The sequence below is a fragment of the Blastococcus sp. HT6-4 genome, from assembly GCF_039679125.1.
GTDB lineage: Bacteria > Actinomycetota > Actinomycetes > Mycobacteriales > Geodermatophilaceae > Blastococcus > Blastococcus montanus.
Map to the genome: position 1 here is coordinate 1,872,749 of NZ_CP155551.1, position 57,671 is coordinate 1,930,419.

50 protein-coding genes and 3 rRNA genes (2 of these 53 running past the window's edge) are annotated in these 57,671 nt (G+C 73.7%); 43 read left to right on the top strand and 10 right to left on the bottom strand.

Going from position 1 to position 57,671, the window contains the following annotated elements; all coding sequences use genetic code 11:
* Nucleotides 1-488, bottom strand: partial view of an EAL domain-containing protein gene (locus ABDB74_RS09090; protein ID WP_346623447.1) — the 5' end (the start) only. Its footprint begins 1,765 nt before the window's first position; the window shows 488 of its 2,253 coding nt (coding positions 1-488); its start codon is at nt 486-488; its stop codon lies off the left edge, out of view.
* 274 nt (nt 489-762) lie between these two features.
* Here ABDB74_RS09090 and ABDB74_RS09095 point away from each other — a divergent pair, with 274 nt between their 5' ends.
* On the top strand, nt 763-1,608 hold the full coding sequence (locus ABDB74_RS09095) for a hypothetical protein (protein WP_346623448.1): 846 nt from the start codon (nt 763-765) through the stop codon (nt 1,606-1,608).
* 67 nt (nt 1,609-1,675) lie between these two features.
* On the opposite strand, the gene ABDB74_RS09100 is transcribed toward ABDB74_RS09095, so the two are convergent.
* The gene (locus tag ABDB74_RS09100; RefSeq protein ID WP_346623449.1) at nt 1,676-2,524 is read right to left on the bottom strand and encodes a DMT family transporter; all 849 of its coding nucleotides are present in this window, start codon (nt 2,522-2,524) and stop codon (nt 1,676-1,678) included.
* A 178-nt stretch (nt 2,525-2,702) separates the two neighbouring features.
* Between ABDB74_RS09100 and pheS the strand changes: the two genes are divergently transcribed.
* From pheS to ABDB74_RS09120, 4 genes are all read left to right on the top strand, one after another.
* Nucleotides 2,703-3,770 carry a phenylalanine--tRNA ligase subunit alpha gene (gene pheS, locus ABDB74_RS09105; RefSeq protein ID WP_346623451.1) on the top strand — a complete coding sequence of 356 codons (1,068 nt, stop codon included), beginning with the start codon at nt 2,703-2,705 and terminating at the stop codon, nt 3,768-3,770.
* Complete coding sequence (gene pheT / locus ABDB74_RS09110; RefSeq protein WP_346623452.1) at nt 3,767-6,229, top strand: phenylalanine--tRNA ligase subunit beta; 2,463 nt, start codon at nt 3,767-3,769, stop codon at nt 6,227-6,229. Before pheS ends, pheT begins: the two co-directional genes overlap by 4 nt.
* The gene (locus tag ABDB74_RS09115) at nt 6,222-7,025 is read left to right on the top strand and encodes an SDR family oxidoreductase (RefSeq protein WP_346623454.1); all 804 of its coding nucleotides are present in this window, start codon (nt 6,222-6,224) and stop codon (nt 7,023-7,025) included. The genes pheT and ABDB74_RS09115 overlap by 8 nt, the downstream gene beginning before the upstream one ends.
* Nucleotides 7,026-7,271: 246 nt before the next feature.
* On the top strand, nt 7,272-7,511 hold the full coding sequence (locus ABDB74_RS09120) for a hypothetical protein (RefSeq protein ID WP_346623455.1): 240 nt from the start codon (nt 7,272-7,274) through the stop codon (nt 7,509-7,511).
* A gap of 94 nt (nt 7,512-7,605) precedes the next feature.
* Here the strand turns inward: ABDB74_RS09120 and ABDB74_RS09125 are convergent, their stop codons facing one another.
* The 3 genes from ABDB74_RS09125 to ABDB74_RS09135 form a co-directional block, all read right to left on the bottom strand.
* Nucleotides 7,606-8,652 carry a glycosyltransferase gene (locus ABDB74_RS09125; RefSeq protein WP_346623457.1) on the bottom strand — a complete coding sequence of 349 codons (1,047 nt, stop codon included), beginning with the start codon at nt 8,650-8,652 and terminating at the stop codon, nt 7,606-7,608.
* Nucleotides 8,653-8,654: 2 nt separating this feature from the next.
* Nucleotides 8,655-9,686, bottom strand: coding sequence for an iron-containing redox enzyme family protein (locus ABDB74_RS09130; RefSeq protein WP_346623458.1), 1,032 nt, complete (start codon nt 9,684-9,686; stop codon nt 8,655-8,657).
* Nucleotides 9,687-9,832: 146 nt separating this feature from the next.
* Complete coding sequence (locus ABDB74_RS09135) at nt 9,833-10,570, bottom strand: class I SAM-dependent methyltransferase (protein WP_346623460.1); 738 nt, start codon at nt 10,568-10,570, stop codon at nt 9,833-9,835.
* Nucleotides 10,571-10,666: 96 nt separating this feature from the next.
* Here ABDB74_RS09135 and ABDB74_RS09140 point away from each other — a divergent pair, with 96 nt between their 5' ends.
* From ABDB74_RS09140 to ABDB74_RS09215, 16 genes are all read left to right on the top strand, one after another.
* Complete coding sequence (locus tag ABDB74_RS09140) at nt 10,667-11,296, top strand: methyltransferase domain-containing protein (RefSeq protein WP_346623462.1); 630 nt, start codon at nt 10,667-10,669, stop codon at nt 11,294-11,296.
* Between the two features lie 101 nt (nt 11,297-11,397).
* Nucleotides 11,398-12,444 carry an N-acetyl-gamma-glutamyl-phosphate reductase gene (argC, locus tag ABDB74_RS09145; protein ID WP_346623464.1) on the top strand — a complete coding sequence of 349 codons (1,047 nt, stop codon included), beginning with the start codon at nt 11,398-11,400 and terminating at the stop codon, nt 12,442-12,444.
* The gene (gene argJ, locus ABDB74_RS09150) at nt 12,441-13,592 is read left to right on the top strand and encodes a bifunctional glutamate N-acetyltransferase/amino-acid acetyltransferase ArgJ (protein ID WP_346623466.1); all 1,152 of its coding nucleotides are present in this window, start codon (nt 12,441-12,443) and stop codon (nt 13,590-13,592) included. Before argC ends, argJ begins: the two co-directional genes overlap by 4 nt.
* Nucleotides 13,589-14,599, top strand: coding sequence for an acetylglutamate kinase (gene argB / locus ABDB74_RS09155; protein ID WP_346623468.1), 1,011 nt, complete (start codon nt 13,589-13,591; stop codon nt 14,597-14,599). Before argJ ends, argB begins: the two co-directional genes overlap by 4 nt.
* Complete coding sequence (locus tag ABDB74_RS09160; RefSeq protein WP_346623470.1) at nt 14,596-15,786, top strand: acetylornithine transaminase; 1,191 nt, start codon at nt 14,596-14,598, stop codon at nt 15,784-15,786. The genes argB and ABDB74_RS09160 overlap by 4 nt, the downstream gene beginning before the upstream one ends.
* On the top strand, nt 15,783-16,730 hold the full coding sequence (argF, locus tag ABDB74_RS09165; RefSeq protein WP_346623471.1) for an ornithine carbamoyltransferase: 948 nt from the start codon (nt 15,783-15,785) through the stop codon (nt 16,728-16,730). The genes ABDB74_RS09160 and argF overlap by 4 nt, the downstream gene beginning before the upstream one ends.
* Nucleotides 16,727-17,263, top strand: a complete 537-nt coding sequence (locus ABDB74_RS09170; RefSeq protein WP_346623473.1) for an arginine repressor — start codon at nt 16,727-16,729, stop codon at nt 17,261-17,263. The genes argF and ABDB74_RS09170 overlap by 4 nt, the downstream gene beginning before the upstream one ends.
* Nucleotides 17,260-18,462, top strand: coding sequence for an argininosuccinate synthase (locus tag ABDB74_RS09175; protein WP_346623475.1), 1,203 nt, complete (start codon nt 17,260-17,262; stop codon nt 18,460-18,462). The genes ABDB74_RS09170 and ABDB74_RS09175 overlap by 4 nt, the downstream gene beginning before the upstream one ends.
* On the top strand, nt 18,459-19,904 hold the full coding sequence (gene argH / locus ABDB74_RS09180; protein WP_346623477.1) for an argininosuccinate lyase: 1,446 nt from the start codon (nt 18,459-18,461) through the stop codon (nt 19,902-19,904). Before ABDB74_RS09175 ends, argH begins: the two co-directional genes overlap by 4 nt.
* Before the next feature lie 46 nt (nt 19,905-19,950).
* Nucleotides 19,951-20,577 carry a DNA-3-methyladenine glycosylase gene (locus tag ABDB74_RS09185; RefSeq protein WP_346623478.1) on the top strand — a complete coding sequence of 209 codons (627 nt, stop codon included), beginning with the start codon at nt 19,951-19,953 and terminating at the stop codon, nt 20,575-20,577.
* Nucleotides 20,574-21,851, top strand: a complete 1,278-nt coding sequence (gene tyrS, locus ABDB74_RS09190) for a tyrosine--tRNA ligase (RefSeq protein WP_346623480.1) — start codon at nt 20,574-20,576, stop codon at nt 21,849-21,851. The genes ABDB74_RS09185 and tyrS overlap by 4 nt, the downstream gene beginning before the upstream one ends.
* Before the next feature lie 397 nt (nt 21,852-22,248).
* A 16S ribosomal RNA gene (locus ABDB74_RS09195) occupies nt 22,249-23,769 on the top strand.
* 460 nt (nt 23,770-24,229) lie between these two features.
* Nucleotides 24,230-27,357: ribosomal RNA gene (locus ABDB74_RS09200) — 23S ribosomal RNA — on the top strand.
* Between the two features lie 108 nt (nt 27,358-27,465).
* Nucleotides 27,466-27,582: ribosomal RNA gene (rrf, locus tag ABDB74_RS09205) — 5S ribosomal RNA — on the top strand.
* Together the 16S, 23S and 5S rRNA genes form the textbook arrangement of a ribosomal RNA operon.
* A gap of 1,117 nt (nt 27,583-28,699) precedes the next feature.
* A complete protein-coding gene (locus tag ABDB74_RS09210) occupies nt 28,700-29,635 on the top strand; it encodes a hypothetical protein (RefSeq protein WP_346623482.1) in 936 nt (311 codons plus the stop codon).
* A gap of 99 nt (nt 29,636-29,734) precedes the next feature.
* Nucleotides 29,735-30,094, top strand: coding sequence for a single-stranded DNA-binding protein (locus ABDB74_RS09215; RefSeq protein WP_346623484.1), 360 nt, complete (start codon nt 29,735-29,737; stop codon nt 30,092-30,094).
* An 18-nt stretch (nt 30,095-30,112) separates the two neighbouring features.
* Here ABDB74_RS09215 and ABDB74_RS09220 read toward each other — a convergent pair whose 3' ends face one another.
* Nucleotides 30,113-31,423: a DUF1015 domain-containing protein gene (locus ABDB74_RS09220; protein ID WP_346623486.1), complete on the bottom strand. Its 1,311-nt coding sequence runs from the start codon at nt 31,421-31,423 to the stop codon at nt 30,113-30,115.
* 107 nt (nt 31,424-31,530) lie between these two features.
* Here ABDB74_RS09220 and ABDB74_RS09225 point away from each other — a divergent pair, with 107 nt between their 5' ends.
* Both ABDB74_RS09225 and ABDB74_RS09230 read left to right on the top strand, forming a co-directional pair.
* On the top strand, nt 31,531-31,956 hold the full coding sequence (locus tag ABDB74_RS09225; RefSeq protein ID WP_346623487.1) for a tetratricopeptide repeat protein: 426 nt from the start codon (nt 31,531-31,533) through the stop codon (nt 31,954-31,956).
* Nucleotides 31,953-33,068 carry an HAD-IIA family hydrolase gene (locus ABDB74_RS09230; RefSeq protein WP_346623488.1) on the top strand — a complete coding sequence of 372 codons (1,116 nt, stop codon included), beginning with the start codon at nt 31,953-31,955 and terminating at the stop codon, nt 33,066-33,068. The genes ABDB74_RS09225 and ABDB74_RS09230 overlap by 4 nt, the downstream gene beginning before the upstream one ends.
* Before the next feature lie 30 nt (nt 33,069-33,098).
* Here the strand turns inward: ABDB74_RS09230 and ABDB74_RS09235 are convergent, their stop codons facing one another.
* Entirely contained in the window at nt 33,099-33,416 is a 318-nt protein-coding gene (locus tag ABDB74_RS09235) for an alkyl sulfatase C-terminal domain-containing protein (RefSeq protein WP_346623490.1), read from the bottom strand.
* Nucleotides 33,417-33,612: 196 nt separating this feature from the next.
* On the opposite strand from ABDB74_RS09235, the gene ABDB74_RS09240 reads away from it, so the two are divergent.
* The 5 genes from ABDB74_RS09240 to ABDB74_RS09260 are packed head-to-tail and all read left to right on the top strand — an operon-like array spanning nt 33,613 to nt 38,249.
* Entirely contained in the window at nt 33,613-33,882 is a 270-nt protein-coding gene (locus tag ABDB74_RS09240; RefSeq protein ID WP_346623491.1) for a hypothetical protein, read from the top strand.
* Entirely contained in the window at nt 33,882-34,679 is a 798-nt protein-coding gene (locus ABDB74_RS09245; protein ID WP_346623492.1) for a TlyA family RNA methyltransferase, read from the top strand. Before ABDB74_RS09240 ends, ABDB74_RS09245 begins: the two co-directional genes overlap by 1 nt.
* A complete protein-coding gene (locus ABDB74_RS09250) occupies nt 34,676-35,722 on the top strand; it encodes an NAD kinase (RefSeq protein WP_346623494.1) in 1,047 nt (348 codons plus the stop codon). Before ABDB74_RS09245 ends, ABDB74_RS09250 begins: the two co-directional genes overlap by 4 nt.
* Nucleotides 35,697-37,481: a DNA repair protein RecN gene (gene recN, locus ABDB74_RS09255; protein ID WP_346623495.1), complete on the top strand. Its 1,785-nt coding sequence runs from the start codon at nt 35,697-35,699 to the stop codon at nt 37,479-37,481. Before ABDB74_RS09250 ends, recN begins: the two co-directional genes overlap by 26 nt.
* Before the next feature lie 57 nt (nt 37,482-37,538).
* Nucleotides 37,539-38,249, top strand: coding sequence for a methyltransferase (locus ABDB74_RS09260; protein ID WP_346623497.1), 711 nt, complete (start codon nt 37,539-37,541; stop codon nt 38,247-38,249).
* 188 nt (nt 38,250-38,437) lie between these two features.
* Here the strand turns inward: ABDB74_RS09260 and ABDB74_RS09265 are convergent, their stop codons facing one another.
* Nucleotides 38,438-39,343 (bottom strand): helix-turn-helix domain-containing protein, encoded by a 906-nt coding sequence (locus ABDB74_RS09265; RefSeq protein WP_346623499.1) that lies wholly within the window; start codon nt 39,341-39,343, stop codon nt 38,438-38,440.
* 165 nt (nt 39,344-39,508) lie between these two features.
* On the opposite strand from ABDB74_RS09265, the gene steA reads away from it, so the two are divergent.
* From steA to scpB, 14 genes are all read left to right on the top strand, one after another.
* Nucleotides 39,509-40,696 (top strand): putative cytokinetic ring protein SteA, encoded by a 1,188-nt coding sequence (steA, locus tag ABDB74_RS09270; RefSeq protein WP_346623500.1) that lies wholly within the window; start codon nt 39,509-39,511, stop codon nt 40,694-40,696.
* Entirely contained in the window at nt 40,693-41,640 is a 948-nt protein-coding gene (locus tag ABDB74_RS09275; RefSeq protein WP_346623502.1) for a copper transporter, read from the top strand. Before steA ends, ABDB74_RS09275 begins: the two co-directional genes overlap by 4 nt.
* Complete coding sequence (locus ABDB74_RS09280; protein ID WP_346623503.1) at nt 41,637-42,476, top strand: hypothetical protein; 840 nt, start codon at nt 41,637-41,639, stop codon at nt 42,474-42,476. Before ABDB74_RS09275 ends, ABDB74_RS09280 begins: the two co-directional genes overlap by 4 nt.
* A complete protein-coding gene (gene murJ, locus ABDB74_RS09285) occupies nt 42,473-44,098 on the top strand; it encodes a lipid II flippase MurJ (RefSeq protein WP_346623505.1) in 1,626 nt (541 codons plus the stop codon). Before ABDB74_RS09280 ends, murJ begins: the two co-directional genes overlap by 4 nt.
* Nucleotides 44,091-45,236 carry a glycosyltransferase family 4 protein gene (locus tag ABDB74_RS09290; RefSeq protein ID WP_346623507.1) on the top strand — a complete coding sequence of 382 codons (1,146 nt, stop codon included), beginning with the start codon at nt 44,091-44,093 and terminating at the stop codon, nt 45,234-45,236. Before murJ ends, ABDB74_RS09290 begins: the two co-directional genes overlap by 8 nt.
* Nucleotides 45,233-47,644, top strand: coding sequence for a hypothetical protein (locus ABDB74_RS09295; RefSeq protein ID WP_346623508.1), 2,412 nt, complete (start codon nt 45,233-45,235; stop codon nt 47,642-47,644). The genes ABDB74_RS09290 and ABDB74_RS09295 overlap by 4 nt, the downstream gene beginning before the upstream one ends.
* Before the next feature lie 10 nt (nt 47,645-47,654).
* Complete coding sequence (locus tag ABDB74_RS09300; protein ID WP_346623509.1) at nt 47,655-49,343, top strand: CTP synthase; 1,689 nt, start codon at nt 47,655-47,657, stop codon at nt 49,341-49,343.
* Entirely contained in the window at nt 49,343-49,939 is a 597-nt protein-coding gene (locus ABDB74_RS09305) for an NUDIX hydrolase (RefSeq protein WP_346623511.1), read from the top strand. The genes ABDB74_RS09300 and ABDB74_RS09305 overlap by 1 nt, the downstream gene beginning before the upstream one ends.
* A gap of 280 nt (nt 49,940-50,219) precedes the next feature.
* Nucleotides 50,220-51,335: an alanine dehydrogenase gene (gene ald / locus ABDB74_RS09310; protein WP_346623512.1), complete on the top strand. Its 1,116-nt coding sequence runs from the start codon at nt 50,220-50,222 to the stop codon at nt 51,333-51,335.
* 38 nt (nt 51,336-51,373) lie between these two features.
* Complete coding sequence (locus tag ABDB74_RS09315) at nt 51,374-52,285, top strand: site-specific tyrosine recombinase XerD (RefSeq protein ID WP_346623513.1); 912 nt, start codon at nt 51,374-51,376, stop codon at nt 52,283-52,285.
* A 210-nt stretch (nt 52,286-52,495) separates the two neighbouring features.
* Nucleotides 52,496-53,401 (top strand): AAA family ATPase, encoded by a 906-nt coding sequence (locus ABDB74_RS09320; protein ID WP_346623514.1) that lies wholly within the window; start codon nt 52,496-52,498, stop codon nt 53,399-53,401.
* Between the two features lie 70 nt (nt 53,402-53,471).
* Nucleotides 53,472-53,990, top strand: coding sequence for a hypothetical protein (locus tag ABDB74_RS09325; RefSeq protein ID WP_346623515.1), 519 nt, complete (start codon nt 53,472-53,474; stop codon nt 53,988-53,990).
* A gap of 26 nt (nt 53,991-54,016) precedes the next feature.
* A complete protein-coding gene (locus ABDB74_RS09330) occupies nt 54,017-54,859 on the top strand; it encodes a ScpA family protein (RefSeq protein ID WP_346623517.1) in 843 nt (280 codons plus the stop codon).
* A complete protein-coding gene (gene scpB, locus ABDB74_RS09335; RefSeq protein WP_346623518.1) occupies nt 54,856-55,704 on the top strand; it encodes an SMC-Scp complex subunit ScpB in 849 nt (282 codons plus the stop codon). Before ABDB74_RS09330 ends, scpB begins: the two co-directional genes overlap by 4 nt.
* Before the next feature lie 36 nt (nt 55,705-55,740).
* Here scpB and ABDB74_RS09340 read toward each other — a convergent pair whose 3' ends face one another.
* On the bottom strand, nt 55,741-56,145 hold the full coding sequence (locus ABDB74_RS09340; protein ID WP_346623519.1) for a hypothetical protein: 405 nt from the start codon (nt 56,143-56,145) through the stop codon (nt 55,741-55,743).
* 128 nt (nt 56,146-56,273) lie between these two features.
* Between ABDB74_RS09340 and ABDB74_RS09345 the strand changes: the two genes are divergently transcribed.
* A complete protein-coding gene (locus ABDB74_RS09345; protein WP_346623520.1) occupies nt 56,274-57,119 on the top strand; it encodes a pseudouridine synthase in 846 nt (281 codons plus the stop codon).
* Between the two features lie 88 nt (nt 57,120-57,207).
* On the opposite strand, the gene ABDB74_RS09350 is transcribed toward ABDB74_RS09345, so the two are convergent.
* Nucleotides 57,208-57,671, bottom strand: the final stretch of a protein-coding gene (locus ABDB74_RS09350; RefSeq protein WP_346623521.1) for a LacI family DNA-binding transcriptional regulator. 634 nt of this gene lie beyond the right edge of the window; 464 of the gene's 1,098 nt are visible here — the last part of the coding sequence; its start codon lies beyond the right edge, outside the window — the gene reads right to left on this strand; it ends in the stop codon at nt 57,208-57,210.

Genomic DNA, 57,671 nt, shown 5'->3' on the forward strand with positions numbered 1-57,671 from the left:
GACATGGGGTCGGCGCCGACGTCGTCCAGCGCGATGCCCCAGCCGAGCTCCCGGACCCGCGCGACGGTGCGCAGCAGCTCCGCCGGGCGGGCGGCCAGCGCCCGCTCGGTGATCTCCAGGACCACCCGCAGCCCACCGGGGGCGGTCGAGGCGATGGCCAGCAGCTCGTCCAGCGGCGCGGTGTCGAGCACCTCCGGCTCGACGTTGACGAAGAGGGCGACCCCGGGCGGGAGGCCGTGCCCGGCCGCGCCGCGGAAGGCGGCGGCACGGCAGGCCTCGTCCAGCTCCGCGAGCAGGCCGGCCTCCCGGGCGGCGGCGAAGAGGTGGTCGGGCCGCTCCAGCGGGCCCTGCGGTCCGCGCGCGAGCGCCTCGAAGGCGACGACGCGGCCGGTGTCCAGCTCGACGATCGGCTGGAAGACGCTGCGCACCCCACCGGGGCGGAGGGCCTCGGCGAGGGCGGGGTCGGGCAGAGGGCGAACGGGGTCCACGTCAAGCGCCATCGGCCGCCGGGCCGGCCGCCCGAAGCCGGATCGGCCGCGGCCACCCCGAAGGGGGAGATCGGCCCGGCGGGGTCGTGGACGACGAGACGTCCTCATCGGGCGTGCACCGCCGTGCACAGCGAGGCGAGCGCCCGGCGGATTCGGCGCGTTCACCGGCCGTTCACCGAGAATGCACCGTTCTAGCACTCTGCGTTAACGCTATACAGTCCCCGGTCACCCGGGTTGCCGTCGCGCGCGGGTCTCTACCGCAAGGGAGAACGCGGTGCTCGTCATCGTCCGGCCCCGCCGCCTGACTCTCGTCCTGATCGGTGTCGCCGTCCTGCTCGGAGCCGTCAGCCTCACCGTCAACCTTCTCGCGTTCCGGGCCGGGACCACGCAGACGCCGGTGGCGGGAAGCCTGGGAGCCGGCCCGCAGGACTTCTTCAACGTCGACCGGGAGGCGAATCTCCCGACCTGGTTCGCTACCGCCGTGCTCCTGCTCGCGGCTGCATCGGTGGCCGGCGTCGCGGCATGGGCGTCCCGCACCCGCGACCGCTGGCGCTGGCACTGGTGGGTCCTCGCGGCGACTTTCTGCTATCTGTCGATCGACGAACTCGTGCGGCTGCACGAGAAGGCCATCGGGCCCGTGAGCCAGGTCATCGACGCGACCGGCATCTTCACCTTCGGCTGGTGGGTCCCGGCGGCTCCGCTGGTGATCGTCTTCGCCATCGCCTACCTCCGCTTCCTCCGCGCGCTGCCCGCGAAGGTCGGCGGCCTCATGGTGCTCGCCGGCGCCCTGTACGTCGGGGGCGCCATGGGCATGGAGATCGTGGGCAGCTGGGTGGCCGATGCCCGAGGGACGCTGTCCCCGGCGTACAGCGTCGTCACCACGGTGGAGGAGATGCTCGAGATGCTCGGCGTCATCGTCTTCCTGCACGCCGTGGCCACGTACGCCAACTCGCGCCTGACGGTCGTCGATGCCTCCCGTGCGACCGCTCCCACGGTGCAGGCTGCCGACCCCGGTCCTCGCCGCTCCCATCGCGCCGCGCAGCCGGCGAGGCCGGTGACCGGCATGGTGGGCCCGAGGCCCGCGGCGGAAGCGGGACTGGGCGACCGCCGGGGGCGCTGATCCGGCGGACGCCGACGCCGGGGAAGCAGCGGGGCCCGGAACGGCCGCGGGGACCCGGAGCGGACGATCAGCCCGGCAGCGTGATGAGGACGACGGCGGCGCCCGCGGAGACCAGCCCGGCCAGCTGGGCGGGCACCAGCCGCTCGCGCAGCACCACCTGGGCGAGCACCACGGTGCTGACCGGGTAGAGCGAGGCGAGCACCCCGGTGATCGCCAGCTGCCCGCCGGTCTGGGTGGCCAGCAGGAACAGCGCGTTCGCCGTCATGTCGCCGATCCCGGACACCAGCACGAGGGGCAGCGCCGCCCGGTTCGGCCGCAGCGACTGGCCGCTGGTGAGCGCGACCGCGGCCACGAGGGTCACCGAGGCCAGCCGCGCGGCGACCAGCGGGGTGAGGCCGGCGTCCTGGGAGGTGCGGTCGAGCAGCACGAAGAACAGGCCGAACGCCGCGCCGGCGACGAGCGCCGGCGTGAGGCTCGCCGGACGGGCGCCGCGCAGCGCGGCCAGCCCGCCCTCGGCGGAGACCAGGACGACGGCGGCGAGTGCCAGCACGATGCCCGCCGTCGCCCAGGGGCCGATCCGCTCGCCGCCGAGCGTCCCCACGAGCACCGGCACGGCGGCGGCGGTGACCGCGGTGACCGGGGCGACCACGCTCATCACCCCGCGTGCGAGCGCGCGGAAGAAGATCAGCAGCCCGGCCGCGCCGGCCAGCCCGGCCGCCGCACCGGTCCACAGATCGGCCGCGGTCGCCGGCCCACCGAGCCAGGGGAGCAGCGCCACCAGCGCCACCAGGCCCGCCAGCTGGGACAGCGCCACCACGCCGAACACCGACGTCCGCCGGCTGGCGAGCCCGCCCAGGAAGTCCGAGGCCCCGTAGACGACCGCCGACGCCAGCGCCAGCACGACCGCCACACGCACCCCCGCCTGCCTCGTTCCACGATCAGCTCACCTGATCATGGCGCGTCCTCCCGCGGCGTCTGCGGTGGGGGAGGACGCTGCGCGGTGAGGGCGGACGCGGCTGCCGGCGACGCCGCGCCATCGTCGTACCGGGAACCCAGGCGCGGGCGGGGCGGGGAGCCGGGCAGAATGGCCTCCCGTGTCTGGCGCCAACGATCCCTACGACCCGAAGCAGGTCGCCGCGCTCTCTCCCGAGGCCCTCGACGAGGCGGTGCGTGCCGCGCTCGGGGCGTTCTCGGCCGCCGGTGACCTGGAGGCGCTGGCCGCCGTCCGCCCGGCGCACCTGGGCGACCGCGCCCCGGTGCTGCAGGCCCGGCGGGAGCTCGGCGCGCTGCCCCCGGCCGCCCGCAGCGACGCCGGCAAGCGGGTGAACGCCGCTCGCGTCGCCGTCACCGAGGCCTACGAGGCCCGCAAGGCCGAGCTGGAGGCCGAGCGGGACGCGCGGGTGCTGGCCGAGGAGCGGGTCGACGTCACGCTGCCCTGGGACCGCACCCCGCGGGGCGCCCGGCACCCGCTGACCACGCTGATCGACCGGATCGCCGACACCTTCGTCGGCATGGGCTACGAGGTCGCCGACGGTCCGGAGCTCGAGGCGGAGTGGCTGAACTTCGACGCGCTCAACTTCGGTCCCGACCACCCGGCGCGGTGGCTGTCGGACACGTTCTTCGTCGCGCCCGAGGACTCCGGCCTGGTGCTGCGCACGCACACCAGCCCGGTGCAGGCGCGCACCATGCTCGAGCGGCAGCCGCCGATCTACGTCGTCGCCCCGGGGCGGGTGTACCGCACCGACGAGCTCGACGCGACGCACCTGCCGGTGTTCCACCAGGTCGAGGGCCTGGCCGTCGACGAGGGGCTCACCATGGCCCACCTGCGCGGCACGCTGGACCACCTGGCCCGCCAGCTGTTCGGCCCCGACGCCCGCACCCGGTGGCGGCCGCACTTCTTCCCCTTCACCGAGCCCTCGGCGGAGTTCGACGTCTGGTTCCCCGAGCACCGCGACGGCCCGCAGTGGGTCGAGTGGGGCGGCTGCGGGATGGTCAACCCGCGGGTGCTGCGCGCCTGCGGCGTCGACCCCGACACCTACACCGGCTTCGCCTTCGGCATGGGCATCGAGCGGGCGCTGCAGTTCCGGTCGGCCCTCTCGGACATGCACGACATCGCGGAGGCGGACGTCCGCTTCACCAGCGTCTTCGGAGTTGAGCAGTGAAGGTCCCCGTCAGCTGGCTGTCCGAGCTCGTCGACCTCCCGGCCGGCATCACGGTCGAGGAGCTCGACGCCGCCTTCGTGCGGCTGGGCTTCGAGGTGGAGGACGTCGTCCGCCCGCCGGTCACCACCGGACCGCTCGTGGTCGGCCGCGTGCTGGACGTCGAGGAGCTCACCGGCTTCAAGAAGCCGATCCGCTACTGCCAGGTCGAGGTGGGGGAGAGCGAGCCGCGCGGCATCGTCTGCGGCGCCCGCAACTTCGCCGTCGGCGACCTCGTCGTGGCCGCGCTGCCCGGTGCGGTGCTCCCCGGCGACTTCGCCATCGCCGCGCGGAAGACCTACGACCACGTCTCCGACGGCATGATCTGCTCGGTCCGCGAGCTGGGGATCGGCGAGGACCACGCCGGCATCCTCGTGCTCGGCCAGGGCGGCTACGTGCCGGGCACCCCGGCCGCCGACGTCCTCGGCCTCGAGGACGTCGTCTTCGACCTCGAGGTGACGCCGGACCGCGGCTACGCCATGTCGATGCGCGGGATCGCCCGCGACCTGGCCGGCGTGCTCGGCGTGGGCTGGCGCGATCCGGCCGACCTGCCACTGCCCGACTGGGCGGGTGCGCCGGCGTGGGAGGTCACCGTCGCCGACCCCGACCGCTGCGACCGCTTCTCCATGCTCGCCGTCGAGGACCTCGACCCGGCCGCGGCCAGCCCATGGCCATTGCGCCGCCGGCTGGCCCAGTGCGGCATCCGCAGCATCTCGCTGGCCGTCGACGTCACCAACTACGTGATGCTCGAGCTCGGCCAGCCGATGCACGCCTTCGACCGGGCCACCGTCACCGGCCCGATCACGGTCCGCCGGGCGACGGCGGGGGAGCGGCTCACCACCCTCGACGGCGCCGACCGCGCGCTCACCGGCGACGACCTGCTCATCACCGACGAGTCGGGCCCCATCGGGCTGGCCGGGGTCATGGGCGGGGCGTCGACCGAAATCGGGGACGGGACCACCGCGGTGCTGCTGGAGGCCGCGCACTGGGAGCCGAACGGCATCTCCCGCGGCGCCCGCCGGCACCGGCTGCCCAGCGAGGCCGGCAAGCGCTTCGAGCGCGGCACCGACCCCGAGGTCACCGTCGTCGCGCTCGCCCGGGCCGCGGCCCTGCTCGCCGAGCACGGCGGTGCGCGGGTCGTCGGCGCGCCGGTCGACATCGACACCCGCACGCCGCGGCCGGCGATCGCGGTCGACGCCGGGCTCCCCGGCCGGATCGCGGGCGTGCCCTACACCCGCGCCCAGGTGCTCGAGGTGCTGACCGCGGTCGGCGCCGAGGTGGCCGGTGACGGCGACGCCCTGCGCGTGACCCCGCCGTCCTGGCGCGGTGACCTGCAGGAGCCGGCCGACCTCGTCGAGGAGGTCGTCCGCTTCCGCGGGTTCGACGAGATCCCCTCGATCCTGCCCACCGCCCCGCCCGGCGGCGGGCTCACCGAGCGGCAGCGCCGTCGCCGCAGCATCGGCCGGGCGCTCGCCGAGGCCGGGTACGTGGAGGCCCCCGCGTTCCCGTTCACCGGGACGGCGCAGCTCGACGCGCTCGGGCTGCCCGCGGACGACGACCGGCGCCGGGTGATCACCGTGCGCAACCCGCTCTCCGAGGAGGCCCCGGCGCTGCGCACCACGCTGCTGCCCGGCCTCCTGGCCGCCCTCGGTCGCAACCTGGCCCGCGGGCTCCGCGACGTCGCCCTCTTCGAGCACGGCTCGGTCTTCCCCGGCGGGGAGCGCGCGACCGCGCCGCTGCCCGGGGCCGACCGCCGTCCGGACGACGCCACCCTCGCCGCGCTGCTGGGCGCGGTGCCGGTGCAGCCGTGGCACGTCGCCGTGGCGCTGACCGGGCAGCGCGAGCCCCGTGGCTGGTGGGGGCCGGGCCGGCCGGCCGCGTGGGCCGACGCCGTGCAGGCCGCGCGCGTGGTGGCCGCGGCCGCCGGGGCCGAGCTCACGGTCGAGCAGGCCGAGCGGGCTCCGTGGCACCCCGGCCGGTGCGCCGCGCTGCTGGTCGGCGACCGGGTGATCGGGTACGCGGGCGAGCTGCACCCCAAGGTGTGCGAGGTGCTCGGCCTGCCCGCCCGCACCGCCGTGATGGAGCTGGACGCCGACGCGCTCCCCGAGCCGGCGGTGCCGCAGGCGCGCTCGATCTCCACGTTCCCGCCGGTGCTGATCGACCTCGCGCTCGTGGTGGCGGACGACGTCCCCGCCGCCGACGTCGACGCGGCGCTGCGGGAGGGCGCCGGTGAGCTGCTGGAGCACCTGCGCCTGTTCGACGTCTACACCGGCGCCCCGGTGCCGGCCGGATCGCGGTCGCTGGCGTACGCGCTGACGCTGCGGGCCCCGGACCGGACGCTCACCAGCGAGGAGGCCACCGCGGTGCGCGACGCCGCCGTGGCGGCCGCCGCCGCGGCGACCGGGGCGCAGCTCCGTGCCTGAGCTCACCGGCGTCGCCCTCGTCACCGGGGCGTCCACCGGCATCGGGCGGCACCTGGTCGAGGGGCTCGCCGCGCGCGGCATGGCCGTCGCCGGGCTGGCCCGGGGCGAGGAGCGGCTGCGGGCGGCGATGGCGGAGGTCGCCGACGCCACCGGCGCCCGCACCCTAGCGGTGACCGCCGACGTCACCGACCGCGCCTCGGTCGAGGCCGCGGTCGGCGAGGTCCGCGAGCAGCTGGGGCCGGTCGACCTGCTGGTGAACAACGCCGGCCTGATCGACGAGGCCGAGGTGCCGCTGTGGGAGGCCGACCCGGACCAGTGGTGGGACGTCGTCACCAGTCATCTGCGGGGCGGCTTCCTGCTCAGCCGCGCCGTCGTCCCGTGGATGCTGCTGCGCAACCGTGGCCGGGTGGTCAACGTGGCCAGCGGGATGAGCACCCGGGCCAACCCCGACTACTCGGCCTACTCGGTCGCCAAGACCGGGCTCATGCGGCTCACCGAGTCGCTGGCCACCGCGCTGGAGGGCTCGGACGTGCGGGCCTTCGACGTCGCGCCCGGGGTCGTCGACACCCCGATGACCCGGTCGATGCACATGTGGCAGGGCTTCACGGACTGGACGCCGCCGGAGCAGGTCGTGGAGATCATCGCGGCGATCGCCGCCGGCGAGCTCGACCCGTGGTCCGGCCGGTTCATGCGGGCGGGCAAGGACGACCTGGACACGCTGCGGGCCGTGAACCCCGAGGGCACCGCCCGCCAGCTGCGGCTGCGGCCCTACGGGGACGGCGACCCGCTCGGCTGACGGCTCGTGCCCGTTCCCGGGCGCAGGCGGCAATGGCATCGTTGACCCGGCGCGGCCGGCGTGCCACCGTGCGGCACCGGTGCCCGGCAGTTCCGGTACCGGCGCCGAGCGAGGAAGCGGAGCGATCCACCATGGCGGGCCGTTCTCCGGGGGCCCGGGGGCTGACCACCGTCTCGCTCGTGGGCGTGGTCGGGTTCGCCGCCTGGTACGGGCGGCGGCGTGGGAGGACAGCGCCGCGTTCGCCTCGTGCTGTTCGGTGTCCCGCTGGCGTGCGCGGCGCTCGCCCTGTGGGCGGAGAACGCGAGCGTGACGGCGCCGGCTCCGGCGGTGGTCGCCGTCCTCGGGGCCGTGTCGGTCGGGTGGTCCCTGCTCACGGGTCCGGGGCTGGGGCTGTGGTTCCTGCTGCCGTCGCTGCTGCTGCTGGTCGCCGCGATGATCTCGTGGATCGACCGCGGGCGGGACCGCGTCCGACCGCGGCCGACCTGATCCCCGGCCGACGACTGTCCGTACGGTCCGGCACAGCGGCCGGCTCGGCCACCGGCGCACGATCCTGGCCGGGTCGGTCGGCTGCCGTCCTGGCCTACGTGGACGCGCCGCCCGTCGCCCGGCCCGGCCTGTCGCCCTGGTCGCCGACCAGCCGGACCGGCGGCAGAGGTGGCCGACGGCCTGCTTCGGCGCGCAGCCGCCGCATCGACGAGGCAGCGGTGCGGAGCCGTACGTCCCCGTAGGCGACTCCGCCGCGCAGCACCCGCGCGGCGAGTGCGAGCCACGAGAACAGCCCCCGTTCCAGCGCCCAGACCGGTGACCAGAGGGCCGCGGTCGCCGGGAAGACGTCCCGTCCGCCCGCGTGTCGCCGGCCGATCTCGCCCACAGCCGTCACGGCCAGGGCCAGCACGGCGAGACGTCGTCCGCGCCGCCGGATCAGGCCTTCGATGACGACGGGCCACACCCAGAGGGCGGCGACCAGACGCCAGGGCTGGGCGAGGTCGTCGTAGGCCTGGCGGGGTCGCTGGGACCAGAAGTGCGCCGCGGTCGGGGGGCGGCGTTCGACGAACAGGTCGGCGGCGTGGTGCTCCCGCCCGCCGTGGGCCCGGATGGTGCGGAGCATCTCCAGGTTCTCGAAGAGGACGTCGCCCCGGTAGCCACCCATCGCGAGGAAGGTGGTGCGCCGCAACCCGAAGGTGCCGGGGTAGTCGGCGGCGACGGCTCGGTTGAGCAAGGTGCGGCCGGTGTCCCAACGGGCGTGCCACGGTGTCGGGCGGAACACGTTCTGAGGGCGCACGACGTCGGCGGTGTCGAGCAGACCCAGCAGCCGTTCCAGGGCAGCGCGGTCGAAACGGACGTCGTCGTCGGCGACGACCACCCGCTCCCGGTGAGCCGCGCGGACGCCGGTGACCACGCCGGCCACCTTGCCGTTCGCACCGGGCCAGGGCAGCGGCGGCATGTGCCGTACCAGCCCGCTCCATGCCCGTGCATGGGCGTCGAAGAGCTCAGCCGGGGAGCCGTCGACGATCGTCACGGGGATCCACGAGCTCAGCCGGCGCAGGTAGGCCGTCAGCTCGTCCAGCCCCCCGTCGTCGGTCCAGCGCAGCGGGAGGACGTACTCCCCGTCGAGCGGTTCGCGCACCCTCACCTCGCCGGGCTCACGGCGACGCCCGCGTTCCGGAGCGAGCTGCGCCCGGCCGACCACGCGCCGAGGACGTGCTCGCCGAACCGCCGCTCGAGGTGCATCGCGGTGGCTGCCCCGAAGAGCACGTCGGCCAGCAGCTCCGGCTCGTCGGCGACCAGCCCGCCGCACATGTCGTGAGCGGCGACCTGCTCGTGCACGGCGTCGGCCTCCACGTGCTCGTCGAAGAACCAGGTGGCGTCGCGGCCGAAGCCGAGGCGGCGCAGGCCCGTGCCGTACCGCCGATTGGGCACCGTGGAGGTCATCTCGAAGGCGGCGAGATGGCCCACGATCGCGCCGCGCAGCCGGCGGTGCAGCCCGAACAGGGACATCGCGTTGACGGTCGCCAGCGTGGGCGCCGGCACTCGTTCGACGTGGCTGCCGTAGGTGTCGTCCAGCCCGAGGGCCCGCATGGCACGGGCATAGAGAACGGCGTGCATGCGCTCGGGCCGGCCACCGCCGTACTCGTCGATCTGGATCTCGGCCAGCGCTGCCTTGGCGCGTCCGGTCAGCCGAGGGATGGCCCAGGTGTGCGGGTCGGCCTCCTTCAGCTCGTAGACCGACCGGTGGACGACGAATTCGCGGAACTGGCCCGCCGTGGCCCGTCTGGCCAGGAACGAGGACAGGGGCGGCCCCTCGTCCACCGCGACGAGGTGGGTGAGGGCCGTCGTGACGTCCACGGCCGGAGCGATTGCGGGTACCGGGGCCTGCGCACGAAGGGCGTCCTCGAGCAGGCGCTCCAGCCGTCCGCGGACGGCGAGCAGGTCCGGACACCACTCGGCGTCCGGATCGACGTCGTCGAACCCCCGGTAGTGCAGCTCGTAGAAGTCGTGCAGTGACAGCTGGAGGTCCTCGTGCGCGAGGACGTCGGCCGGCTCGATGGTCTCGACCAGCTCCTCAGCCCGGTCGGCCAGGGCAGGCAGCCTGCGTCGGTCCCCCCGCAACGCACCACAGAGCTCCGCGCTCAGCGGGCCCCGCGGCCTCGGCAAGAGCATCCCGGCCTCCGTGCGGCGCCGGTTCGTCCCGTTCCCCGTCCAGGTGCTGATCGACCTGCCGGATGGGTCTCCGACTCCCGCACCGCAGTCTTAGCCCGGCGCGCTGGTGTTGTCGAGTCGAGCGGCCGCGGTGGGCCCGCCCGGGATCAGGTGTCCTTCCGGTAGACCGCCACGTAGGTGGTGCTCTGGTCGGTGAAGGGGGCACGGTCCCAGTCCTGCCAGCGGTCCTCGAGGTGGAGGCCGGCCAGGCGCGCCATGAGGTCGAGCTCGGCGGGCCACACGTATCGGTGGTTCACCGGCAGGAGCCGCACGCCGTCGGCCGTGAAGGCCAACCGTGTCGCGGACATCCGTTGCTCGGCGGGGTGCAGTTCGGCCACCTCGATCTGCACCCGGCCCGCTGCGTGTTCGTGTGCGCGGACCACCCGGCCCCTGTGGAAGGCCGCCACGTCCGGGACCCAGTTCTCGACGAGGAACACGCCGGAGGGCTCCAGGTGCGCCGCCGCGTTGCGGAAGGTCTGCACCTGGGCGTCCTGCGACGGCAACGCGTTGATCGTGTTGTAGGCCAGGACGACGACGGCGTACCGCCGGTCCATGGTCGTCGTCGTGAAGTCGCCGATCTCCACCCGCAGCGACGCGCCCTCTCGGCTGCGGCGGAGCCGCTCCACCATCTCGGCGGAGCCGTCGACGCCGTCGACCTGGTGACCGGTGGCCACCAGGGGCAGCGCGATCCGGCCGGTTCCGATGCCGAACTCCAGGACGGCGTCCCCGGCCGCGTAGTGGGCGATCATCGCCACCGCGGCGTCAGGGGAGAGGTCGGCGTGGAGCTCGTCGTACACCTCGGCGATGTGCCGGCCGTACTCGGAGGGATCGAAGCCGCTGGCCATGCCGGCGTCTACCCCCGCCGGTGACCCGGCACCCGTGCGTCCTCCGGCGCGGTGCCGTGCCCCGCGGACCTGTGCCGGAACAGGCACGATCGGGGAGTGGTTGGTGCGGCGTTCGCCCGGGACGCGGCAACCGCCGCCTACTACGAGCAGCGGGCGGCGGAGTACGACGAGTGGTACCTCGGCAAGGGGCGGTTCGCCGTCCGCGACCGACCGGGGTGGGACGGCGAGGTCGCGGAACTCGTGCGCCTGGTGCGTCGCCTGGAGCCCGCGCGCGCACTGGACATCGCCTGCGGCAGCGGGTTCCTCACCCGCCACCTGCGGGGCCCGGTCGTCGGCCTGGACCGGAGCCCGGCCATGGCCCTGCTCACCCGGTCGCGGATACCGACCGGCGGCACGCTCGTCGGTGACGCGCTCGCCCTGCCGTTCCCCGACGGCTCCTTCGACCGGCTCTTCACCGGGCACTTCTACGGCCACCTACCCACCGACGAGCGTGCGGCGTTCCTCTCCGAGGCCGACCGGGTCGCCGGTGAGCTGGTCGTCGTGGACTCGGCCTCGCGGACCGGGGCCCCGGCCGAGGAGTGGCAGGAGCGGGTGCTCAACGACGGGTCCCGCCACCGGATCTACAAGCGGTACCTGGCTCCTGCGCGGCTGGTGGCGGAGCTGGGCGGGGAGGTGGTGATGGCCGGCACCTGGTTCGTGGCCGTGCGGGCAGCGCTCCGACCCTGAGCGCGAACCGGCTGTCGTCCCAGCAGTCCCGGGACGACGGCACCGCGGTAACGAGGCCCGCGGATATCCGCATGAACGGTCATGCATGCCCGTGTATGGTCATGCACGTGAGCACAGGGCAGACGTGGACGGTCGGGGTCACCGGCGCCACCGGGTACGCGGGGGGAGAGGTGTGCCGGCTGCTGGCCGGGCACCCGAACCTCCGGCTGGCCGGGGTGCACGCCAACTCGAGCGCCGGCCGACGCCTGGGTGAGCTGCAGCCCCACCTGCTGCCCTTCGCCGACCTCGAGGTGCAGCCCAGCGATGCGGCGAGCCTCGCCGGCTACGACGTCGTCGTCCTGGCGCTGCCGCACGGGGAGTCGGCCACCATCGCCGACCAGCTGCCCGCCGAGACGCTGGTCATCGACTGCGGCGCCGACCACCGGCTGAACGACCCCGCCGCCTGGGCCCGTTGGTACGGCGGCGTGCACGCCGGGACCTGGCCCTACGGCCTGCCCGAGCTGCCCGGCCAGCGGGAGCAGTTGTCCGGCGCCACGCGGGTCGCCGTCCCCGGTTGCTACCCGACCTCGGTCACCCTCGCGCTGGCCCCGGCCCTCGCCGCCGGCCTGGTCGGGCCCGAGGTCGTGGTCGTGGCCGCCAGCGGCACCAGTGGCGCGGGCAAGTCGCCCAAGCCGCACCTGCTCGGCAGCGAGGTCATGGGCGCGGCCAGCGCTTACGGCGTCGGCGGCGTGCACCGGCACACCCCGGAGATGATCCAGGGGCTGTCCCAGGCCGCCGGCGGGCCGGTGACCGTCAGCTTCACCCCGACCCTCGTCCCGATGAGCCGCGGCATCCTCGCCACCTGCTCGGCGACCCTGGAGCCGGGCGTCGACGCCGCCGCTGCCCGTGCCGCCTACGTGGCGGCCTACGCCGACGAGCCGTTCGTGCACCTGCTGCCCGAGGGCCAGTGGCCGACGACGGCGCAGGTGCTCGGCGCCAACACCGTCGCGCTCCAGGTCGCGGTCGACGCCGAGGCGAACCGGCTGGTCGTCGTCGCCGCCGTCGACAACCTCACCAAGGGCACCGGGGGAGCGGCGATCCAGTGCGCCAACCTCGCCCTGGGCCTCCCCGAGACCACCGGCCTCCCGGTCGTAGGAGTCGCACCGTGACCACCACCGCCCCGATGGGGTTCTCCGCCGCCGGCGTCGCCGCGGGGCTGAAGTCCTCCGGCGACCCCGACGTCGCCGTCGTCCTCAACACCGGCCCCGACGACGCCGCGGCCGCGGTCTTCACCACCAACCGCTTTCCCGCCGCGCCGGTGCAGTGGAGCCGTCAGGTCCTCGCCGGCCGGCGGGCCCGCGCGGTCGTGCTCAACTCCGGCGGCGCGAACGCCTGCACCGGGCCCGAGGGCTTCCAGGACACCCACGCCACCGCCGAGCATGCCGCCGCGGAGATCGGCATCGGGGCGATCGACGTCGTCGTCGCGAGCACCGGCCTCATCGGCGTCCGGCTGCCCATGGACAAGCTCCTGCCGGGCGTCACCGGCGCGGTGCAGAGCCTGTCCGCCGACGGCGGCGCCGACGCCGCCCGCGCGATCATGACCACCGACTCGGTGCCGAAGACGACCGTCCAGCAGCGGGACGGCTGGACCATCGGCGGCATGGCCAAGGGCGCGGGCATGCTCGCGCCGAGCCTGGCCACGATGCTCGTCGTCCTCACCACCGACGCGCAGGTGCCGGCCGACGTCCTGCAGCGGGCCCTCGCGCAGGCGACGGCGGTCAGCTTCGAGCGGGTCGACTCCGACGGCTGCCTGTCCACCAACGACACGGTGCTGGTCATGGCCAACGGCGCGGCCGGGGTCGCGCCCACCGAGGAGCAGCTCACCGAGGCGCTCACCGCCGCCTGCACCGACCTGGCGATGCAGCTGCTGGGCGACGCCGAGGGCTCGACCAAGGACATCGCGATCACCGTCCGGAACGCCGCCAGCGTCGAGGACGCCCTCACCGCCGGCCGGGCCTGCGCCCGCAACAACCTGCTCAAGACGGCGCTGTTCGGCAACGACCCCAACTGGGGCCGGGTGCTCGCCGCGATCGGCACCACCGACGCCGCCTTCGAGGCCGGCGACGTCGACGTCACCATCAACGGCGTCACCGTCTGCCGGGGCGGCGCGATCGGCGACCCGCGCGAGGGCGTGGACCTCACCGGCCGGGCGATCACCATCGACGTCGACCTGAAGGCCGGCGGCGAGCAGGCGACCATCTGGACCAACGACCTGTCCATCGCTTACGTGCACGAGAACTCGGCCTACTCGACATGAGCGAACCCACCGCCCAGGACCCCACCCCGCCCGACGTCCGGACCGACGAGCCGGCGCCCCCGCCGAAGCCGGTCCGGACGGTCGGCACCCGCCGGCTCATGCGCCGGAAGGACCCGGAGGGCGACGCCGCCAAGGTCGCCGTCCTCACCGGGGCGCTGCCGTGGCTCAAGGAGTTCCACGGCAACGTCGTCGTCATCAAGTACGGCGGCCACGCCATGGTCGACGACGAGTGCCGCCGCGCCTTCGCCGAGGACATGGTGTTCCTGCGGACCTGCGGCATCCTGCCCGTGGTGGTGCACGGCGGCGGCCCGCAGATCAGCGCCATGCTGGGCAAGCTCGGCATCACCAGCGAGTTCCGCGGCGGCCTGCGGGTGACCACCCCCGAGACGATCGACGTCGTCCGCATGGTGCTCACCGGCCAGGTCGGCCCCGACATCGTCGGGCTGATCAACCAGCACGGCCCGATGGCGGTGCACCTCTCCGGCGAGGACGGCGGCCTGTTCACCGCCCGGCGGACCACCGCGGTCGTGGACGGCGAACCGGTCGACATCGGGCTGGTCGGCGACATCGTGGCGGTCGACACCACCCCGGTCACCGCGCTGCTCGAGGCCGGCCACATCCCGGTGGTGGCCAGCGTCGCCCCCGACGCCGACGGCGTCGTGCACAACGTCAACGCCGACACGGCGGCGGCGGCCCTGGCCGCGGCGCTCGGCGCGGTGAAGCTCGTGGTACTCACCGACGTGGAGGGCCTGTACGCCGACTGGCCCGACCGCGACTCCCTGGTGCAGCAGATCGACGCCCGCGAGCTGGCCGAGATCCTGCCCACGCTCGACGCCGGGATGATCCCGAAGATGGCCGCCTGCCTGCGGGCGGTCGAGGGCGGGGTGAAGCGGGCGACCGTCGTCGACGGCCGGACGCCGCACGCCCTGCTCCTGGAGACGTTCACCACCGAAGGCACCGGGACGATGGTCGTCCCGGCGAGGGACCAGAAGGAGGGCACAGCATGACGACGCACACGGAGGAGCTGGCCCGTCGCTGGTCGGCCGTGATGATGAACAACTACAAGGCCCCGCCGGTCGCGCTCGACTCCGGCTCCGGGGCGACCGTCACCGACGTCGACGGCCGCGAGTACACCGACCTGCTCGGCGGCATCGCGACGACGATCCTCGGCCACGCGCACCCCAAGGTCGTCGAGGCGATCACCACCCAGGCGCACAAGCTCGGCCACGTCTCCAACCTGGCCATGCACGAGCCCGGCATCGCCCTGGCCGAGCGGCTGCTCGAACTCGCCGGCCGCCCCGGCCGGGTCTTCTTCTGCAACTCCGGCACCGAGGCCAACGAGGCGGCGTTCAAGCTCAGCCGGCTGACCGGTCGCCCCGAGGTGATCACCGCCGAGGGGGCCTTCCACGGCCGCACCATGGGCGCGCTGGCGCTCACCGGCCAGCCGTCGAAGGCCGCCGCCTTCGCCCCGCTGCCCGGCGGCGTCCGGTACGTGCCCTACGGGGACGAGGCCGCGCTCGCCGGCGCCGCCTCCGGGAGCACCGCCATGGTCCTGCTCGAGCCCATGCTGGGGGAGGGCGGCGTGCTGCCGGCGCCGGCCGGCTACCTCGCCGCCGCCGCGTCCACGGCGTCCGGGGCCGGCGCGCTGTTCGCCCTCGACGAGGTGCAGACCGGCATCGGCCGGACCGGCCACTGGTTCGCGCACCAGGCCGACGGCCTGCATCCCGACGTCATCACCCTGGCCAAGGCGCTCGGCGGCGGGCTGCCCATCGGGGCCCTGCTCGCCTTCGGAGAGGCCGCGGACCTGCTGACGGCGGGCTCCCACGGCTCCACTTTCGGCGGCAACCCGATCGCCGCCGCGGCCGCGCTCGCCGTGCTCGACACCATCCGCGACGAGGGCCTGCTGGAGCGCGCCAAGGAGCTCGAGCACCGGTTCACCACCGGCATCGAGTCCCTGGGCCACCCCGGCGTCAGCGCCGTCCGGGGGAGGGGCGCGCTGCTCGGCGTCGTCCTCACCGCCGACGTCGCCGCGGAGCTGGAGGCCCGGCTGCGCGCCGCGGGCTTCCTCACCAACGCCGTCGCGCCGGGCGTGCTCCGGCTGGCCCCGCCACTGGTCCTCACCGACGCGCAGGTCGACGCCTTCGTGGCGGCTCTCCCTGCGGCCCTCGACACCGCGATGGAGAACGGTTCGTGACCCGGCACTTCCTCAAGGACGACGACCTCACCCCCGACGAGCAGGCCGAGGTCCTGGCCCTGGCCGCCGAGCTGAAGCGGAGCCGGCACACCGCGGAGGCCCCCACCCCGCTGCGCGCGCCGAACGGCACCCCGCGGGCGGTCGCGGTCGTGTTCGACAAGCCGTCCACCCGCACCCGGGTGTCCTTCTCCGTCGGCGTCGCCGAGCTGGGCGGCTACCCGCTGGTGATCGACGCGGGCACCAGCCAGCTCGGCCGCGGCGAGCCGATCGAGGACACCACCCGCGTGCTCGACCGGCAGGCCGCCGCCATCGTCTGGCGGACCTTCGGCCAGGACCGGATCGAGGCCATGGCCGCGGTGAGCCGGGTGCCGGTGGTCAACGCGCTCACCGACGAGTACCACCCGTGCCAGATCCTGGCCGACCTGCAGACGGTGGTCGAGCACAAGGGCGCGCTGGCCGGGCGGTCGCTGAGCTATCTGGGCGACGGCGCCAACAACATGGCGCACTCGTACCTGCTCGGCGGCGCCACGGCCGGCATGCACGTGCGGATCGGCTCCCCGGAGTCCTTCCGGCCCGACCCCGCCGTGCTGGAGCGGGCCGCGGCGATCGCGGCGGAGACCGGCGGGTCGGTCAGCTGGACCGCGAGCGCCGAGGCCGCGGCCGAGGGCGCCGACGTGCTCGTCACCGACACCTGGGTCTCCATGGGCCAGGAGGACGAGTACGACACCCGCATCGCCCCCTTCCTGCCCTACGCCCTCGACGAGGCGGCCCTCGCCCGGGCGGCCGACGACGCCGTCGTCCTGCACTGCCTGCCCGCCTACCGCGGCAAGGAGATCGCGACCGAGGTCATCGACGGGCCGCAGAGCGCGGTGTGGGACGAGGCCGAGAACCGGCTGCACGCCCAGAAGGCCGTCCTGATCTGGCTGCTGGAGAGGAACCGGTGACGACGGCGCTCACCCGGTCGGCGCGCCAGGCCCGCATCCGGGAGCTGATCGAGGCCCAGCCGGTGACCTCGCAGACCCAGCTCGCCGCGCTGCTGGCCGGATCGGGCATCGAGGTCACGCAGGCCACGCTCTCGCGGGACCTGGACGAGCTCGGCGCGGTGAAGCTGCGCGGGTCCGACGGGGCCCCGGCGTCCTACGTCGTCCCACCGGAGAACGCCCCGCTGCGCCCGGCCCAGGCCGCGCCGGCGCGGCTGACCCGGCTGCTGGCCGACCTGCTCACCGGCGCCGAGGGCAGCGCGAACCTCGCCGTGCTGCGCACGCCGCCCGGCGCCGCGCAGTTCCTCGCCTCGGCGCTGGACAAGGTCGCCCTCCCCGACGTCCTGGGCACGATCGCGGGGGACGACACTCTGCTGGTCGTCTCCCGCGACCCCGCGGGCGGGCCGGCCCTGGCCGACCGCCTGCGTGGGCTCGCCGAGCGCACACCCCCCATCTACCCCGAACTGACGTCCGACCTGGAAGAGAGTGCACCGTGAGTGAACGCGTCGTCCTGGCCTACTCGGGAGGGCTGGACACCTCCGTGGCCATCGGCTGGATCGCCGAGGAGACCGGCGCGGAGGTGATCGCCGTCGCCGGCGACGTCGGCCAGGGGGGCGAGGACATGGAGGTGATCCGCCAGCGGGCGCTGGACTGCGGGGCCGTCGAGTCGATCGTCGCCGACATGCGCGACGAGTACGCCGACGAGTTCTGCCTCCCCGCGCTGCAGGCCAACGCGCTCTACATGGACCGCTACCCGCTGGTCTCGGCGCTGTCGCGGCCGCTGATCGTCAAGCACCTCGTCGCGGCGGCCAAGTACCACGGCGCCTCGATGGTGGCCCACGGCTGCACCGGCAAGGGCAACGACCAGGTGCGCTTCGAGGTGGGCATCGGCGCGCTCGGCCCGGACCTGCAGGTGCTCGCCCCGGTCCGGGACTCGGGCATGACGCGCGACAAGGCCATCGCCTTCGCCGAGGAGCGCGGCCTGCCGATCGCGACCACCAAGAAGTCGCCGTACTCCATCGACCAGAACGTGTGGGGCCGCGCCGTCGAGACCGGCTTCCTCGAGGACATCTGGAACGGCCCGATCGAGGACGTCTACGAGTACACCCAGGACCCCGCGGTGACCCGGGAGCCCGACGAGGTCACGATCGGCTTCACCGCCGGCGTCCCGACGTCGCTCGACGGGAAGCCGGTCACGATGCTGCAGGCGATCGAGCAGCTCAACGCGCGCGCCGGCGCGCACGGCGTCGGCCGGCTGGACATGGTCGAGGACCGGCTGGTCGGCATCAAGAGCCGCGAGGTCTACGAGGCCCCCGGCGCGATCGCCCTGATCACCGCGCACCAGGAGCTGGAGGCGGTGACCGTCGAGCGCGACCTCGCCCGCTTCAAGCGCACGGTCGGGCAGCGGTGGACGGAGCTGGTCTACGACGGCCTGTGGTTCTCCCCGCTCAAGCGGTCGCTGGACGCCTTCGTCGCCGAGTCGCAGCAGCACGTCACCGGGGAGATCCGGATGACCCTGCACGGCGGCCGCGCCACGGTCACCGGACGGCGCAGCGACGCCTCGCTCTACGACTTCAACCTCGCCACCTACGACACCGGCGACACGTTCGACCAGGGCCTGGCCAAGGGCTTCGTCCAGCTGTGGGGCATGCCCTCCAAGCTGGCCGCCGCGCGCGACCAGCGGTTCGGCTCATGACCGGCACCCCCTCGCCGGCGAGCCGGACGCGGCTGTGGGGCGGCCGCTTCGGCGGCGGCCCGTCGGAGGCCATGGCGGCGCTGAGCAAGTCCACCCACTTCGACTGGAAGCTGGCGCCGTTCGACCTGGCCGGCTCCCGGGCGCACGCCCGGGTGCTGCACCGGGCCGGGCTGCTGACCGACGACGAGCTCGAGCAGATGGTCGGTGCGCTGCACGAGCTGTCGGCAGAGGTCGCCGACGGAACCTTCACCGCGGTGGAGGCGGACGAGGACGTGCACGAGGCCCTCGAGCGGGGCCTCACCGAGAAGCTCGGCGCGCTCGGCGGCAAGCTCCGGGCCGGCCGCAGCCGCAACGACCAGATCGCCACCGACCTGCGGCTGTACCTGCGCCACACCGTGCGCGCGCTGGTCGGTGAGCTGGCGGCGCTCGAGCAGGCCCTGGTGGGGCTCGCCGAGAGGTACCAGGACGTGGCCGCGCCGGGGATGACGCACCTGCAGCACGCCCAGCCGGTGCTCATCGCCCACCAGCTGCTCGCCCACGCCCACTCGATCGCCCGCGACGTCGACCGGCTGGTGGACTGGGACAAGCGGGCCGCCGTCAGCCCGTACGGCTCCGGTGCCCTGGCCGGCTCGTCGCTGCCGCTGGACCCCGACGCCGTCGCCGCGGAGCTCGGTTTCGACCGGGCGACGGACAACTCGATCGACGGCGTCAGCGACCGCGACTTCGCCGCCGAGTTCTGCTTCGTGGCGGCCCTGATCGGGGTCCACCTCTCCCGGCTGGGGGAGGAGGTCGTGCTCTGGACGTCGACCGAGTTCGGCTGGGCGAGGCTCGACGACGCCTGGGCGACCGGGTCGTCGATCATGCCGCAGAAGAAGAACCCCGACATCGCGGAGCTCGCCCGCGGCAAGTCCGGCCGGTTCGTCGGCAACCTCACCGGGTTGCTCACGATGCTCAAGGGCCTGCCGCTGGCCTACGACCGCGACCTGCAGGAGGACAAGGAGCCGGTCTTCGACTCCATGGAGCAGCTGCTCCTCCTGCTGCCCGCCGTCAGCGGGATGATGGCGACGCTGACCCTGCGTCCGGAGGTGCTCGAGGCCGCGGCGCCGCAGGGGTTCGCCCTGGCGACCGACGTGGCGGAGTGGCTCGTCCGCCAGGGGGTGCCGTTCCGGTCGGCGCACGAGATCTCCGGCGCCCTCGTGGCCCACTGCGAGCAGGCCGGGGTGGAGATGGACGAGCTGACCGACGGCCAGCTGGCCGCGATCTCCCCCGACCTCAGCGCCGAGGTGCGGTCGGTCCTGTCGGTGCGCGGCGCGCTGGAGGCCCGGAAGGCACGCGGTGGCACGGCGCCCGAGCGGGTGGCCGAGCAGCTGGTGTCGCTCGGCGACCTGGCCCGGCAGCACGCCGACTGGGCGGCGGCGTCGCCCGTGGCGGCCGCGCTCTGACCCGGTGAGCACCGTTCCGTCGTGCCGGCCCGGGCCGGGTCCCCTCGTGCGCGAGGAGGACCTGCTCGGGCCGGTCGACGTCGTGGCGCCGGCGCTGCTCGGGTGCTGGGTGGTCACCGACCGGCCGGAGGGCCGGGTGGCGCTGCGGCTGACCGAGGTGGAGGCGTACTCGGGGGAGGGGATGGACCCGGCGGCGCACTCGCACGGCGGCCCGACTCCGCGCTCGGAGATCATGTTCGGCCCGCCGGGCCGGCTGTACGTGTACTTCAGCTACGGCGTGCACTGGTGCGCGAACGTCGTCGTCGGCCCCGAGGGGCGCGGGTCGGCGGTGCTGCTGCGGGCGGGGGAGGTGGTGGTGGGGGAGGAGATCGCCCGGAACCGCCGGCCCGCGGCCCGTGCCGCACGCGACCTCGCCCGGGGGCCGGCGCGGCTGACCCAGGCCCTGGCCATCGGGCCCGACGACCGGGGCGGCCACCTGCTCGACCAGGGGAGCCCGGTGCGGCTGCACCGGGGGGAGCCCCCGGCGGCCGTCTCGGCCGGCCCACGGGTCGGCATCACCAGGGCGGCGGAGCTGCCGTGGCGGTTCTGGGCGACCGACGCCCCCTCCGTGAGCGTGTTCCGGGCAGGGGGCAAGCCGCGCCGCCGGCCGGCCGGGCAGGATGGGTCCCCGTGAACGACGTCATCGACGACCTGCACCGCCGTGGGCTCATCGCCCAGAGCACCGACGAGGCCGCCCTGCGGGAGCACCTCGCCGAGGGGCCGGTCACGTTCTACTGCGGCTTCGACCCGACGGCGGAGAGCCTGCACGTCGGCCACCTGGTGCAGTTCATGGTGCTCCGCGCCCTCCAGCGGGCCGGCCACCAGCCCGTCGTCCTGGTGGGCGGCGCGACCGGCCTGATCGGTGACCCCCGGCCCTCGGCCGAGCGGCAGCTGAACGACCCGTCGGTCGTCGCCGCGTGGGTGGCCGGCATCCGCCGCCAGGTGGCCCCGTTCCTCGAGCTGCCCGCCGAGCGGGACGGGCTCCGGGCACCGATCTACGTCGACAACCTCGACTGGACGGCGCAGCTGTCGGCCATCGACTTCCTGCGCGGGCTGGGCAAGCACTTCCGCGTCGGCCGCATGCTGGCCAAGGAGGCGGTCTCGGCCCGGCTGAACTCCGAGGCCGGCATCAGCTACACGGAGTTCAGCTACCAGATCCTGCAGGCCAACGACTACCTCCAGCTGTTCCGCCGGCACGGCGTCACGCTGCAGACCGGCGGCTCGGACCAGTGGGGCAACCTGACGGCCGGGATCGACCTGGTGCGGCGGACCGAGGGGACGTCGGTGCACGCCCTCTCGACGCCGTTGGTGACCAAGTCCGACGGCACCAAGTTCGGCAAGTCCGAAGGCGGCGCCGTCTGGCTGGACCCGGGCCTGACGTCGCCGTACGCCTTCTTCCAGTTCTGGCTCAACGCCGACGACGTCGACGCCCGCACGTGGCTGCCGCTGTTCTCCGAGCGGCCGGCCGAGGAGCTCGAGGCCCTGGTCGCCGAGAGCCTGGAGCGCCCGGCGGCCCGGACGGCGCAGCGCGCGCTGGCCGAGGAGCTGACGCTCCTGGTCCACGGGCCCGAGCAGCTCCGGCAGGCCGAGGCCGCCGGGCGGGCGCTGTTCGGGCGGGAGGACCTGGGCTCCCTCGACGCCGCCACGCTGACGGCGGCCCTGCAGGAGGCGGGGAGCATCACCGTCGACGGCGAGGTGCCCACGGTGGCGCAGCTGCTGCAGCAGACCGGCCTCGTCGCCAGCCTGTCCGAGGCCCGGCGCACGGTGAAGGAGGGCGGGGCGTACGTGAACAACGAGCGCGTCACCGACGCCGACGCCGCGCCGCCGGCGGACGCCTGGCTGCCCGGCGGATGGCTCGTCCTGCGCCGGGGACGGCGGTCGATCGCGGGCGTGCGCCGGGAGGCGTAGAGCACCGGTCGGCCAGGCCCGCCGGGCGTCGGACCAGGGTGAACGGCCGGTGGCACGGGCGTGGCGATCGCGTGTCCGGCGTCACCCCTGACCTCGTTTGACACCGCTCGCCGGGCCGCGTAACTTTCTCTTTGCGCCGCGCGGCCCGGGAGGGCCGCCGGACCGGATGGCCCCTCTAGCGGGCCTCTGGAAACCGGCGTAGAGTTGGACATCCAGCCAGGGACGAAGCCCGCGAGGGTCTACTTCCTGCGCGTCCGCTCCTTGAGAACTCAACAGCGTGCCGAAAGTCAGTGCCAAGTAATACCCCGTGCCATGGCTCTTGTGGTTGTGGCAGGGATTCCTTTGGTTGATTGATATCGCGAGTGTCAGCTCGCGGTTCTCAGCTGTGATCAAATCATCTACGGAGAGTTTGATCCTGGCTCAGGACGAACGCTGGCGGCGTGCTTAACACATGCAAGTCGAACGGTGAACCTCGCTTGCGGGGGGATCAGTGGCGAACGGGTGAGTAACACGTGGGCAACCTGCCCCTGGCTCTGGGATAACTCCAAGAAATTGGGGCTAATACCGGATGTGACCGCTGACCGCATGGTCTGGTGGTGGAAAGATTTATCGGCCAGGGATGGGCCCGCGGCCTATCAGCTTGTTGGTGGGGTAGTGGCCTACCAAGGCGACGACGGGTAGCCGGCCTGAGAGGGTGACCGGCCACACTGGGACTGAGACACGGCCCAGACTCCTACGGGAGGCAGCAGTGGGGAATATTGCGCAATGGGCGAAAGCCTGACGCAGCGACGCCGCGTGGGGGATGACGGCCTTCGGGTTGTAAACCTCTTTCAGCAGGGACGAAGCGAGAGTGACGGTACCTGCAGAAGAAGCACCGGCCAACTACGTGCCAGCAGCCGCGGTAATACGTAGGGTGCAAGCGTTGTCCGGAATTATTGGGCGTAAAGAGCTCGTAGGCGGTTCGTCGCGTCGGCTGTGAAATCCCGAGGCTCAACCTCGGGCCTGCAGTCGATACGGGCGGACTTGAGTGTTGCAGGGGAGACTGGAATTCCTGGTGTAGCGGTGAAATGCGCAGATATCAGGAGGAACACCGGTGGCGAAGGCGGGTCTCTGGGCAACTACTGACGCTGAGGAGCGAAAGCGTGGGGAGCGAACAGGATTAGATACCCTGGTAGTCCACGCCGTAAACGTTGGGCGCTAGGTGTGGGGGCCATTCCACGGTCTCCGTGCCGCAGCTAACGCATTAAGCGCCCCGCCTGGGGAGTACGGCCGCAAGGCTAAAACTCAAAGGAATTGACGGGGGCCCGCACAAGCGGCGGAGCATGTTGCTTAATTCGATGCAACGCGAAGAACCTTACCTAGGCTTGACATGCACGGAAATCCTCCAGAGATGGGGGGTCCGTAAGGGCCGTGCACAGGTGGTGCATGGTTGTCGTCAGCTCGTGTCGTGAGATGTTGGGTTAAGTCCCGCAACGAGCGCAACCCTCGTCCTATGTTGCCAGCGAGTAATGTCGGGGACTCATAGGAGACTGCCGGGGTCAACTCGGAGGAAGGTGGGGATGACGTCAAATCATCATGCCCCTTATGTCTAGGGCTGCAAACATGCTACAATGGCCGGTACAAAGGGCTGCGATACCGCGAGGTGGAGCGAATCCCAAAAAGCCGGTCTCAGTTCGGATTGGGGTCTGCAACTCGACCCCATGAAGTTGGAGTCGCTAGTAATCGCAGATCAGCAACGCTGCGGTGAATACGTTCCCGGGCCTTGTACACACCGCCCGTCACGTCACGAAAGTCGGTAACGCCCGAAGCCGGTGGCCCAACCCCTTGTGGGAGGGAGCCGTCGAAGGCGGGATCGGCGATTGGGACGAAGTCGTAACAAGGTAGCCGTACCGGAAGGTGCGGCTGGATCACCTCCTTTCTAAGGAGCACTGGCCGCGCCCCTCGTGGGTGTGGTCCAGAGCCGCGCTCGGACCGTGATGGTTCACCAGTCCTGGTGGGTCACGGGTGTTCGGGGTGGTGCTCGAGGGTGGAACGCTGACCAGTTCGGCCGGCAGCCTGGTGCTGCTCCTAGTACGGCCGCGCGCTCCTCTTGGGGGGTGTGTGGTGGGGAACGGGGTGGTGGGGGTTGGTCGGTTCGTAGGCACGCTGTTGGGTCCTGAGGGAGCGGGGAACCGGTCTCTTGTGTCAGGGCCTCCTGGTTCTCGTACCGTCGTCGCCCCTGTGGGGGTGGCGGGTCTGGCGGGACGGTGTGGGGGGTGGCTGGTCGTACGTTGAGAACTGCACAGTGGACGCGAGCATCTTCTGACTCTGAAGCAGAGTTTCAGTTTGTAGGCCCGTTTCTTGTTTCCTTCCGGGGGCGAGGAGCGGGATTTTTGTGTGGCCAAGTTGTTAAGGGCACACGGTGGATGCCTGGGCACCAGGAGCCGATGAAGGACGTAGGAGGCTGCGATAAGCCTCGGGGAGCTGTCAACCGAGCGTTGATCCGAGGATTTCCGAATGGGGGAACCCCGCACCAGTCATGTGGTGTGACCCGCGCCTGAACACATAGGGCGTGTGGAGGGAACGTGGGGAAGTGAAACATCTCAGTACCCACAGGAAGAGAAAACAACAGTGATTCCGTGAGTAGTGGCGAGCGAAAGCGGATGAGGCTAAACCGATCGCATGTGATAGCCGGCAGGCGTTGTGTGGTCGGGGTCGTGGGACAGTTCAGCACCTCCTGCCGGGGGTGCAGGGAGTCATAAAAGACTTGTGTTAGTGGAAGGCCTCTGGAAGGGGTCGCCGTAGAGGGTGAGAGCCCCGTACACGAAAACTCAGTCTCTCCCGAGCTTGCTCCCAAGTAGCACCGAGCCCGTGAAATTCGGTGTGAATCTGGCGGGACCACCCGCTAAGCCTGAATACTCCCTGGTGACCGATAGCGGACTAGTACCGTGAGGGAAAGGTGAAAAGTACCCCGGGAGGGGAGTGAAATAGTACCTGAAACCGTGTGCCTACAAGCCGTGAGAGCCTTATCCACTTCGGTGGAGGGGTGATTGCGTGCCTTTTGAAGAATGAGCCTGCGAGTTAGCGGTACGTGGCGAGGTTAACCCGTGTGGGGTAGCCGTAGCGAAAGCGAGTCCGAACAGGGCGATTGAGTCGCGTGCCCTAGACCCGAAGCCGAGTGATCTACCCATGGCCAGGTTGAAGCGCGGGTAAGACCGCGTGGAGGACCGAACCCACCAGGGTTGAAAACCTGGGGGATGAGCTGTGGGTAGGGGTGAAAGGCCAATCAAACTCGGTGATAGCTGGTTCTCCCCGAAATGCATTTAGGTGCAGCGTCACGTGTTTCTTGCCGGAGGTAGAGCACTGGATGGCCGATGGGCCCCACAAGGTTACTGACGTCAACCAAACTCCGAATGCCGGTAAGTGAGAGCGTGGCAGTGAGACTGCGGGCGATAAGGTTCGTAGTCGAGAGGGAAACAGCCCAGATCATCGGCTAAGGCCCCTAAGCGTGTGCTAAGTGGAAAAGGATGTGGGATCGCAGAGACAACCAGGAGGTTGGCTTAGAAGCAGCCACCCTTGAAAGAGTGCGTAATAGCTCACTGGTCAAGTGGTTCCGCGCCGACAATGTAGCGGGGCTCAAGCACACCGCCGAAGCCGTGGCATTCACACGTTAGCCCGCCGACACCTTTTGGGGTGCCGGCCAGGTGTGTGGATGGGTAGGGGAGCGTCGTGTGGCGGTGGAAGCGGCGGAGTGATCCAGCCGTGGACGCCACACGAGTGAGAATGCAGGCATGAGTAGCGAGAGGGGAGTGAGAACCTCCCCCGCCGGAAGACCAAGGGTTCCTGGGCCAGGCTAATCCGCCCAGGGTGAGTCGGGACCTAAGGCGAGGCCGACAGGCGTAGTCGATGGACAACGGGTTGATATTCCCGTACCCGCGAAGGAACGCCCATGCTGAACCCAGCGATGCTAACCCACCGACGCCGGTGCGCCCACTTGTGGGCAATCCGGACTAGCTGGGGACCCGGACTGGTAGTAGGCAAGCGATGGGGTGACGCAGGAAGGTAGTCCTACCGGTGAGTGGTAGTACCGGGGCAAGGGTGTGGCCCGTCCGATAGGTAAATCCGTCGGACATACAGGGTGAGGCCCGACGCATAGCCGAATGAGGCGAATTGGATGATCCTATGCTGCCGAGAAAAGCCTCTAGCGAGTTCCGAGCGGCCCGTACCCCAAACCAACTCAGGTGGTCAGGTAGAGAATACCGAGGCGATCGAGCGAACTGTGGTTAAGGAACTCGGCAAAATGCCCCCGTAACTTCGGGAGAAGGGGGGCCATCTACTGTCAACACCCTTGCGGTGGGCAGCGGTGGGTGGCCGCAGAGACCAGTGAGAAGCGACTGTTTACTAAAAACACAGGTCCGTGCGAAGTCGTAAGACGATGTATACGGACTGACGCCTGCCCGGTGCTGGAACGTTAAGGGGACGGGTTAGTGCCTTCGGGCGCGAAGCTCAGAACTCAAGCGCCAGTAAACGGCGGTGGTAACTATAACCATCCTAAGGTAGCGAAATTCCTTGTCGGGTAAGTTCCGACCTGCACGAATGGCGTAACGACTTCTCAGCTGTCTCAACCACAGGCTCGGCGAAATTGCACTACGAGTAAAGATGCTCGTTACGCGCGGCAGGACGGAAAGACCCCGGGACCTTTACTATAGCTTGATATTGGTGTTCGGTTCGGCTTGTGTAGGATAGGTGGGAGACTGCGAAGCGGGCACGCCAGTGTTCGTGGAGTCGCCGTTGAAATACCACTCTGGTCGAATTGGATGTCTAACCTCGGTCCGTGATCCGGATCAGGGACAGTGTCAGGTGGGTAGTTTAACTGGGGCGGTTGCCTCCCAAAATGTAACGGAGGCGCCCAAAGGTTCCCTCAGCCTGGTTGGCAATCAGGTGTCGAGTGCAAGTGCACAAGGGAGCTTGACTGCGAGACCGACGGGTCGAGCAGGAGCGAAAGCTGGGACTAGTGACCCGGCACCGGCATGTGGAAGCGGTGTCGCTCAACGGATAAAAGGTACCCCGGGGATAACAGGCTGATCTTCCCCAAGAGTCCATATCGACGGGATGGTTTGGCACCTCGATGTCGGCTCGTCGCATCCTGGGGCTGGAGTAGGTCCCAAGGGTTGGGCTGTTCGCCCATTAAAGCGGTACGCGAGCTGGGTTTAGAACGTCGTGAGACAGTTCGGTCCCTATCCGCCGTGCGCGTAAGAGACTTGAGAAGAGCTGTCCCTAGTACGAGAGGACCGGGACGGACGAACCTCTGGTGTGCCAGTTGTACCGCCAGGTGCACTGCTGGTTAGCTACGTTCGGCAGGGATAACCGCTGAAAGCATCTAAGCGGGAAGCTCGCTTCAAGATGAGGTCTCTCACCGGGTCAACCGGGTAAGGCCCCCGCCCAGACCAGCGGGTTGATAGGCCGGAAGTGGAAGCACCGCAAGGTGTGGAGCTGACCGGTACTAATAGGCCGAGGGCTTGACCACACACACCTACCTTCTGGTGCTGTGAACGAGCTCGGATAACAAGATGTCACGCGTCCACTGTGCGGTTCTGAACGCACGAACCAGCCGGTTCGTACATGTTCACAGAGTTACGGCGGCCATGGCGAGAGGGAAACGCCCGGTCACATTCCGAACCCGGAAGCTAAGCCTTTCAGCGCCGATGGTACTGCCCTGGAGACGGGGTGGGAGAGTAGGACGCCGCCGGACATACTTCACCGAATGGGGGTCAGAGCCACGTGCTCTGGCCCCCATTCGCATTTCTGGCCGCCGCCGGCCCGCTGGCTGAGCGCGGCATCGAGCGAAGAGGTACCCACAACTCATGACTTCTCCGCGACGCGGTTCGGGCGACTCCGGTCGCGGTTCCGGCGACGGACGACCGGCGCCTCGAGGCGGCCGCCCTCAGGGGCACCGCGGATCCACGGGTGGCGGGGGACGGGCGGGCGCGCAGGGTGACCGCCCGCAGCGTTCCGATCGTCCGCAGGGTGCGTGGCAGGACCGGCGTCCCCAGGGTGACCGGCCGCAGCGTTCGGACCGTCCGCAGGGTGCGTGGCAGGACCGGCGTCCCCAGGGTGACCGCCCGCAGCGTTCGGACCGTCCCCAGGGTGCGTGGCAGGACCGGCGTCCCCAGGGTGACCGCCCGCAGCGTTCGGACCGTCCGCAGGGTGCGTGGCAGGACCGGCGTCCTCAGGGTGACCGGCCGCAGCGTTCGGACCGGCCCCAGGGTGCGTGGCAGGACCGCCGTCCTCAGGGTGACCGGCCGCAGCGTTCGGACCGGCCCCAGGGTGCGTGGCAGGACCGCCGTCCTCAGGGTGACCGGCCGCAGCGTTCGGACCGCCCGCAGGGTGATCGGGCTCGTGGTGACTGGCAGGACCGGCGCCCGCAGGGTGACCGGCCGCAGCGTTCGGACCGCCCGCAGGGTGATCGGGCTCGTGGTGACTGGCAGGACCGGCGCCCGCAGGGTGACCGCCCGCAGCGATCGGACCGCCCGCAGGGCGATCGGCCTCGCGGTGACTGGCAGGACCGGCGCCCGCAGGGTGACCGCCCGCAGCGATCGGACCGCCCGCAGGGTGCGTGGCAGGACCGGCGCCCGCAGGGTGACCGCCCGCAGCGTTCGGACCGCCCGCAGGGGGATCGGCCTCGTGGTGACTGGCAGGACCGGCGCCCGCAGGGTGACCGCCCGCAGCGGTCCGACCGTCCGCAGGGTGACCGGCCGCAGCGATCCGACCGCGGCGGATCAGGCAACTGGCGTGAGCGCCGCCCGTCCGATGACCGGCGAGACTCGCCGGGACGCCCCGGCGGGGCCCCGCAGGACCGTCGTCCACCGGTGCCGGCTGGGCCCGAGATTCCCGAATGGGCCGACCCCAGCGAACTCGACCCGTCCATCCGGGCCGCCCTCCGGGGGCTCGACCCGCGGAACTCCGCGAAGGTCGCTGGCCACCTGGTCGTCGCCGGGACGCTCGTCGACGAGGACCCGGAGACGGCGCTGGCGCACGCCCGCGCAGCCCGTGACCGCGCGTCGCGGCTCGCGGTCGTCCGTGAGGCCGTCGGCGTCGCCGCTTACCACGCGGGGGACTACGCCGAGGCGGCACGGGAGATCCGCGCGTACCGGCGGATGAGCGGTGACCACGGCTACCGGGCGGTCCTCGCCGACTGCGAACGGGCGCTCGGGCGGCCAGAGGTGGCGCTCCGGCTCGTCGCCGAGGCGCTCGCCGAGAGCCCCGACGCCGAGGAGGTCGTCGAACTGCGCATGGTCGAGGCCGGAGCGCGACGCGACCTGGGTGAGGACGCCGCCGCGCGGCTGGTCCTGGAGGCCGCACTCGGTGGCAGGCCGGACCCGTCGCGGCTCGACGTCCACGATCACGGGCAGCTCCGCCTTGCCGCTGCGTACTCGGACCTTCTCCGCGCGCAGGGTGAGGACGAGCGCGCCGACCAGTGGCTCGCCGCCGTCGCCGCCGTCGACCCGGAGCTCGCCGGTGAGGACCTCGGCGTCGAGTTCAGCGAACTCGAGGAGGCGGACGACCTCGTGGGGGAGCAGGCGGCCGAGGACGCCGGCGGACGTGACGGCGCGGCGGAGGACGCCGCCGTGGAGGACGACGACGAGCCCCTGGACGCCGGCGAGCAGTCGCTGACTTTCGAGGAGGAGGTCGAGGCCGAGGTCGCCGAGCTGCTGGGTGAGAGCGAGTCCGGGGGCGAACCGACCCCCGACGCCGACGCCGACGCCGACGCCGACGCCGATCGGAACAGCGCCGACCAGCACTGAGGTCTGACAGGGACGCCACGTCCGTCCACATGCGGACGTGGTGTCCACAGATCGTTCGGGTTCCCCCCGGGGGGCAGCACGAGCGGCCAGGCTTCCGTCATGACCGTGGCTGTGATCGACCGCAACGACGTCGTCCTTCGCGGACGCGTGTCCGCCCCGGCGGAACTCCGGACGTTGCCCAGCGGGGACGCGCTGGTCACGTTCCGGCTGGTGGTCCGCAGGCCCGTCCCTCGGGCGCGGGGTCAGTCCGTCGACGTGCTCACCTGCATCTCCTACGACCGGGCCCTGCAACGGCGCATCGGCATGTGGCAGCCGGGGGACGTGGTCGAGGTCGAGGGGGCCCTCCAGCGCCGCTTCTGGCGGACCGCCTCGGGGACGGCGTCGGTCTGCGAGGTGAACTGCCGACGTGGGCGCAAGGTCCCGCGATCGGCGGCGCGGACGGCCGAGGAGACCGCGTGACCGTGGCTCCTCGCCGGGTCAGCCCGACAGCGGCCGGAACACCAGACCGGTCCGCGGCTTCGGCACGAACAGCGTCGACTTGCGGGGCATCCGGGCGCCCGCGCGGGCCACGGCCGCCACGTCCGTGGGCGAGGGGGCGCGCAGCAGCACGGCCACCCCGGACCGTTCGACCGCTCCCTCCACCGCCTCCTCGAGACCGTGGGCGATCACGACCGCGTCCACCGTGTCCGGCCGCCCCCACAGCTGCCCGAGCAGGCCGTGGTGGGCCAGCACCACGTCGAGATCGCACCACGCCGGCGGCACCCCGGCCGGTACCGCCCCCCGGACCTCGGCCGACGGTGCGGTCAGCCGCACCAGCCTGTGGCCGTCGGTGACGAGCAGTCCGCGCTCGGCGGGATCGCGCAGCCAGTCGCGGGCGGCGGCGACGACACCGGCGGGGCCCTCGCCGGCCACCGGTATCTCGGCGGTGACGAAACCGCGGCCGGCCCGGTCGATGGCGGCAGCCATGGGCAGCGCGGGGACGACCCGGTGGATCGGGTCCACCCGGAGACCGCCGAGCCCCATCGGCGTCACCAGCGCCAGCACGGCGCCGGCACCGGAGGTGCGGGGCTGCTCGGAGGCGTGGGCCCGAGCCGCGGCGAACCGGTGGTGCCCGTCGGCGATCACCGCCCGAGTACGTCCCAGCATCTCGCTCACCGCCGCGACGGTGGTGCGGTCGGTGACCCGCCACAGCCGATGCCGCACGCCGTCGGCATCCCGCACGGCCATCGTCGCCGGGTCCCGGCGGACGGTCGCGGCGAGATCCGCGAGCGCGGGCTCGGGGTCGTGCGCGAGGACGATCGGTTCCAGATCGGTGCCGGTCGCGGCCAAGAGGGCGCGCCGGTCCTCGACCGCCCGGGGATACGTGTCCTCGTGCGGCAGGACCGCCGCGGATCCGGCCGGCGGCAGTGCCACCGCGCCCAACCATCCGACGGTCGCCGGCCCTCCGTCGGCCGGTCGCAGCTCGTACAGCCACAGCGCCGCCCGGTCGTCGCGCACCAGCACGCCGTCGGCCTCCCAGGTGCGCAGGGTGGCCGCGGCTAGCTCGGCGGAGGCCGGTCCGTCCAGGGGCGCCCCGTCCGCCCGGGGCAGGATCAACCGGACCACGTTGTGCGGATCGGACTCGGCCAGCCGTTCGCGGCCGGCGGGCGTCACCAGGTCGTAGGCTGGCGAGCTGACCCGGGCCAGGTGCTCGGCGTCGTGCCGGCGGTAGGTCAGCGCCCGGAACGGCCGGACCTCCAGGCCCGGTTCCGACCGCGGCGACCGAGGACCTGCCGGCGACGAGTGCACGACGAGATCGTAGGAGCGGGCCGATCCGCTCCGGCCGGCCGCTCGCCGGCCGCGGCCGCGGGCCGGAGAGGTCGAGCGAGGAGCGCACCACGCGGAAGGGGGCGGCAGTGTCCGAGGACGGGTCCCCGGACCTCCCTGCGCCGGGGCCGAGCGGGCCCGGCGGTGGGGTCTACGAGTGGTACCGGCGCGGGCTGTCGCTGCTGGAGGACAAGCACCCCGACGCGGCCGCCACCCTGCTCGCCCGCGCGGCCGAGGCGGAGCCCGCGTCGCGCAGCATCCGCGAGGCCCTGGCCCGTGCCCAGTACGACGCCGGGCGGTACGGGGACGCGATCGCCAGTTTCAGCGCGCTCATCGCGGCCAATCCCACCGACGACTACGCGCAGTTCGGCCTGGGCCTGGCGGCCAGCCGGGCCGGAGACCTGGCGCTGGCCGCCGAGCACCTCGCGCTCGCGGTGGCCATGCGCCCCGACCTCGACCACTACGGACGGGCGCTGCGCGCCGTCCGGGCCCGGCAGACCAGGGAGTCCGCATGACCGATGTCCCCACCGCAGCGCCGCCCACCCTCGCCGAGGGCTGTGCGGAGCCCCCCGCGACGCGGTACGACGTGGCGCTGCTCGATCTCGACGGCGTGGTCTACGTCGGCCCGGACGCGGTTCCCGGGGTGCCCGCGGCGCTCGCCACCGCCCGGGAGGCGGGCATGCGGCTGGGGTTCGTGACCAACAACGCCGCACGCACCCCGGACGAGGTCGCCGGGCACCTGTCCCGGCTGGGGGTGCCGGCCGACCCCGCGGACGTCATCACCAGCTCCCAGGCCGCGGCGAGCGTGGTCGCCGGATTGCTGGGCGCCGGATCCCGCGTGCTGCCGGTCGGTGGCCCCGGTGTCGCCGCTGCCCTGCGGGCGGCCGGGCTCACCGTCGTCGCGGCCGCCGAGGATCGGCCGGACGCCATCGTCCAGGGCTACGGCCCGGACGTCGGCTGGCCGCAACTGGCCGAGGCCGTGGTGGCCGTCCGCACCGGAGCCCGGCACGTGGCCACCAACGCCGACGCCACGATCCCGTCCCCCCGCGGACCGCTGCCCGGCAACGGCGCCATGGTGGCCGTCGTCCGGGGCGTCACCGGGCAGGAGCCACTGGTCACCGGGAAGCCGGACCCGGCGATGCACGCCGAGTGCGTGCGGCGCACCGGTGCCCGGCGACCGCTGGTGGTCGGCGACCGGCTGGACACCGACATCGAGGGCGCCCGCCGGGCCGGGGCGGCCAGCCTCCTGGTCCTCTCCGGGGTCACCGACCCCGCGACCCTGCTGGCCGCTGCGCCGATGCACCGGCCCGACCTGCTGTCCGCGGACGCGGCCGGACTGCTCACGGGGCACCCTCCCGTCGTGGCAGCGGACGGGGCCTGGCGCTGCGGCCGGTGGTCGGCGAGCGTGGCCGAGGGCGGGGGAGTGCTCTCGCTCGCCCCGGCGGGGCCCGACCCACGGGTGGACCAGGTGGCCGACGACGGGCTCGACGGACTCCGGGCACTGTGCCTCGCCCACTGGTCGTCCCACCCGGACGAGGGCGTTCCCGCCCGCGTGGTCGGGGCCGATGCGGCCGCCGCCGACCTGCTCACCGGCTGGGGGCTGCTCACCACGGCCACGCGGCGGTGAGCCGCGGCGGGGGACGTCCGCCCGCAGGGATCAGAGCAGCGTGCGCAGCCGGAGCAGGTCCCGCAGCCCCGCCTCCAGCTTCACCCGGCCGGCGGCCCAGGCCGAGCCGAAGGACAGCGTGCCGTCGGTGAGGGCGACCAGGTCGTCACTGGTCATGGTCAGGCGGATGTCGGCCTTCGGGACGGCCGGCCCGTCGGGGACGGCGCGCAGGTCGCGCACCGCACCGGAGCTCAGCCGTCCGAGCACGACCTGGTCCAGATCGGTCAGCCGGCAGGAGAGGCTGCGGTCCAGCCCTGCCGCCGCCGGGTTGGCGGCGAGATCGCCGAGGATGCCCCGCAGGGCGGTCATGCACTGATCCATCGTGGCCACGCGGGCGGTACTCCCTGGAGTCGGCAGCGGTTCTCGATCGTCGCCGACGCTATCGCGCTGCCCCGTCCGGCCCGTCCACGTCATTCCCGGCCGGTAACCTCCGCAGGAGACGCCGGTGCGTGCGACGACCGCTGCCCGAGCCCTACCACCCGATCCCCGCACCCGAGAGGCGCACATGACCGAGCCGACCGCGCAGCGACCGATGCCGGGGCCCTACCGGCCCGGTCCCGCGGCCGCGCCGGCGGTCCCGGCCGCGGATCGCGCCGCGGAGGACACCCACCGGCCGGGCGCTGCCCCCCACCCCGGGGAGGACACCGGCGAGCAGGGGGCCGACGGACGCCGGCTGACCGGCCTCGAGGAGCTGCCCGTGGCCGAGCACGTCGCCGTCTTCGAGGCCGAGCACGCGCGCCTGCAGCGCGAGCTCGGCACGATCGACCCGCTCTGATGGCCCGTCGCAGCCGGCTGGACGCCGAGCTCGTGCGCCGGGGCCTGGCCCGGTCGCGGGAGCACGCCGTGGCCCTGATCGCCGAGGGGCGCGTCGCCGTCGCCGGGCAGGCGGCCACCAAGCCGGCCACCGGTGTCGAGGCGGGCACCCCCGTCGTCGTGCGCACCGACCCCGACCAGCCCTCCTGGGTCTCCCGCGGGGCGCACAAGCTGCTGGGCGCGCTGGACGCCTTCCCGGTCGCCGTCGAGGGCCGGCGGGCGCTGGACGCCGGCGCCTCCACCGGCGGGTTCACCGAGGTGCTCCTGAGCCGCGGCGCGGCCGAGGTCGTCGCCGTCGACGTCGGCTACGGCGAACTGGCGTGGTCGCTGCGCACCGACGAACGGGTGCGGGTGCACGAGCGCACCAACGTCCGCACGCTCACGCCGGAGGCCGTCGACGGGGCGGTCGACCTCGTCGTCGCCGACCTGTCCTTCATCTCGTTGCGGCTGGTGCTCCCCGCCCTCACCGCCTGCGCCCGGCCCGGCGCCGACCTGCTGCCCATGGTGAAGCCGCAGTTCGAGGTGGGCCGCGAGCGGCTGGGCGCCGGTGGCGTGGTGCGCGACCCCGAGCAGCGGGTGCGGGCGGTGCTGGAGGTGGGCAGCGCCGCGCACGCCCTCGGGTGGGGTACCGCCGGTGTGGTCGCCAGCCCACTGCCCGGCCCCGCCGGCAACGTGGAGTTCTTCCTGTGGCTGCGGTCCGACGCCGGGCCGATCGAGGAGGACGCCGTCCGTCGAGCAGTCCAGGAGGGACCTCAATGAGCAAGCCGAGCACCGCATCGCCGGACGAGCAGGACACCCGGCGGGTGCTGCTGACCGTGCACACCGGTCGGCGGGACGTCGTCGAGCTGGCCCGCACCTCCGCCGCCCGCCTGCTCCGCGGGGGGATCGGGGTGAAGGTGCTCGACGAGGAGGCCGGCGACCTCGACATCCCCGGTGCGGAGGTCGTCGCCTGCGACGCCTCCGCGGCCAAGGACGCCGAGATCGTCATGGTCTTCGGCGGGGACGGCACCTTCCTGCGCGCGGCGGAACTGGCCCGCTACACCGACGCCGCGCTCATGGGCGTCAACCTCGGCCGGGTCGGCTTCCTCGCCGAGACCGAGCCGGAGGCGGTCGAGGAGACCCTCACCGCCATCGAGCAGTGCGAGTACTCGGTGGAGGAACGCCTGGCCATCCAGGTCGACGTCCTCGACCGCGCCGGCACCCTCGTCGGCGGCACGTGGGCGCTCAACGAGGTCTCGGTGGAGAAGGCCGAGCGCTCGCGGGTGCTCGACGTCGTCATCGCCATCGACGGCCGGCCGCTGACCAGCTTCGGCTGCGACGGGGTCCTGTGCGCCACCCCGACCGGCTCCACGGCCTACGCGTTCTCCGCGGGCGGTCCGGTGGTCTGGCCCGACGTCGAGGCGCTGCTGCTGGTGCCCACCAACGCCCACGCGCTGTTCGCGCGGCCGCTGGTCACCTCGCCGGACTCGGTGCTCACCGTGGCCATCCCGGCCGACGGCAACCGCGCCCGCGTCTCGGCCGACGGGCGGCGGATGGTGGAGATCCCCGACGGCGGCCGCGTCGACGTCCGCCGCGCCGACCGGCCGGTGCGCATCGCCCGCGTCCACGCCGCCACCTTCGGCGACCGCCTGGTGGCCAAGTTCGGTCTCCCGGTCCGGGGATTCCGCGACGTGCGGCGCACCGGGCCCGGGCACGAGGTGTTCCCCGGCCGCGACGTGCTCGCCGCCGAAGGTCCGGCCGACGAGGACGGCACGATGCCGGAGCCGGAGGTGAGCGGTGGCGGCACGCGCGAGGACGGCTGAGCGCCCGGCGGCCGCCGGTGCCGGATCCGCCCCCGGACGGCTGTCCGAGCTGCGCATCCGGGGTCTGGGCGCCATCGACGACGTCACCCTGGAGCTGGGCCGCGGACTGACCGTGGTCACCGGGGAGACCGGCGCCGGCAAGACGATGGTGGTGACCGGGCTGACCCTGCTCTTCGGTGGGCGGGCCGACCCGGGGCGGGTGCGCGCCAGCGGGCGGGCCGGCGTCGAGGGGCGGCTGGAGCTCCCACCCGGTTCGCCGGTCTGGGCCCGGGCCGCCGACGCCGGCGCCGATCCCGACGACGACGGCAGCCTGATCCTGGCCCGCACCGTCAGCGCCGAGGGGCGCTCCCGCGCCTACCTCGGTGGGCGCAGCGTCCCGGTGGGTGTGGTCGCCGAGCTGGCCGAGAACCTGCTCGCCGTGCACGGCCAGACCGACCAGCTGCGGCTCTCCCGTCCGGCCGAGCAGCGCCGCGCGCTGGACCGCTACGCCGGCGCGGACCACCTCGAGCTGCTCGACCGCTACCGCGAGGCGCACCAGCGGTGGCGGGCGCTGGTCGCCGACCTGGAACGCCGGCGCGGCCAGGCGCGGGAGCTCGCGCAGGCCGCCGACGTGCTGCGGCACGGGCTCGAGGAGATCGCCGCCGTCGCGCCCGAGCCGGGGGAGGACGAGTCGCTCGACACCCAGGCCAAGCGGCTCAGCGACGCCGATGCCCTGCGTGCCGCCGCCGACGAGGCACGGATGGCGCTGATCGGCGACGTGACCGGTGACCTGGGCGGCGGAGAGCTGCCGCAGGACGCCACCGCGGCCCTGGCCATCGCCGAGCGTGCGCTGGCCGGCTCCGACGACCCGACGCTGGTCCTGCTCGCCCAGGACCTCGCCGACGCCGTCGCCGTCGTCTCCGACGTCGCCGGCCAGCTCGCCGGCTACGTCGCCGACCTCGACGCGGACCCCGGCCGGCTGGCCGAGGTGCTCGACCGCCGGGCCGCCATCACCGCGCTCGTGCGCAAGTACGCCGACCCGGGCGACGGCGTGGCCGGGGTGCTCGCATGGGGCGAGGACGCCGCCCGCCGGCTCAGCGCGCTCGACGTCTCCGACGAGGCCCTCGAGGCGCTCGCCGCCGACCGCGACGCCGCCCGCGCCGAGGTGGACCGGCTGGGCGCCGAGATCTCCGAGCGCCGGAAGGCGGCGGCCGAGGGGTTCGCCGCCGAGGTCGGCCGGGAGCTGGCCGGGCTGGCGATGAAGAGCGCCCGCGTCTCGTTCAGCATCGACAGCCACCCCGACGACCCCGGACCCGACGGCATCGACGAGGTGGCGCTGCTGCTGGCGGCGCACCCCGGCGCGCCGCCGCGGCCGGTGCACAAGGGGGCCTCCGGCGGTGAGCTGTCCCGCGTCATGCTCGCCATCGAGGTCGTGTTCGCCGGTGCGGACCCGGTTCCGGTCATGGTGTTCGACGAGGTCGACGCCGGTGTGGGCGGGCAGGCGGCGGGGGAGATCGGGCGGCGGCTGGCCCGGCTGGCCCGCGACCACCAGGTCGTCGTCGTCACGCACCTGGCACAGGTCGCGGCGTTCGCCGACACCCACCTGGTCGTCGACAAGTCACCGGACACCGGCGCGGGCGTGACCGCGACCGACATCCGCTCCGTGGAGGGTGAGGACCGGGTGCGGGAGCTGGCGCGCATGCTCTCCGGGCTGGCCGACAGCGAGACCGGCCAGGCGCACGCCCGCGAACTGCTGGCGGTGGCCGCGGCCGGACGGTGACCACCGCCTCCCTGTGAACCGGGAGTGCCGGGGCTCGCGGCGGGGTAAGGGGCGTCGGTGAGCTGCTTCTCCGCCGCCGACGAGTCGGCGCACTACGGCTTCTCGGTGTGCATGCTCCTCGAGCAGTACCGCGATCAGCTGGTTTGGGCGGACGGCGGGGTCGACGAGCTCGGCACCGGCGACGCGACGGCCATCGCCGACGTCGTCCGGACCATCCCCGGGCTCCGGGTGCGGAGCTACGACATCAGCGCGTCGTCGGTCGAGCTGGCCCGGGCCAACATCGCCGCCCGTGGTGTCGCCGACCGGTACACCGTCGAGGTCGGCGACTTCTTCGACCAGGCCGACTCCGCCGGCGGTGACCAGGCGGCCACGGTGATCTCCAACCCGCCGTACGTCCCGGCGCCGGACCGGGACATCCTCATGCCCGAGCTGTGGGGCGGCGTCCGCGGCAACGACCTGGTGCTGCAGCTGCTGAAGACCGGGTACGACAACGTGATCACGGCGGTGGCCAGCTACTCCGACCCCGAGACGTCGGTGCGCACGGCGCAGGACCTGGGCTACCGGGTGGTCAACTTCCTCGCCATGGGCCTGGACTTCGGCCCGTACAGCAACGAGCCCAAGGTGCGCGCGCACATCGACCGGCTCTGCGCCGAGGGACGCGCCTGGGCGGGGGACGAGGGGTACATGGTCGCCATCGCGCTGTTCAGCCGGAACCCCGACCTGCCCGGGGACCGCGCCGACCAGCTGCTCAGGTCACTGCAGCTCTGACGAGCGGGGCCCGGAGGGTCCCCGAGGAGGAGCTGGGAGCCGCCCTGCGAGGCGGGCCGAGGAGCAAGGGGCCGGAGGCCTCCTCGACGGAGCAAGGGGCCGGAGGCCTCCTCGACGAGGGCCGGTGTGGGCACAGCTCAGGTCGGGGACGGCACGTGGCCGCGGTCGTCGTCCGGAGGACGACAGAGTCATGGTCTCCGCTTGGCGTAACCCGCGAGGCCGAACTGCAGGAGCGCCAGGCCGCGCCGGCCCTGCCGGCGCAGCTCCGCCGACAGCTCCGGTCCGCCGACGCCGGCCAGCACCTGGTCGCGCGCCAGCTCCAGCAGGGAGGCGTAGAGCCCGAGGATCGCGTGCGCGGCCAGCCACGGCTCGATCTGCCCCTGCTTGGCCTCGGTCTCCTCGGCGACCAGCTCGGCCAGCGAGACGGTGATCTCGCCGAGGATCTCCCGTTCCCGGATCTGCAGGGTGCGGCTGCCGCGGATCACCTGCGCCATCTGCGCGACGCCGTCGGCCGCCTCCGGTGTGCCGAGCAGGCTGACCGCGGCGACGACGAAGCTGCCCGCGGCGGCGGCCACCGACTCACCGGCCGGGCGCCGGCGGACCGCGTCCAGCAGGGCCGCCCGCATCGGCGGGTCGGCGTCGAAGACCAGACCCTCCTTGACCGGGAAGTGGTTGAACACCGTCTTCTCGACGACGCCGGCGCGCTGTGCGATCTCCACCACACTGACCGCGTCGAAACCACGCTCCGTGAACAGCTCGGTCGCGGCGTCGACGATCCGCGCCCGCGTCTGCTGCCGCCGTCGTTCCCGGAGCCCCGACCCGCGCAGCGCCCGCCGCCCGCGGCGCGGGCCGCTGGTGTCGCCGTCGGCGACCGGGGAGGGGGCGACCGGCGGTGCGGGGGCGGCCACCGCGGGGGCCGGCGGGGGAGCGGTGGGCGCCGCCACCTCCGCGTTCGGCTCCGGGCTCGGCGCGGGCCGGTCGAGGTCAGGGCGGGGTACCGCCCGGATCACTGCTCCGCCGACGGGCGCCGCGGCGTCCCCGTCCGAGTCGGGAACGGGTACTGCGGTCGTCAGGGCACCGGCCACTCCAGTCACGTGGACCACGCTAGTCACAAGTCGGTAACGGTCCCGCCGGCGCGGTGGCGGACGGCGCACCGGCGTGTCGGCCGGACCCGGTGTCGGGCACGCTCCGTGACCGGAAGATCGCCGGAGCGCGTCGGACGACCGGACCGGAGAGCCCGCGTGGCAGCATGCGATGTCATGCGCATCGGCACCGTTCGCCGCGGCCGGGCACAGGACACGGGGCCCGGCGTCGCCGGCACCGTCCGTCTGGACCGCCGCACCAAGAACCTGACGAAGCGACTGCGCCCCGGCGACATCGCCGTCATCGACCACGTCGACATCGACCGGGTCAGCGCTGACGCGCTGGTCGGCTGCAAGGTCGCCGGAGTGGTCAACGCGGCGCCCAGCATCTCCGGCCGGTACCCGAACCTCGGCCCCGAGATCCTGATCAACGCGGGCATACCCCTGCTCGACGACGTCGGCAAGGACGTGTTCGCCAAGCTGCAGGAAGGCGCGCCGGTGCGCCTCGACGGCGACCGCCTCCTCGACGGGGACGGCACGGTCGTGGCCGAGGGCCGCGCGCACGACGCCGACAGCGTCGCCGCCGCCATGGCCGAGGCCAAGGCCGGGCTGTCGGTGCAGCTCGAGGCGTTCGCGGCCAACACCATGGAGTACATGAAGCGCGAGCGCGCGCTCCTCCTCGACGGCGTCGGCGTGCCCGACGTCAGCACCTCCATCGAGGGCCGGCACGTGCTCGTGGTCGTCCGCGGCTACGACTACAAGGAGGACCTGCACGCCCTCCGCGCCTACATCCGCGACTACCGCCCGGTCCTGATCGGCGTGGACGGCGGCGCCGACGCCCTCGTCGACGCGGGCTACTCGCCCGACATGATCATCGGCGACATGGACTCGGTGAGCGACGACGTCCTGCGCTCCGGCGCCGAGGTCGTGGTGCACGCCTACGCCGACGGCCGCGCCCCCGGCCTCGCCCGGGTGCAGGACCTCGGGGTCGACGCCATCACCTTCCCGGCGGCCGCCACCAGCGAGGACATCGCGATGCTGCTGGCCGACGAGAAGGGCGCCACGCTGATCGTCGCGGTCGGCACCCACGCCACCCTGGTCGAGTTCCTCGACAAGGGCCGCGGCGGCATGGCCTCGACCTTCCTGACCCGCCTGCGGCTGGGCGGCAAGCTGGTCGACGCCAAGGGCGTCAGCCGGCTCTACCGGAGCCGCATCTCGACCACCGCGCTCGTCGTCCTGGTCATCGCCGCCTTCATCGCCATCGGGTCGGCCCTGGCCGTCTCCGCCGCGGGGCGGCTGTACCTCGACCTGCTGCTCGACCAATGGAACAGCTTCGTGTTCTGGCTGGAGAACCTCTTCTCGTGATCGACTTCCGCTACCACCTGGTGTCGCTGATCGCCGTCTTCCTGGCGGTGGCACTGGGCATCGTCATCGGCACGACGCAGCTCAACCAGCCGATCCTCAACGACATCGAGAGCCAGGTCAGCGCCCTCGAGCAGGACAAGCGGTCGCTGGAGGACCAGACCCAGCAGCTCCAGGCCGAGCTCGCCACCGCCGAGTCCTTCCAGGAGGCGGTCGCCACGCCCCTGGTCGACGGCACGCTGACCGACCGGAACGTCCTGCTGCTGCCCACCAACGAGAGCGTGACGTCCGAGACGATCGAGGAGATCGGCGGGCTGGTGTCCGACGCCGGCGGCTCGGTCAGCGGCGTCGTCCGCCTGGAGCCCGAGTACAGCGACCCGGCCACCGCCACGGCGCTGCAGAGCTACGTCACCGGGCCCGGCCTGCCTGCCGGGATCCAGCTGCCCGAGGACGGCGACGCCGCCGCCCTGGTCGCCTCGCTGCTCGCCCAGGTCCTCGTGACCCCTCCGGGCGGCCCGGCGCCGGACACCGCCACTGTCTCCTCGGTGCTCGCCGGCCTGAGCTCGCTCGACGTCCTCGCCGTCGAGGGCGCGTCGGTGACCCAGGCCGACCACGTCGTCGTCCTGACCGGGAGCGGCTTCACCGGCGAGGACGCCGAGCGCCGCAACGCCGCCCTCGTCGAGCTCGTCACCGCCCTCGACGGCCGCGGCGCGGGCGCCGTCGTCGCCGGCGACCAGGAGTCGGCGGAGGGCAACGGGCTGATCGGCACCGTGCGCGCCGATCCGGCGCTCGCCGCCGCCATCTCGACGGTGGACAACGTGCGCACCCTGGTCGGCCGGATCAGCACCGTCCTGGCACTCGGCCAGGAGTCCCGGGGCACGTCGGGCATGTACGGGACCGGCGAGGACGCCCAGCCGGTGCCGCCCGTGCCCGTCGCCGCACCGTGACGGGCCGGCGCCGGGCGCTGCTCGCCCTCGCCGGCGCCGGCGCGGCCCGCGCCGCGCTCACCGGGGCGCACGCCCTGTCGGCGCGGCCGGCCGGGGCCGCGTGGCGGCGCACCAACTACGCCGGACGGCCGGTCACCCTGCTCGGGGGGCCCGCCCTGGCCCTGTCCGCGACCGTGACCGCGACGCTGGGTGCGCCCGCCGGTGTCCGGGCGGCCACCGCCGTCGTCGGCGCGGTGTCCGGGCTGGTCGGCGGCTACGACGACCTCGCGGGGGCACGACCGGAGCAGGCGCGGGACAAGGGCCTGGCCGGCCACCTGAGGGCGCTGCGCGAGGGGCGGGTCTCCGCCGGGGCGGTCAAGGTGGCCGGCATCGGCACGGCCGCCGCCGTGGCCGCCGTGCTGACCCGCGGGCAGGGCCGGGGCGCCGGCCTGCTGGTCGACGGCGTGCTCGCCACCGGCCTGGTGGCCGGCGCCGCCAACCTGCTCAACCTGCTCGACCTCCGGCCGGGACGTGCGGCCAAGGCCGGCAGCATCGCCGCCGCGGCGACCCTGGGCGGGCCCGCCGGCGGACTGGTGGCCGGGCCCCTGGGCGCGACGCTCGCCGTCCTCCCCGCCGACCTCGGCGAGCAGGTCATGCTCGGGGACTGCGGAGCCAACGCGCTCGGTGCGCTGCTGGGGCTCCGGCTGGCCCGGCACCCGTCGCGGGCCGTCCGGGCCGGGGCGCTGACCGCGATCGCCGGGCTCACGCTCGCCAGCGAGAAGGTCAGCTTCACCCGCGTCATCGAGGCGACGCCGGGCCTCCGGGAACTGGACCGGCTCGGCCGCCTGCCGTCGTGAGCACCCGGCAGGTGGTGGGGGGCGTGGCCGCCGCTGCTGCCCTGATCGCCGGGCTCACCATCCTGGCGCGGCTGGCCGGCTTCGCCCGCACCCTCGTCTTCACGAACACCGTCGGGCCCGACAGCACCGGGGACGCCTACCTGGCGGCCAACAACGTCCCGAACATCGTCTTCGAGGTCGTGGCCGGTGGCGCGCTGGCCAGCCTGGTCGTGCCGATGCTCGCCGGTGGGATCGCGGCGGCTGACCGCGACCAGGTCCGCCGGACGGCGTCGGCCCTGCTGGGCTGGACCCTGCTGGTGCTCGTACCGCTGGCGGCACTGGTCGCCCTGCTGGCCGAGCCGATCGCCCGGTTGCTGCTCGGCGACAGCGACGAGGCCGAGATCCAGCTCGCCGCCCGGTTCCTGCTGGTGTTCGCCCCGCAGGTCGTCCTCTACGGCATCGGCATCGTCGTCACCGGTGTGCTGCAGGCCCATCGGAGGTTCGCGGGGCCGGCCCTCGCCCCCCTGCTGTCCAGCCTCGTCGTCGCCGGCGCCTACCTGACCTTCGCCGCGCTGGGCGGCGACGAGCAGGCCGCCGAGCTGTCCACGCCCGCCGAGCTCGTGCTGGGCGTCGGGACCACCCTCGGCGTCGCCGCCCTGGCACTGAGCCTGCTGGTCCCGCTGCGGGGTCTGCGGCTGGGGCTGCGTCCCACCCTCCGGTTCCCGGTGGGCGCGGCGCCCCGCGTCCGCCGGCTGGCCGCCGCCGGCGTGCTCACCCTGGCCGGCCAGCAGCTGCTGGCAGCTGTCGCCATCCGGCTGGCCAACGACGGCGCACCGGACGGCACCCAGGTCGTCTACGCGGCCGGCCTCACCGTCTTCCTCCTGCCGTGGGCTGCGCTGGCGGTCCCGCTGGCGACCTCGGTCTACCCGGGCCTGGCCGAGCGCGCCGGCAGCGGCGACGAGGCCGGCTACCACCGGGCGCTCGCCCCGGTCACCGTGCTCACCGTGGCGCTGTCCGCCCTCGCCGCGGCGGCTCTGGTGGCGGGAGCCGGACCCATGGCGCGGATCTTCCTGAGCGGCGAGCCGGCCGGCGTCGTGGCCGCCCTCAGGAACACCATCGTCGCCTTCGCCCCCGGCCTGCTCGGCTACGGCCTGGTCGCGTTGCTGACCCGCGCGCTCTACGCCCGCGGGCTGTGGAAGGCGCCCACGGCCTGGGTCCTCGCCGGCTGGCTGCTCGCGGTCGTCGCCGACGTGCTGCTGGCCCGCGCGCTGCCCCCGGCGGACCGGGCCCTGGCGCTGGGCATCGGGCACACGGTCGGAGTCACGGTGGCCGGTGCGGGGCTGCTCGCGGTCGTCCTCCGTGTGGCCGGCCGGCCCGCGCTGCGCGGACTCGCACGCAGCGGCCCGGCGGCCCTGCTGGCGGCGGTGCTCGGCGGTGCGGCGGGGCTCTGGGTCGCCCGCACGCTCGGCGCGGACCCGGTGCCCGACGGCGGGGTGGCCGCCGCCCTCGCGGCCGGGTTCCTCGCCGGGGGCACCGTGCTCGTCGTCGCGGTGGCCGTCATGATGGGCACGGCCCGCGCGCAGCTGGTGGGGGCACTCCGGGAGTTGCGGTCGACGGGCGAGCGGGAGGTGCGCAGTGGCTGAGCCACCCCTCCAGGGCTGCCGGGTCACCGAGGTGCTGGCCACCAGCACCGGCGGGGTGGGAACCCACGTGCGGTCGCTGGTCCCGCCGCTGGTCGCCGCCGGCGCCGACGTCCAGGTGTGCGGGCCGGGCGCCACCGACGAGCTGTTCGGCTTCGCCGGCCGCGGTGCGCGCTTCACCCCCGTGGAGATCTCCGCGGGGCTGGCGCCTGCCGCCGACGCGCGGGCGGTCCAGGCGCTGCGGCAGGCGCTGGCCGGCACCGACGTGGTGCACGCCCACGGGTTGCGGGCCGGGCTGGTCGCCGCCGCGGCGCGCCGGCTCGGCGCCCGCTCCGCGCGGCTGGTGCTGACCCTGCACAACGCGCTCCCCGACGGCGGGGGGCTGCGCCGGCAGCTGCTGGAACGGGCCGAGCGGGCCACGGTCCGGGCCGCCGACGTCGTGCTGGCCGCCTCGGAGGACCTCGCGGCGAACGCCCGCCGGCTGGGCGCCCGGGACGTGCGGCTGGCGCCGGTCTCGGCGCCACCACTGCCGCGGGCCACCCGCGGCCGCGCCGAGGTGCGCGAGGAGTTCGGGCTCGTCGACGACCGGGCGCTGGTGGTCGCGGTCGGGCGGCTGCACCCGCAGAAGGGCTACGACGTCCTCCTCGACGCCGTCGCCCGCTGGTTGGCCGACCAGCGGGTCCGCCCGGCGCCGCTGGTGGTCGTCGCCGGCGACGGGCCGCTGCACGACGAGCTGGCCGGACGGATCCGGGCGGAGAGGCTCCCGGTGAGCCTCCTGGGCCGGCGCGACGACGTCGCCGACCTCCTCGGCGCCGCCGACCTCTGCGTCCTCCCGTCCCGCTGGGAGGCGCGCTCGCTGACCGCCCAGGAGGCGCTGCGCGCCGGCGTGCCCCTCGTGGCCAGCCGCACCGGTGGGCTGCCGGAGCTGCTCGGTGACGCCGCCGAGCTGGTCCCGGTCGGCGATCCGGAGGCGCTGGCCGCGGCCGTCGTCCGGGTCCTCTGCGACAGCGCGCTCGCCGCCGCGCTCGTCGAGGAGGGGTTCCGGCAGGCGGCCGGCTGGCCCGACGAGGAGGCCACCGCCGCCCAGCTGGTGGAGATCTACCGCGAGCTGCTCGACGCCCCGGCCCGGCCACGCCCATGAGCGGCACGGCTCCGGTGGCGGCCCGCCGCTCGGCCGCCCTGCTCGCCCTGCTGCTCGGTCTCGTCCCCGCCCTCCTGGTGGCGCTGCCCGGAGTCGCGCGGGCTGCGGAGCCGTACCGCGCCGATCGGGTCGTGGTGGTCGGCGTGCCGGGGCTGACCTGGGCCGACGTCGATTCGCAGGCCACCCCCGGGCTGTGGGAGCTGGCCGAGGGCTCGGCGATCGGCGCGATGTCGGTGCGGGCCGCCCGCTCGACCAGCTGCCTGCTCGACGGCTGGGCGACGCTCGGCGCCGGCAACCGGGCCCGCTTCCCCGGCACGGACGAGGGCCTGCCACCGGTTCCGCTGCCCAGCGTCGGGCTGCCCGGGGACGACGGCGCCGACGGCACGACCGGGGACCCCGAGGGGGCCGGCGAGGGCGCGGCGCCGCGGCTGGACACCTCGCTGACGCACTGCGGGCTGCAGGAACGGGTGGCCGACGCGGCGCTGGGTGATCCGCAGGCCACCGTCGCCCGGATCGCCGACGACCCGGGCACCGTCCGGTTCGGCGCCGAACCCGGGGCGCTCGGCGCCGCCGTCGGCTGCGCATCGGTCGTGGGGCGCGCCGCGGCCCTCGCGGTCGCCGCCCCGGACGTGCCGCTCACCACGGTCGGCGGCCTGCCCGTCGAGCCGGAGGGCCTCGCGACCGTCCTGACCGGGTGCCCGCTCACTCTCGTCTCCCTCGACCAGCTCACCGACGCGGGTGCCCCCGGCGCCGAGCCCACCGACCACGGCACGCGGCCCGAGCCACGGGCGGATGCGCTCACCCGCATCGACGAGTCGCTGGCCAGGCTGCGGGCGGCCGTGGACGGGCTCCCGGGGGAAACGCTGCTCCTGCTCGCCGGCATCTCCGAGGTCAACGACGGACGGCCCCAGCTGCACGTCGGGATCGCCTCCGGCCCGGGGTTCGAGCGCGGCTGGCTGACCTCGGCGAGCACCGGCCGGCCCCCCTTCGTGCAGCTGATCGACGTCGCCCCCACCGTTCTGCGTGCCCTGGGCGTCGACCCGCCGGCCTCGATGAACGGGCAGCCGCTGCGCAACACCGGCGACCGGCCCGCGCTGTCGGCCGCCGTCGCCGAGCTGGAGCGGGCCAACGTCGCCGCGATCACGCACCACCGCAGCACCGGGACCTTCTTCTGGACGTTCGTCGCCGTCGCCGCGGCCGTCGTCGTCCTTGGCATGCTGGTGCTCGGCGTGGGTGGGGCCGGTCGGCCGGGCCCGTTGCGCGGTGCCCGGCGGGCGCTGCGGCTGCTCTGCCTCGCGGCGGCCGCGCTGCCCGTGGCCACCTACCTGGCCGGGCTGGCGCCCTGGGAGCGTGCCGCCGCGCCGCTGGCCGCGCTGTGGGCGGCCGTCGTCGTGGCCGACCTGGCGGTCACCGCCCTGGCCGCGCTCGGGCCCTGGCGGCGGTGGCCCCTGGGGCCGCCGCTGGCGGTGCTCGCCGTGACCCTGGGCACCCTGGTGGGCGACGTGCTGACCGGGTCGTCGCTGGAGCTGAACGGCCCGCTCGGCTACGACGCGATCGTCGCCGGGCGGTTCACCGGGTACGGCAACCTCTCCTTCGGCCTGCTGGCCGTGAGCGCGCTCTCGGTCACCGCGGCGGTGGCCACGGCCGCCGGTCGGCGGGCGGATCCGCGGCGCCGGCGGGCGGTGACCGCGGCGGTGGTGGTCGGCGCCGGCGTCCTCGCGGTCGTGGTCATCGGGGCGCCGCCGCTGGGGCGTGACTTCGGTGGTGTGCTCGCCGCCCTGCCCGGCTTCCTGCTGCTGGCGATGCTGCTGGCGCACGTGCGGGTGACGGTCGTCCGGCTGGTCGCCATCCTGGCCGCCGCGGTGCTCGCCGTCGGGACGGTCGCGGTGCTGGACTGGCTGCGGCCGGCGGGGGAGCGCACGCACCTGGGCCGCTTCGTCGAGCAGGTGCTCAGCGGTGAGGCCTGGACGGTGGTCAGTCGCAAGGCCGCGGCCAACCTCGGCATCCTCCTCGGCAGCCCGCTGGCCTGGATGCTGCCGGTCGCGCTGGTTGCCGCGGTGTGGCTGCTCCGGCCCGGCGGCCCGCTGCGGGGCGCCCGGCCGCGCGCAGGCACCGCGCGTCGCGGTCCGGCGGGGCTGACGCCGGCCGACGCCGCGGTGCTCCGCGCCACGCTGCTCGCCGTCGCCCTGAGCCTCACCATCGGCGCGGCGGTGAACGACTCCGGTGTCGCGCTGCCGGCCACCGCCGCCGCGCTGCTCGTGCCGCTGCTGGTCCGGCTCGCCGCGGTTCCGCAGGGGCAGCCCCCCGGGGCGGGGGAGAGCGCGGGTGGCGCTCCCCACTCGGGGCCGGCCGACGGCCCGGAGCGTGTTACGGTCGTCTCCCGTGGGTCGACCGTCTGGAACACGTGATCACGGGCTCTTGCACAACACGCAGCCGACGAAGTTCGTCTTCGTCACCGGCGGTGTCGTGTCCTCTCTCGGCAAGGGGCTGACGGCGAGTTCGCTGGGTGCGCTCCTGGCCAGCCGCGGCCTCCGCGTCACCATGCAGAAGCTGGACCCCTACCTCAACGTGGATCCGGGGACGATGAACCCGTTCCAGCACGGCGAGGTGTTCGTCACCGAGGACGGCGCGGAGACCGACCTCGACATCGGCCACTACGAGCGGTTCCTCGACACCGACCTGTCCGGTCGCGCCAACGTGACCACCGGGCAGGTGTACTCCGACGTCATCGCCAAGGAGCGGCGCGGCGAGTACCTCGGTGACACGGTGCAGGTCATCCCGCACATCACCAACGAGATCAAGGCGCGCATCCTCGCCGGCGCCGACAGCGCCGAGCGCGTCGACGTGGTGATCACCGAGATCGGCGGCACGGTCGGCGACATCGAGTCGCTGCCCTTCCTCGAGGCCGCCCGCCAGGTGCGGCACGAGATCGGCCGTGACAACTGCTTCTTCCTGCACATCTCGCTGATCCCCTTCATCGCGCCGTCGGGGGAGCTGAAGACCAAGCCCACGCAGCACTCAGTCGCGGCCCTGCGCAGCATCGGCATCCAGCCCGATGCCCTGGTCTGCCGGTCGGACCGGGAGATCAACGAGGGCCTCAAGCGCAAGATCAGCCTGATGTGCGACACCGACGCCGAGGGGGTCATCTCCTGCCCCGACGCGCCGTCGATCTACGACATCCCCAAGGTGCTGCACCGGGAGGGCCTCGACGCCTACGTCGTCCGGCGGCTGGGCCTGCCGTTCCGCGACGTGGACTGGACCGTCTGGGGCGACCTGCTCGACCGGGTGCACGCCCCCACGCGGACCGTCACGATCGCGCTCGTCGGCAAGTACATCGACCTGCCCGACGCCTACCTCTCGGTCACCGAGGCGGTGCGCGCGGGCGGCTTCGCCCACCGCAGCAAGGTGCAGATCCGCTGGGTGCCCTCGGACGACTGCGAGACCCCCGAGAGCGCCGAGAAGGCGCTGGCCGGCGTCGACGGCGTCTGCATCCCCGGCGGCTTCGGCGTCCGCGGGATCGACGGCAAGCTGGGGGCGATCCGCTACGCGCGGGTCAACGGCGTCCCGACCCTGGGGCTGTGCCTCGGCCTGCAGTGCATGGTCATCGAGTACGCCCGCAACGTCGCCGGGCTGGAGGGGGCGAACTCCGCCGAGTTCGACCCCGGGACGCCCGACGCCGTCATCGCCACGATGGCCAGCCAGGTCGACGTCATCGCCGGCGAGCGCGGGCTCGGCGGCACGATGCGCCTGGGCAGCTACCCGGCGGCCCTGCTGCCCGGTTCGGTGGCCGCGGCCGCCTACGGGAGCACCGAGATCACCGAGCGGCACCGGCACCGGTACGAGGTGGCCAACGCCTACCGGGACCGGCTGACCGAGGCCGGGCTGGTCTTCTCCGGCACCTCGCCGGACGGCCTGCTGGTCGAGTTCGCCGAGCTCCCTCGTGAGGCGCACCCGTTCTTCGTCGGCACCCAGGCCCACCCCGAGCTGAAGAGCCGGCCGACCCGCCCGCACCCGCTGTTCGCGGCGTTCGTGCAGGCCGCGGTCGACTACCAGGAGGCGGCCCGGCTGCCGGTCCCGGTGGACGAGGCGGAGAAGGTCGGCATCTGATGGCCGAGGAGGGGGCGCACGCGTACCGGGTGGTCGCCAGCGAGGAGATCTACACCGGCCACGTGATCGAGCTCCGTCGGGACACCGTCGCCATGCCGGAGGGCGGCGACAGCGTCCGCGAGGTGGTCCGCCACCCGGGTGCCGTGGCCGTCGTGGCGCTCGACGACGACGGGAACGTGGTGCTGCTCCGGCAGTACCGGCACCCGGTCGGGGACTACCTGTGGGAGCTGCCCGCCGGGCTGCGCGACGCCGACGGCGAGCCGCCCCTGGAGACGGCGAAGCGGGAGCTGGCCGAGGAGGTGCAGCTCGCCGCGGACCGCTGGTCGCTGCTCACCACGCACTACAGCAGCCCCGGGTTCTGCGACGAGAAGGTGCTGGTCTACCTCGCCGAGGGGCTCAGCGACGTCGACCGGCCCGAGGGCTTCACCGTCGAGCACGAGGAGCTGGACATGACCGTCGAGCGGGTGCCGCTCGGCGACGCCGTCCAGCGGGTGTTCGACGGGGACATCCGGAACGTCGCCGCCGTCGTGGGTCTGCTCGCCGCCGCTCAGGCGCGCGCGTCGTCGCCGCGGCTGCGCCCCGTCGACGCCGGCTGAGGCGGGCGGCCTCAGCGGCCCTGCGGGGCGGCCCCGCCCCGGGTGACACCGTCCGGCGGGTGCGCAGCGCGGGCTGCCCGGGGTGGCGGCGCGTCGACGGGTGGCCCGGCAGCCCGGCCCCGCGGGTGAGCGCCGAGATCACGAATCGGCCCAGGCGCTCGGGGGAGAGGCGCCGGCGTGCCTACACTCCGGCCGAGGCCCGCCCCGACCGGGCGGCCCACGATGCGGTGGGGTACCCCGTCACGCTCGGGAGTGGCCCGCCGGGACCAGGAGACGGACGATGCGGGTCGGGGTTCCCCGAGAGATCAAGAATCGGGAGTACCGGGTGGCGCTCACCCCGGCCGGGGTGACGGAGCTGACGCGGGCCGGGCACGAGGTGCTGGTCGAGCAGGCGGCGGGGGAGGGCTCCTCGATCCCCGACGCCGACTTCGCCGCCGCGGGGGCGCGGATCGTCGCCTCCGCCGATGACGTGTGGGCCGACGCCGACCTGCTGCTGAAGGTCAAGGAGCCGGTGGCCGAGGAGTACGGCCGCCTGCGCGCGGACCAGACGCTGTTCACCTACCTGCACCTGGCGGCCTCGAAGGAGTGCACCGACGCGCTGGTCGCCTCCGGCACCACCGCGATCGCCTACGAGACGGTGCAGACCGCCGACGGCGCGCTGCCGCTGCTGGCCCCCATGTCGGAGGTCGCCGGCCGCATGGCGCCGCAGGTCGGGGCGCACTGCCTGGAGCGGGCGCACGGGGGCCGAGGGGTCCTGCTGGGCGGGGTCTCGGGCGTCTACGCCGCGAAGGTGGTCGTCATCGGCGCCGGGGTCTCGGGGATGAATGCCGCGGCCATCGCGCTCGGCATGCAGGCCGAGGTCGTCGTCATGGACCGGGACATCGACAAGCTGCGCGCCGCCGACCGGATCTACCAGGGCCACCTGCAGACCGTCGCCTCCAACGCCTACGAGGTGGAGCGCGCCGTGCTCGACGCCGACCTCGTGATCGGCGCGGTGCTCGTGCCCGGGGCGAAGGCGCCCACCCTGGTGAGCAACGAACTGGTCTCCCGGATGAAGACGGGCTCGGTGCTGGTCGACATCGCCGTCGACCAGGGCGGCTGCTTCGAGGACACCCGGCCGACCACGCACGACGAGCCGACCTTCCGGGTGCACGACTCGGTCTTCTACTGCGTGGCGAACATGCCCGGCGCCGTCCCCAACACCTCCACGCACGCGCTGACCAACGTGACGCTGCCCTACGTGATGGCGCTGGCCAACGAGGGCACCGTCGGTGCCGTCCGCGCGCGCCCGGCCCTCGCCCACGGCGTCAACGTCGTGGACGGCCGGGTGGTGCTGCCGGAGGTCGCCGAGGCCCACGGCATGGGGGCCGTCCCGCTGGAGGAGGTGCTGACCTGACGATCGCGACGTCCGCCGGTCCCGACGTCGAGCGGGTCGTGACCGGCTACCTGGACCACCTCACCGTCGAGCGGGGCCTGGCGGCCAACACCATCGCGTCCTACCGGCGCGACCTGCGCCGCTACGCCGAGTACCTGGACGCGGCCGGGGTGCGCGGGCTCGGTGAGGTCGCGGAGTCCGACGTCGCGGGGTTCCTCGCCGCCCTCCGCCGGGGCGACGACGACCACCCCCCGCTGTCGGCGACGTCGGCGGCGCGGGCGGTCGTCGCCGTCCGGGGGCTGCACCGGTTCGCCCTGCTCGACGGCCTGGTGACCGACGACGTGGCGCACCAGGTGCGCCCGCCGACGCCGGCCCGCCGGCTGCCCAAGGCGGTGCCGGTCGAGTCGGTGGTCGCGCTGATCGAGGCGGCCGGATCGCTGGAGGGGCCGCGCGGGCTGCGCGACCGCGCGCTGCTGGAGCTGCTGTACGGCACCGGTGCGCGCATCTCCGAGGTGGTCGGGCTCGCCGTGGACGACCTCGACCAGGGGCAGTGCACGGTCCGCCTGGCCGGCAAGGGCGGCAAGGAGCGCGTCGTCCCGGTGGGGACCTTCGCGCTGCGCGCGGTCGAGGAGTACCTCGTCCGGGCGCGGCCGGCGCTGGCGGCCGGCGCCGCGGGCGGCGTGCGGCGGGGAGCGCTGTTCCTCAACGTCCGCGGCGGCCCGCTGTCCCGGCAGAGCGCCTGGTCGATCCTCCGCACCGCGGCCGAGCGGGCCGGGCTGACCGGCGAGATCTCACCGCACACGCTGCGGCACTGCTTCGCGACCCACCTGATCGACGGCGGCGCCGACGTCCGCGTCGTGCAGGAGCTGCTCGGCCACGCGTCGGTGACCACCACGCAGGTCTACACGCTGGTCACCGTCGACCGGCTGCGCGAGGTGTACGCCACCAGCCATCCACGCGCGCTGAGCTGACAGCGTCACCCGCGCCCATTTGGCAAGAAGTGGCGCCGGTTCGGCTTGAGTGGTCACACTGGTTGGCATTCGTCGCCATGTCGACAGGTCGACGGCGCGCCGCCTTCGGAACCTCGCTCCAGCTTCCTAGCGTTCTCCTCACCCGAGCGGACAGGACGGCTGACCGCACCCGGAAAGTCCGGACGGGGCACGAGCTGGAGGCGACTACCCATGGCGATCCGAGCGGACGCGGCCTCTGCCGTCGCGCGCCCGCACGACTCCGACCCAGAGATGGGGGCGGCTGCGCTGCGGACCGATCCGGCCCGGGCGCGTCAGCGCCCGCTGCCGGACCCGAAGCCGCTGACCCAGCACGGTCCCGCCCGTGTCATCGCGATGTGCAACCAGAAGGGCGGCGTGGGCAAGACGACGTCCACGATCAACCTGGGTGCCGCGCTGGTCGAGTTCGGGCGGAAGGTGCTGCTCATCGACCTGGACCCGCAGGGTGCGCTGTCGGTGGGCCTGGGCGTGCCGGCGCAGAACATGGACCGGACGATCTACAACGTCCTGATGGAGCGGCAGACCGGCCTCCGGGACGTCCGGGTGGCGACCGACATCCCCGGCCTGGACCTGGTGCCCAGCAACATCGACCTGTCCGCCGCGGAGGTCCAGCTGGTCAGCGAGGTGGCCCGCGAGCAGACCCTGCTGCGCGTGCTGGCCGAGGTCCGCGACGAGTACGACTACGTCCTCATCGACTGCCAGCCCTCGCTCGGCCTGCTGACGGTCAACGCGCTCACCGCCGCGCAGGGCGTGGTCATCCCGCTGGAGTGCGAGTTCTTCTCGCTGCGCGGCGTCGCCCTGCTGGTCGACACGATCGACAAGGTCAAGGAGCGGCTCAACCCGTCGCTGGAGATCAACGGCATCCTCGCCACCATGTACGACTCCCGGACCGTGCACTGCCGGGAGGTGTTCAGCCGGGTCGTCGAGGCGTTCGGCGACACCGTCTTCCAGACCGTCATCCAGCGCACCGTGCGGTTCCCGGAGACCACGGTCGCCGGGCAGCCGATCACCACGTGGGCACCCACGTCGACGGGCGCCGCGGCGTACCGCGACCTCGCCAGGGAGGTGCTGGCGCCGTGACCGAGCGTGCGAGGGCACACATGTACGGAGCGACGGGCATGGTCCCGACGAGCGCCAGCGAGGAGGCGTCATGACCCGTCGGCCCGTTCTGCCCGGTGCGTCGGAGCTGTTCCGGCGCACCGACACCACCGCCTCGGTCCCCGAGGTGACCGAGCTGCCGAGCCTGCCGACGCCGGCGAGCTCCCCGTCGCTGCGCAGCGCCGCCCGCCGCGTCGGCGAGTCCGCCGCCGAGGCGGCCGCGGCGCTGACCCTCGTGCCCGGGGGCGCCCAGCCGGCCGACGACCTCGCCGCCTTCCGCGGCGCCTCGGCCGAGCCCGCCCCCGCGCCGGTCCTGCAGCCGAGGGTCGCCACCCGCGGCCGGCCCGCCCGCGGGCGGGCGGAGCGCACCAAGCACGACGAGAAGATCACCGTCTACATCTCCGCGGACGAACTGGTGGCGCTGGAGACGGCCCGGCTCACCCTGCGCGCCCAGCACGGCCTGGCCGCCGACCGCGGCCGCATCGTCCGCGAGGCGATCTCGGTCCTGCTGGCCGACCTGACCGAGCGCGGCGAGGACGCCGTGCTGGTCCGTCGCCTCCAGGGACGATGAGCGCCGGACGCCTACTCTCGGCGTCCGTGAGCGAGAGCACCGGAGCGGTTCCGCCGGCCGATCAGGCCGCCGGGGCCGCTCCGGCCCGTTTCACGGTCAAGCTCACCAACTTCGAGGGGCCGTTCGACCTGCTGCTGCAGCTGATCGGCAAGCACAAGCTCGACGTCACCGAGATCGCGCTGTCGACGGTCACCGACGAGTTCATCGCCCACCTGCGGGCGCTCGGCGACGAGCTGGACCTCGACCAGGCCAGCGAGTTCCTCGTCGTGGCCTCCACGCTGCTCGACCTCAAGGCCGCCCGGCTGCTGCCGGCCGCGGAGGTCGACGACGAGGAGGACCTGGAGCTGCTGGAGGCCCGGGACCTGCTGTTCGCGCGGCTGCTGCAGTACAAGGCCTACAAGCAGGCGGCGGCCTTCCTCCGCGAGCGCGAGGGCGACGCCGCCCGCCGGTTCCCGCGGGAGGCCGGCCTGGAAGCCCGGTTCGCCGAGCTGGTGCCGGAGGTGCTGCTGGACCTCACCCCGCAGCAGTTCGCCGCCCTGGCCGCCCGCGCACTGGCCCCCAAGGCGCCCGAGACGGTCAGCGTCTCGCACCTGCACGCGCCGGCGGTGAGCGTCTCCGAGCAGCTGCTGCTGGTGCGCAACCAGCTCGTGCGGGCGGGCACGGCCAGCTTCCGGGCGCTCACCGCCGACTGCGCGCACACCCTCGAGGTCGTGGCCCGCTTCCTGGCCCTGCTCGAGCTGTACCGGCAGCAGCGGGTGGTGTTCGAGCAGCTGACGCCGCTGGGGGACCTGCACGTCCGCTGGATCGGCGACGCCGTACCCGACCCGGCCGGCGCACCCGCCGATGACGCCGACGAGGAGTACCGGTGACCGACGATCGCCCCGACCACGAGCGTGTGCCCATCTCGTGGGACGCCCTCGCCGCCGAGCTGGCCGCCACCCGCGAGCAGGCCGAGGAGCGCGGCGACGCCGACCCCACCACCTGGGACGCCGTCGCCGCCGAGCTGGCCGCCCGGGTCGCCGAGCGGCCGGCGGACGACCACCCCGTGCCGGTGGTCCCGGACGAGACGGCGCCGGCCCGGGACGCCCGGCCCGTGCCCGAGCCCGAGCCCGTGCCCGAGCCCGTGCCCGAGCCCGAGCCGGAGCCGGAGCCGCTGGAGCTGCTGGACCCGGTGCAGCTGCGGGGCGGTCTCGAGGCGCTGCTGTTCGTGATGGACGACCCGGTCGACGAGCAGACCCTGGCGGCCGCGCTGCGCTGCTCGGCCGACCAGGTCCGCGCCGGGCTGGCCGAGCTCGCGGCGGGCTACGACCAGCGATCGGCCGGGATGACGCTGCGCCGGGTGGGGGAGGGCTGGCGGCTCTACACGCGCGAGGAGCACGCCGCCGTCGTCGAGCGGTACCTGGTGGACGGCCAGCGCAGCCGCCTGACGCAGGCGGCGCTGGAGACCCTCGCGGTCATCGCGTACCGGCAGCCGGTGACCCGGGCGCGGGTCTCGGCGATCCGCGGCGTCGGCGTCGACGGCGTGATGCGCACGCTGATCGGCCGGGGCCTCGTACACGAGGTGGGCAGCGACCCCGACAGCGGCGGAGGGCTCTACGCGACGACGCCGCTGTTCCTCGAACGGCTGGGGCTGAGCGGCCTCGACGAGCTGCCCGAGCTGGCGCCGCTGCTGCCGGAGACCGCGACGGTCCTCGACGAGCACCCCGACGCCTGACACGGGGGCAGCCGGGGCGGCGGGACGACGGCCGGGTCAGGCGCGGGGACGGCGCTGGGGCATGAAGCACACGGCCGAGGCCACGAAGGTGACGATGCCGGCGCCCAGCGCGACGAGCACGGCGGTCCCCGACGTGACGGACGAGACCGACGCGCTGCGCACCCAGAACGCGCCGAGGAGCACGAGGGAGACCATTGCCAGCGGCGCCCCGATCCGCGCCTCGCGCGGCCTGCGGCCGGATGCGTCACCCTGCGAGCGCAGCGACACGAGCAGCACGATCAGCGCGGCCACCGAGAGGACGAAGGCCAGCAGGCCCCCCAGGCCCGCGCCGATGTTCGCACCGTCGGCCGGATCCGTGGCCGCGAGGGCGACCACGAAGAACGCCCAGAGGGCGGTCGCCGCCGTGGCCAGGGCCAGGCCGACCATGCGCGTCCTGCTCATGGGCGCATCCTGGGGGCGGCCCAGCCGCGGGCACCACCCCTCCGGGTGCGGTGCCCTCGGAGGGAGCGCACCCGGTCGGGGCAGCGCGCGGCGGGGCGCGCCGCCGGCGGGTGGGAGACTGGGCGGCGATGAACACCGCATCCCCGAACGACGAGCACACCACCGAGGCCGGCGACGGCTGGTCCGAGGACATGGAACTGGCCCCCGAGCACCCCGGCGACCGCGCACCCGCCGGCCCCGGCGACGACCGGCAGGGGGAGCGGCTGCAGAAGGTGCTGGCCCGGGCCGGAGTCGCCTCGCGGCGGGTCGTCGAGGACATGATCGACGCCGGCCGGATCGCCGTGAACGGCCAGCAGGTGCGGGTCCAGGGCATGCGCGTCGACCCGGCCACGGACAAGATCTCCGTCGACGGTGTCCGCCTGGAGATCCGCGACGACCGCGTCACCTACGCCCTGAACAAGCCGCCGGGCGTGATCACCGCGATGAGCGACGACCGCAACCGCCCCACCGTCGGCGAGATGGTGGGCGACCTCGCACCCGGGCTGGTGCACGTCGGCCGGCTCGACCAGGACACCGAGGGCCTGCTGCTGGTCACCAACGACGGCGAGCTCGCCCACCGCCTGGCCCACCCCAGCTACGCGGTGCCCAAGACCTACCTGGCGCAGGTCTCGGGGTCGGTGCCGCGTGACCTGGCCCGCCGGCTGCGCGCCGGGATCGACCTGGACGACGGGCCGGTGAAGGTCGACTCGTTCCGCGTGGTCGACACCCACGCCGGCCAGTCGGTCGTCGAGGTCGTGCTGCACGAGGGCCGCAAGCACATCGTCCGCCGCCTGCTCGCCGCCGTGAACCTGCCGGTCTCCCGGCTCACCCGCACGGCGGTCGGCCCGATCGAGCTCCGCGCGATGCGCTCGGGCACCATCCGCAAGCTCGCCCGCCACGAGGTCGGCGCCCTGGAGGAGCTGGTCGGGCTCTGACCCCCCGGCCGGCCGCCGTCCACGGGCGTGGCCGGCACCTGGTCGGCCGCGGCCACGCGACGCAGATGCCGATGTTCCCGGTCGGTCGTCACGCCCTCCCCGGGGGGACGGTGGACGCGCGCACGACCACGGACGTGGCCAGGGTGCGGTGGGCGTCGGCGAGCCCCTCGCCGGAGATGAGGGCCAGGAGCATGGCCGTGGCCTCCGCCCCCATCCGCCGGATCGGTTGCTGCACCGTGGTCAGCGGGGGATCGGCCATCGCGGATTCCGGGATGTTGTCGAATCCGACCACGGAGAGCTGACCGGGCACGTCCAGGCCGAGCTCCTTCGCCACCTCCAGCGTCATCAGCGCTGAGAGGTCGTTCGCCGCGAACACCGCGGTCGGTGGGTCGGAGCGCGAGAGCAGTTCGCGGGCCGCCTGCCGCGCCGGGTCCAGCTCGAAGCCACCGGACCGCATCAGATCCGGGTCCACCGGCAGCCCCGCGGCGGCGAGCGCCTCGCGGTAGCCCTGCTCCCGCTGCTGCGCGGAGAGCAGGTCCGACCGTCCGGTGA

Bases quoted from the DNA above. Each gene is read 5' to 3' on its own strand.
- ald (WP_346623512.1), top strand. From the start codon at position 50,220: ATGCGGGTCGGGGTTCCCCGAGAGATCAAGAATCGGGAGTACCGGGTG.
- ABDB74_RS09160 (WP_346623470.1), top strand. From the start codon at position 14,596: ATGACGACGCACACGGAGGAGCTGGCCCGTCGCTGGTCGGCCGTGATG.
- ABDB74_RS09245 (WP_346623492.1), top strand. From the start codon at position 33,882: ATGGCCCGTCGCAGCCGGCTGGACGCCGAGCTCGTGCGCCGGGGCCTG.
- ABDB74_RS09230 (WP_346623488.1), top strand. From the start codon at position 31,953: ATGACCGATGTCCCCACCGCAGCGCCGCCCACCCTCGCCGAGGGCTGT.
- ABDB74_RS09235 (WP_346623490.1), bottom strand. From the start codon at position 33,416: ATGACCGCCCTGCGGGGCATCCTCGGCGATCTCGCCGCCAACCCGGCG.
- ABDB74_RS09345 (WP_346623520.1), top strand. From the start codon at position 56,274: ATGAACACCGCATCCCCGAACGACGAGCACACCACCGAGGCCGGCGAC.
- ABDB74_RS09325 (WP_346623515.1), top strand. From the start codon at position 53,472: ATGACCCGTCGGCCCGTTCTGCCCGGTGCGTCGGAGCTGTTCCGGCGC.
- ABDB74_RS09130 (WP_346623458.1), bottom strand. From the start codon at position 9,686: ATGCTCTTGCCGAGGCCGCGGGGCCCGCTGAGCGCGGAGCTCTGTGGT.
- ABDB74_RS09250 (WP_346623494.1), top strand. From the start codon at position 34,676: ATGAGCAAGCCGAGCACCGCATCGCCGGACGAGCAGGACACCCGGCGG.
- argC (WP_346623464.1), top strand. From the start codon at position 11,398: ATGCACGTGAGCACAGGGCAGACGTGGACGGTCGGGGTCACCGGCGCC.
- ABDB74_RS09240 (WP_346623491.1), top strand. From the start codon at position 33,613: ATGACCGAGCCGACCGCGCAGCGACCGATGCCGGGGCCCTACCGGCCC.
- argB (WP_346623468.1), top strand. From the start codon at position 13,589: ATGAGCGAACCCACCGCCCAGGACCCCACCCCGCCCGACGTCCGGACC.
- ABDB74_RS09340 (WP_346623519.1), bottom strand. From the start codon at position 56,145: ATGAGCAGGACGCGCATGGTCGGCCTGGCCCTGGCCACGGCGGCGACC.
- ABDB74_RS09305 (WP_346623511.1), top strand. From the start codon at position 49,343: ATGGCCGAGGAGGGGGCGCACGCGTACCGGGTGGTCGCCAGCGAGGAG.
- ABDB74_RS09295 (WP_346623508.1), top strand. From the start codon at position 45,233: ATGAGCGGCACGGCTCCGGTGGCGGCCCGCCGCTCGGCCGCCCTGCTC.
- ABDB74_RS09215 (WP_346623484.1), top strand. From the start codon at position 29,735: ATGACCGTGGCTGTGATCGACCGCAACGACGTCGTCCTTCGCGGACGC.
- ABDB74_RS09135 (WP_346623460.1), bottom strand. From the start codon at position 10,570: ATGGCCAGCGGCTTCGATCCCTCCGAGTACGGCCGGCACATCGCCGAG.
- argH (WP_346623477.1), top strand. From the start codon at position 18,459: ATGACCGGCACCCCCTCGCCGGCGAGCCGGACGCGGCTGTGGGGCGGC.
- ABDB74_RS09320 (WP_346623514.1), top strand. From the start codon at position 52,496: ATGGCGATCCGAGCGGACGCGGCCTCTGCCGTCGCGCGCCCGCACGAC.
- steA (WP_346623500.1), top strand. From the start codon at position 39,509: ATGCGCATCGGCACCGTTCGCCGCGGCCGGGCACAGGACACGGGGCCC.